At 69.9% G+C, this 57,671-nt stretch carries 41 protein-coding genes and 1 pseudogene (2 of these 42 running past the window's edge); 29 read left to right on the forward strand and 13 right to left on the reverse strand.

The window, feature by feature from the left end:
• The 8 genes from RHM57_RS01080 to RHM57_RS01115 form a co-directional block, all read left to right on the forward strand.
• Positions 1-1,269 carry the 3' portion of an ABC transporter substrate-binding protein gene (locus RHM57_RS01080; protein WP_322189360.1) on the forward strand. The gene continues 231 nt to the left of window position 1, outside the view, so the window shows 1,269 of its 1,500 coding nt (coding positions 232-1,500); its start codon lies off the left edge, out of view; the stop codon is at positions 1,267-1,269.
• 78 nt (positions 1,270-1,347) lie between these two features.
• Positions 1,348-2,292 (forward strand): ABC transporter permease, encoded by a 945-nt coding sequence (locus RHM57_RS01085; protein ID WP_322189362.1) that lies wholly within the window; start codon positions 1,348-1,350, stop codon positions 2,290-2,292.
• Positions 2,289-4,130: a dipeptide/oligopeptide/nickel ABC transporter permease/ATP-binding protein gene (locus RHM57_RS01090; RefSeq protein ID WP_322189364.1), complete on the forward strand. Its 1,842-nt coding sequence runs from the start codon at positions 2,289-2,291 to the stop codon at positions 4,128-4,130. Before RHM57_RS01085 ends, RHM57_RS01090 begins: the two co-directional genes overlap by 4 nt.
• On the forward strand, positions 4,127-4,990 hold the full coding sequence (locus RHM57_RS01095) for an ATP-binding cassette domain-containing protein (RefSeq protein ID WP_322189366.1): 864 nt from the start codon (positions 4,127-4,129) through the stop codon (positions 4,988-4,990). The genes RHM57_RS01090 and RHM57_RS01095 overlap by 4 nt, the downstream gene beginning before the upstream one ends.
• Positions 4,987-6,468 carry a beta-galactosidase gene (locus RHM57_RS01100; RefSeq protein WP_322189369.1) on the forward strand — a complete coding sequence of 494 codons (1,482 nt, stop codon included), beginning with the start codon at positions 4,987-4,989 and terminating at the stop codon, positions 6,466-6,468. Before RHM57_RS01095 ends, RHM57_RS01100 begins: the two co-directional genes overlap by 4 nt.
• A complete protein-coding gene (locus tag RHM57_RS01105; RefSeq protein ID WP_322189371.1) occupies positions 6,366-7,154 on the forward strand; it encodes a beta-galactosidase trimerization domain-containing protein in 789 nt (262 codons plus the stop codon). The genes RHM57_RS01100 and RHM57_RS01105 overlap by 103 nt, the downstream gene beginning before the upstream one ends.
• A 61-nt stretch (positions 7,155-7,215) precedes the next feature.
• Positions 7,216-9,690, forward strand: coding sequence for a beta-glucosidase (locus tag RHM57_RS01110; RefSeq protein WP_322189373.1), 2,475 nt, complete (start codon positions 7,216-7,218; stop codon positions 9,688-9,690).
• On the forward strand, positions 9,687-11,225 hold the full coding sequence (locus RHM57_RS01115; protein WP_322189375.1) for a glycoside hydrolase family 43 protein: 1,539 nt from the start codon (positions 9,687-9,689) through the stop codon (positions 11,223-11,225). The genes RHM57_RS01110 and RHM57_RS01115 overlap by 4 nt, the downstream gene beginning before the upstream one ends.
• A gap of 104 nt (positions 11,226-11,329) precedes the next feature.
• Here RHM57_RS01115 and RHM57_RS01120 read toward each other — a convergent pair whose 3' ends face one another.
• Both RHM57_RS01120 and RHM57_RS01125 read right to left on the reverse strand, forming a co-directional pair.
• Positions 11,330-11,851, reverse strand: coding sequence for an alpha-L-rhamnosidase C-terminal domain-containing protein (locus RHM57_RS01120; protein WP_322189906.1), 522 nt, complete (start codon positions 11,849-11,851; stop codon positions 11,330-11,332).
• Positions 11,849-14,248 (reverse strand): annotated as a pseudogene (locus RHM57_RS01125) (family 78 glycoside hydrolase catalytic domain); the annotation flags it as partial. The gene RHM57_RS01120 and the pseudogene RHM57_RS01125, both read right to left, overlap by 3 nt.
• Positions 14,249-14,484: 236 nt before the next feature.
• Between RHM57_RS01125 and RHM57_RS01130 the strand changes: the two are divergent.
• The 16 genes from RHM57_RS01130 to RHM57_RS01205 all read left to right on the forward strand — a co-directional run bounded on the left by RHM57_RS01130 (position 14,485) and on the right by RHM57_RS01205 (position 33,736).
• Positions 14,485-15,699 carry a MalY/PatB family protein gene (locus tag RHM57_RS01130; protein WP_322189377.1) on the forward strand — a complete coding sequence of 405 codons (1,215 nt, stop codon included), beginning with the start codon at positions 14,485-14,487 and terminating at the stop codon, positions 15,697-15,699.
• Between the two features lie 134 nt (positions 15,700-15,833).
• Positions 15,834-17,084 carry an O-acetylhomoserine aminocarboxypropyltransferase/cysteine synthase family protein gene (locus tag RHM57_RS01135; protein ID WP_416173121.1) on the forward strand — a complete coding sequence of 417 codons (1,251 nt, stop codon included), beginning with the start codon at positions 15,834-15,836 and terminating at the stop codon, positions 17,082-17,084.
• 23 nt (positions 17,085-17,107) lie between these two features.
• The gene (locus tag RHM57_RS01140; protein ID WP_134447076.1) at positions 17,108-18,091 is read left to right on the forward strand and encodes a Gfo/Idh/MocA family protein; all 984 of its coding nucleotides are present in this window, start codon (positions 17,108-17,110) and stop codon (positions 18,089-18,091) included.
• A gap of 125 nt (positions 18,092-18,216) precedes the next feature.
• Positions 18,217-20,511 carry a putative bifunctional diguanylate cyclase/phosphodiesterase gene (locus RHM57_RS01145; RefSeq protein WP_322189381.1) on the forward strand — a complete coding sequence of 765 codons (2,295 nt, stop codon included), beginning with the start codon at positions 18,217-18,219 and terminating at the stop codon, positions 20,509-20,511.
• The gene (locus RHM57_RS01150) at positions 20,508-22,841 is read left to right on the forward strand and encodes a putative bifunctional diguanylate cyclase/phosphodiesterase (protein ID WP_322189384.1); all 2,334 of its coding nucleotides are present in this window, start codon (positions 20,508-20,510) and stop codon (positions 22,839-22,841) included. Before RHM57_RS01145 ends, RHM57_RS01150 begins: the two co-directional genes overlap by 4 nt.
• Positions 22,838-24,370, forward strand: coding sequence for a D-alanyl-D-alanine carboxypeptidase/D-alanyl-D-alanine-endopeptidase (dacB, locus tag RHM57_RS01155; protein ID WP_322189386.1), 1,533 nt, complete (start codon positions 22,838-22,840; stop codon positions 24,368-24,370). Before RHM57_RS01150 ends, dacB begins: the two co-directional genes overlap by 4 nt.
• Positions 24,371-24,406: 36 nt before the next feature.
• Complete coding sequence (locus RHM57_RS01160) at positions 24,407-25,006, forward strand: isochorismatase family protein (RefSeq protein WP_322189388.1); 600 nt, start codon at positions 24,407-24,409, stop codon at positions 25,004-25,006.
• Between the two features lie 138 nt (positions 25,007-25,144).
• Positions 25,145-25,858 (forward strand): DUF4397 domain-containing protein, encoded by a 714-nt coding sequence (locus tag RHM57_RS01165; RefSeq protein WP_322189390.1) that lies wholly within the window; start codon positions 25,145-25,147, stop codon positions 25,856-25,858.
• Between the two features lie 205 nt (positions 25,859-26,063).
• Positions 26,064-26,921: a DUF4397 domain-containing protein gene (locus RHM57_RS01170; RefSeq protein ID WP_323505126.1), complete on the forward strand. Its 858-nt coding sequence runs from the start codon at positions 26,064-26,066 to the stop codon at positions 26,919-26,921.
• Between the two features lie 37 nt (positions 26,922-26,958).
• Positions 26,959-27,651, forward strand: a complete 693-nt coding sequence (locus RHM57_RS01175) for a class F sortase (protein ID WP_322189394.1) — start codon at positions 26,959-26,961, stop codon at positions 27,649-27,651.
• A 112-nt stretch (positions 27,652-27,763) separates the two neighbouring features.
• Positions 27,764-28,324 carry an RNA polymerase sigma factor gene (locus RHM57_RS01180; RefSeq protein WP_322189396.1) on the forward strand — a complete coding sequence of 187 codons (561 nt, stop codon included), beginning with the start codon at positions 27,764-27,766 and terminating at the stop codon, positions 28,322-28,324.
• Positions 28,311-29,246 carry an anti-sigma factor gene (locus tag RHM57_RS01185; protein ID WP_322189398.1) on the forward strand — a complete coding sequence of 312 codons (936 nt, stop codon included), beginning with the start codon at positions 28,311-28,313 and terminating at the stop codon, positions 29,244-29,246. The genes RHM57_RS01180 and RHM57_RS01185 overlap by 14 nt, the downstream gene beginning before the upstream one ends.
• A 64-nt stretch (positions 29,247-29,310) precedes the next feature.
• Entirely contained in the window at positions 29,311-30,786 is a 1,476-nt protein-coding gene (locus RHM57_RS01190) for an NAD-dependent succinate-semialdehyde dehydrogenase (protein ID WP_322189400.1), read from the forward strand.
• 25 nt (positions 30,787-30,811) lie between these two features.
• The gene (locus tag RHM57_RS01195) at positions 30,812-31,609 is read left to right on the forward strand and encodes an RNA methyltransferase (protein WP_322189402.1); all 798 of its coding nucleotides are present in this window, start codon (positions 30,812-30,814) and stop codon (positions 31,607-31,609) included.
• A 101-nt stretch (positions 31,610-31,710) separates the two neighbouring features.
• Complete coding sequence (locus RHM57_RS01200; RefSeq protein WP_322189404.1) at positions 31,711-32,898, forward strand: thiolase family protein; 1,188 nt, start codon at positions 31,711-31,713, stop codon at positions 32,896-32,898.
• 1 nt (position 32,899) lies between these two features.
• The gene (locus RHM57_RS01205; protein ID WP_322189405.1) at positions 32,900-33,736 is read left to right on the forward strand and encodes an SDR family NAD(P)-dependent oxidoreductase; all 837 of its coding nucleotides are present in this window, start codon (positions 32,900-32,902) and stop codon (positions 33,734-33,736) included.
• Positions 33,737-33,752: 16 nt separating this feature from the next.
• Here RHM57_RS01205 and RHM57_RS01210 read toward each other — a convergent pair whose 3' ends face one another.
• The 3 genes from RHM57_RS01210 to RHM57_RS01220 all read right to left on the reverse strand — a co-directional run bounded on the left by RHM57_RS01210 (position 33,753) and on the right by RHM57_RS01220 (position 37,827).
• Entirely contained in the window at positions 33,753-35,372 is a 1,620-nt protein-coding gene (locus RHM57_RS01210) for a hypothetical protein (RefSeq protein ID WP_322189406.1), read from the reverse strand.
• 332 nt (positions 35,373-35,704) lie between these two features.
• Positions 35,705-36,820, reverse strand: coding sequence for an agmatine deiminase family protein (locus RHM57_RS01215; RefSeq protein WP_322189407.1), 1,116 nt, complete (start codon positions 36,818-36,820; stop codon positions 35,705-35,707).
• Positions 36,817-37,827: a nitrilase-related carbon-nitrogen hydrolase gene (locus RHM57_RS01220; RefSeq protein ID WP_416173099.1), complete on the reverse strand. Its 1,011-nt coding sequence runs from the start codon at positions 37,825-37,827 to the stop codon at positions 36,817-36,819. Before RHM57_RS01220 ends, RHM57_RS01215 begins: the two co-directional genes overlap by 4 nt.
• A gap of 103 nt (positions 37,828-37,930) precedes the next feature.
• On the opposite strand from RHM57_RS01220, the gene RHM57_RS01225 reads away from it, so the two are divergent.
• Both RHM57_RS01225 and RHM57_RS01230 read left to right on the forward strand, forming a co-directional pair.
• Positions 37,931-38,560, forward strand: coding sequence for a TetR/AcrR family transcriptional regulator (locus tag RHM57_RS01225; protein ID WP_322189408.1), 630 nt, complete (start codon positions 37,931-37,933; stop codon positions 38,558-38,560).
• A gap of 250 nt (positions 38,561-38,810) precedes the next feature.
• On the forward strand, positions 38,811-41,717 hold the full coding sequence (locus tag RHM57_RS01230) for an aminotransferase (protein ID WP_322189409.1): 2,907 nt from the start codon (positions 38,811-38,813) through the stop codon (positions 41,715-41,717).
• Positions 41,718-41,722: 5 nt separating this feature from the next.
• Here RHM57_RS01230 and RHM57_RS01235 read toward each other — a convergent pair whose 3' ends face one another.
• Positions 41,723-42,205: an Lrp/AsnC family transcriptional regulator gene (locus tag RHM57_RS01235; protein WP_322136462.1), complete on the reverse strand. Its 483-nt coding sequence runs from the start codon at positions 42,203-42,205 to the stop codon at positions 41,723-41,725.
• A gap of 143 nt (positions 42,206-42,348) precedes the next feature.
• Positions 42,349-43,791: a helix-turn-helix domain-containing protein gene (locus RHM57_RS01240; RefSeq protein WP_322189410.1), complete on the reverse strand. Its 1,443-nt coding sequence runs from the start codon at positions 43,789-43,791 to the stop codon at positions 42,349-42,351.
• Between the two features lie 187 nt (positions 43,792-43,978).
• On the opposite strand from RHM57_RS01240, the gene RHM57_RS01245 reads away from it, so the two are divergent.
• A complete protein-coding gene (locus tag RHM57_RS01245) occupies positions 43,979-45,829 on the forward strand; it encodes a phosphoenolpyruvate carboxykinase (GTP) (protein WP_322189411.1) in 1,851 nt (616 codons plus the stop codon).
• Between the two features lie 52 nt (positions 45,830-45,881).
• Here the strand turns inward: RHM57_RS01245 and RHM57_RS01250 are convergent, their stop codons facing one another.
• The gene (locus RHM57_RS01250) at positions 45,882-46,454 is read right to left on the reverse strand and encodes a TetR/AcrR family transcriptional regulator (protein WP_322189412.1); all 573 of its coding nucleotides are present in this window, start codon (positions 46,452-46,454) and stop codon (positions 45,882-45,884) included.
• A 57-nt stretch (positions 46,455-46,511) separates the two neighbouring features.
• Here RHM57_RS01250 and RHM57_RS01255 point away from each other — a divergent pair, with 57 nt between their 5' ends.
• Together RHM57_RS01255 and RHM57_RS01260 are read left to right on the forward strand one after the other, a co-directional pair.
• Positions 46,512-48,002: an MFS transporter gene (locus RHM57_RS01255; RefSeq protein ID WP_322189413.1), complete on the forward strand. Its 1,491-nt coding sequence runs from the start codon at positions 46,512-46,514 to the stop codon at positions 48,000-48,002.
• 166 nt (positions 48,003-48,168) lie between these two features.
• Positions 48,169-51,282, forward strand: a complete 3,114-nt coding sequence (locus RHM57_RS01260; RefSeq protein ID WP_322189414.1) for an alpha-mannosidase — start codon at positions 48,169-48,171, stop codon at positions 51,280-51,282.
• Between the two features lie 101 nt (positions 51,283-51,383).
• Here RHM57_RS01260 and RHM57_RS01265 read toward each other — a convergent pair whose 3' ends face one another.
• The 5 genes from RHM57_RS01265 to RHM57_RS01285 form a co-directional block, all read right to left on the reverse strand.
• Positions 51,384-54,188 (reverse strand): ABC transporter transmembrane domain-containing protein, encoded by a 2,805-nt coding sequence (locus tag RHM57_RS01265; protein ID WP_416173100.1) that lies wholly within the window; start codon positions 54,186-54,188, stop codon positions 51,384-51,386.
• 104 nt (positions 54,189-54,292) lie between these two features.
• Positions 54,293-55,660, reverse strand: coding sequence for an MFS transporter (locus RHM57_RS01270; RefSeq protein ID WP_322189415.1), 1,368 nt, complete (start codon positions 55,658-55,660; stop codon positions 54,293-54,295).
• A 266-nt stretch (positions 55,661-55,926) separates the two neighbouring features.
• Complete coding sequence (gene ribH, locus RHM57_RS01275) at positions 55,927-56,406, reverse strand: 6,7-dimethyl-8-ribityllumazine synthase (RefSeq protein WP_322136437.1); 480 nt, start codon at positions 56,404-56,406, stop codon at positions 55,927-55,929.
• On the reverse strand, positions 56,403-57,665 hold the full coding sequence (gene ribA, locus RHM57_RS01280) for a GTP cyclohydrolase II (protein ID WP_134560716.1): 1,263 nt from the start codon (positions 57,663-57,665) through the stop codon (positions 56,403-56,405). The genes ribH and ribA overlap by 4 nt, the downstream gene beginning before the upstream one ends.
• Positions 57,662-57,671: the final stretch of a riboflavin synthase gene (locus RHM57_RS01285; protein ID WP_322189416.1), read on the reverse strand. It continues 623 nt past the right edge of the window; 10 of the gene's 633 nt are visible here — the last part of the coding sequence; its start codon lies beyond the right edge, outside the window; it ends in the stop codon at positions 57,662-57,664. Before RHM57_RS01285 ends, ribA begins: the two co-directional genes overlap by 4 nt.

The following is a 57,671-nucleotide window of genomic DNA, read 5'->3' on the forward strand; positions in this document are numbered from 1 at the left end:
TGGGCGTACAACGCCGACAACACGGTGCTGACCCTCACCTTGCGTGACGACGTCACCTTCACGGACGGCACCAAGTTCGACGCCGATGCCGCAGCCCAGAACATTATCCGGTTCCGTGACGGCGCCTCGGCCAACGCGTCGTTCCTGAAGTCGGTATCCGCCGCGACCGCGACGGACCCCACCACGCTGACGATCACCCTCACCGAGGCCGACCCGGCGCTGCTGCACTACCTGACCCAGAACGCCGGCATGGTCGAGAGCCCCAAGGCCTTCACCAGCGCCGACCTGCAGACCAACCCGATCGGCAGCGGTCCCTACATCCTCGACACGGCCAAGACCGTCGTCGGCACGAGCTACGAGTTCACCAAGAACCCGACCTACTGGGACCCGACGAGCGTGCACTACGACAACCTGTCCCTCAAGGTCTACGCGGACGGCACGGCACTCCTCAACGCCGTCAAGGGCGGCCAGATCAACGGTGCCGCGGTCGCGGACAGCAGCACGATCCCTGAGTTCGAAGCGGCCGGCTACACGATGAACCCGTTCGAGCTGGACTGGACCGGCCTCATCCTCTTCGACCGTGACGGCACGCTGAACCCGGCGTTCAAGGACGTGCGGGTGCGCCAGGCCATCAACTACGCATTCGACAGCAAGTCCCTGCTGACCGCGGTCGGCGAGGGCCTCGGCACCCCGACGAGCCAGATCTTTCCGACCAGCTCGGTCGCCTACGACGAGAGCCTCGACTCCCGCTACTCCTACGACCCGGCCAAGGCCAAGGCGCTCCTCGCCGAAGCCGGCTACTCCGGCGGGCTCACGATCGACATGCCGACCACGAGCTTCGTGCCTGCGGCCACCTTCACCCTCATCCAGCAGCAGCTCAAGGACGTCGGCATCACCGTGAACTACACGGATGCCGGCAACAACTTCATCGCCGACATCCTGGCCCCGAAGTACGCCGCGACCTGGATGCAGCTGCAGGAAGACACCGACTGGGCGCTGATCAACTTCGAGCTCACCCCGAACTCGACCTTCAACCCGACGAAGTACGACGACCCCACGGCCGACGCGCTCATCGCCACCGTGCACACGGGTTCGAAGGCCGACGCCGATGCCGCCGCGAAGAAGCTCAACGCCTACATCGTCGAGCAGGCCTGGTTCGCGCCGTGGTACCGCGTGCAGTCCAACTTCGCGACGGATGCGAAAACGAAGGTGGTCACCCAGGTCGGCAACACCTACCCGTACCTCTGGAACTTCACCCCGGTGTCCTAACCGGGACACATCACCACCACCCGGGCCGCGCGGGCAGCCGCGCGGCCCGGTCTCCATCCACTGCAGTGAGGAACAACGATGTTCAGATTCATCCTCAGACGATTGCTCTCTGGCATCGTTCTGCTCTTCGTGATCTCCACGATCGCGTATTCCCTTCTCTACGTCGGCGGCGGTGACATCGCCCGCCGCATCCTCGGCCAGATGGCCACCGAGGAGGGTGTCGCCCAGAAGACCGCGGCCCTCGGGCTCGACCGCCCCCTCGCCGTGCAATACGTCGACTGGCTCAGCCACGCGGTCCGCGGCGACCTGGGCACGTCCTGGTTCACCGGCCAGCTCGTCACGGTCGGCATCACCTCCCGGGTCGGCGTCACCCTCTCTCTCGTGATCGGCGCCATCCTCGTCACCGCGATCGTCGCCGTTGTGCTCGGCGTCTGGGCGGCGGTGCACGGCGGCTGGGCCGACAAGGTCGTCCAGGCCGTCTCCATCCTCGGCTTCGCGATTCCCGGCTTTCTCGTGGCCCTCGGCCTCGTCACTCTCTTCGCGCTCAACCTCAAGTGGTTCAAGCCCACCGGGTATGTGCCCCTGACCGAATCGCCGAGCGGATGGCTCGCAACGGTCACCCTGCCCATCATCGCCCTCGCGATCGGCAGCATCGCCGGCGTCGCCCAGCAGGTGCGGGGCTCGGTAACGGATGCCCTCCGCCAGGACTACGTGCGCACCCTGCGCAGCCGGGGCCTTTCCTTCAATCGGGTCGTCTACAAGCACGTGCTGCGGAATGCCGGGGGACCGGCGCTCGCCGTGCTCGCGGTGCAGTTCGTCGGACTGCTCGGCGGCGCCGTCATCGTGGAACAGATCTTCGCGATCCCGGGCCTCGGCCAGGTCGCGGTCACCGCGACCACCCAGGGCGACATCCCGATGGTGATGGGTCTGGTCGTCGCGACCGCCATCATCGTCGTCGTCGTCGTCAACCCGCTCATCAACCTGCTCCAGGGCTGGCTGAACCCGAAGGTGCGTCTCTCATGATCGATCTCACTCCCACGGCCCTCGCGCCCGTCGCCCCCCGCAGCTCGCGCCGCTCCCTGTTCGTGCGCCTGCTCAGGAACCCGATCGGCGTCGTCTCGATCTTCTTCCTCGTCGTGGTCGCGCTGAGCGCGATCTTCGCGCCGATCATCGCCACCGCGGATCCCAACCTCGCGACCATCGCCAAGGTGCTCTCACCTGCCGAGCCGGGACATCCGCTCGGCTTCGACAGCGCCGGACGCGACGTCTTCTCGCGCCTCGTCTTCGCCGGCCGGTTCAGCCTCGCCGGTGCCCTGCTCGCCCTCGTCATCGCCCTGATCATCGGCGTGACCGGCGGTCTCATCGCCGGGTACTACGGCAAGTGGTTCGACGCGGTCTCCTCCTGGCTCACCGGCCTGTTGATGGCGCTGCCCGGCATCGTCGTGCTCCTCGCGGCGCGCGCCGTGCTCGGCCCGTCGATGTGGCTCTCGATGGCCATCTTCGGCGTGCTGCTCTCGCCGGCGTTCTTCCGGCTGGTCTACGCCTCGGTCACCGCGGTACGGAACGAGCTCTACGTCGACGCCGCCCGCGTTGCGGGGCTCGGTGACGCCCGCATCATCGGCCGGCACATCCTCACGGTCGTGCGGGCCCCCGTCATCATCCAGTCGGCCATGGTGCTCGGCATCGCGATCGCGATCCAGGCCGGACTCGACTTCCTCGGTCTCGGCGACCAGTCGATCCCGACCTGGGGCACCATGCTCAACGACGGCTTCGCCAAGATCTACAAGGCGCCGCTCCTGATCCTCTGGCCGAGCCTCGTGATCGCGATCGTCTGTGTCGCGCTCACCCTGCTCGCCAACGCGATGCGCGACGAACTCGAGCGCAGCGGCAAGGCCAAGCGTCGGAACGCGAAGAAGACCGTCGCGAGCGTCGACGTCTACAAGCAGCCCGTGCTCTCGCACCCCGACGACGCGGCCATCGCCGGCCGCACCGGGGACATCCTGCTCGACGTGCGCGAGCTCGCCGTCGGCTATGACCAGCCGAACGGCTCTGTGAAGGTCGTCGTCTCCGACGTCTCGCTCACGGTCCGACGCGGCGAGGTCCACGGCCTGATCGGCGAGTCCGGGTCCGGCAAGACCCAGACCGCCTGGTCGATCCTCCGGCTGCTGCCCGACGGCGGCCGGATCACCGGTGGCGCCATCTTCTTCGAGGGCCGCGACCTCTCCACCGTCTCCGAGAAGGAGATGACGAAGATCCGCGGCAAGAAGATCGCCTACATCCCCCAGGAGCCGATGTCGAACCTGGACTCGTCATTCACGATCGGCAGCCAGCTCGTCGAACCGATGCGGGTCTGCATGGGCCTGTCGAAGAAGGCCGCCACAGCCCGCGCGCTCGACTTGCTCGCCAAGGTCGGCATCCCGAACCCGGAACGCACCTTCGCGGCGTACCCGCACGAGGTGTCCGGCGGCATGGCCCAGCGGGTGCTCATCGCCGGCGCCGTCTCCTGCGAACCCGACCTGCTCATCGCCGACGAGCCGACCACCGCGCTCGACGTCACCGTGCAGGCCGAGGTGCTCGAGCTGTTGCGCGACCTGCAGGCCGAACTCAACATGGGCGTCGTGCTCGTCACGCACAACTTCGGGGTCGTCGCCGACCTCTGCGACCGCGTCTCGGTGATGCGCGACGGCCGGGTGATCGAAACCGGCCCGGTGCGCGCCATCTTCAACCACGCCGAACACCCGTACACCCAGTCCCTGCTCGCGGCGATCCTCGAGGACGGCGAGGCCCGCGGCCCGCTGCTCGAGTTCGTCTCCGCTGCGGCCGCCGCCAGGACCGACGAAACCATTGGAGTGCAGTCATGACCGACCTTCTGCTCGACGTCAAGGATGTCGTCGTCGAATACCCGATCAAGGGCTTCCGCAAGCCGCCGTTCCGGGCTCTCAAGGGCGTGTCCCTGGACATCCGCCCCGGCGAGACCGTCGGCCTCGTCGGCGAGTCCGGCTCAGGTAAGACCACCCTCGGCCGCGCCGTGCTCGGCCTGGCCCCGGTCACCGGCGGCCAGATCCTCTACAAGGGGAAGGACATCTCCCACCTCGGCCGCCAGGGCCGCCGGGCGCTGTCGAGCGAGATCCAGGTCGTCTTCCAGGACCCGTACACCTCGCTGAATCCGTCGCTCACCATCGAGCAGATCCTCGTGGAACCGCTCACCGTGCGAAAGGTCAGCCGGGCGGATGCGTCCAAGCGCGTGCTCGACCTGCTCGACCAGGTCGGGCTGCCGAGCAATGCGGCCGACCGCCTGCCCCGGGAATTCTCCGGCGGCCAGCGGCAGCGCATAGCGATCGCGCGCGCCCTCGCCCTCGACCCGCGGCTGATCGTCTGCGACGAGCCCGTCTCCGCGCTCGACCTCTCCACGCAGGCGCGGGTGCTCGACCTCTTCCGTCAGATCCAGGAACGCACCGGCGTCGCCTACCTCTTCGTCTCGCACGACCTCGCCGTCGTGCGGCACCTCAGCCACCGCGTGGCCGTGATGCTGCACGGTGAGATCGTGGAGTGGGGCGACGGCGACCAGGTCACCAGTCGCCCGGAGCACCCGTACACCCAGCGGCTCTTCCTCGCCGCACCCGTGCCGGACCCCGACCGGCAGACGGAGCGCCGCGAGGACCGTGCGCGCCTGCTCGCCGAGCAGCGGGCCCAGGCCCTGCTGCCAGAGGCCGTCGCGTGACCGGGCCTTCGTCCGCCCCGCCGTTCGCCGGCATCCGCTTCGGAGCCGCCTACTACCACGAGTACCAGCCGAGCCCGCGGCTCGACACCGACCTCGACCTGATGCAGGCGGCCGGTTTCACGGTCATCCGCGTCGGCGAATCGGTCTGGTCGACCTGGGAACCCGAGGACGGCGTCTTCGACCTCGACTGGCTCGAGCCCGTGCTCGACGGCGCGCACAAGCGGGGCATCGGGGTCATCCTCGGCACCCCGACCTACGCGCTGCCGATGTGGCTCGCCCGGAAGCACCCCGAGATCGCCCTCGACACGGCGACGGGCACGGCGAAGTCCTGGGGGTCGCGCCAGGAGATGGACTTCACCCACCCGGCCTTCCGCTTCCACGCCGAGCGCATCATCCGCGCCATCGTGGGGCGCTACCGGGACCACCCCGCCCTGATCGGCTACCAGGTCGACAACGAGCCCGGCCTGCACCTGCTCTACAACCGCGGGGTCTTCCAGGGTTTCGTCGACCACCTGCGCGGGATCTACGGCGACGTCGAGACCCTCAACACGGAATGGGGCCTCACCTACTGGTCGCACCGGCTCTCGACCTGGGCCGACCTGTGGGTGCCGGACGGCAACTTCCAGCCGCAGTACGACCTCGCCTGGCGTCGGTACCAGGCCGGGCTCGTCACCGAGTTCATCGGCTGGGAGGCCGGCATCGTGCGTGAACTCGCGCACCCGGACCACTTCGTCACCACCTGCATCTCCTACGACCAGCACGGCGTCGAAGACGTCGAGCTGTCGGCGAACCTCGACGTGGCCTCCGGCAACGCGTACTACGAATCGCAGGACTCGCTCCTGCACCCCTCGGATGCGCCGCGTTCGACCGGCTGGATCGTCAGCGGGACCTGGGCGGTCTACAACCTCGCCGACCTGATGTTCTCCTCGAAGCAGGCACCATTCCTGGTGACCGAGACCAATGCCGGGTCGATCGGCCACTCCCCGATGAACTTCTCGCCCTACGACGGCCAGTGGCGCCAGATCGCCTGGGCGCTCGTCGCCCGCGGGGCCGAGATGATCGAGTACTGGCACTGGCACACCCTGCACTACGGCACCGAGACATACTGGGGCGGCGTGCTCCCGCACAACCAGAAGCCGGGTCGCGCCTACCGCGAGCTGGCCAGGATCGGCGCCGAATTCGGTGCCGCCGGGTCCCTCGTCGCGCAGGCGACCCGGGCCGCGACGTCGCCATCCTCTATGACTCGGACAGCAAGTTCGCGCTGTCGTCGCAGGCGCCGTTCCAGGCTCCCGGCCAGTACTTCGACGTCGACTCGTACCGGAAGATCTTCGCGTCGTTCTATCGCGGCGCCTTCGACGCGGGGCTCCAGATCCGCATGGTGCGGCCGCAGCAGCTTTTCCCGACCCGGTTCACCGCCGGGGTCGACCCGCTCGAGGGCGGGGACCCGATCGACTTCGCGGCGACCTATCCCGTTTTGATCGTGCCGGCCTTCTTCACCGCAGCGGACGCGGAGCTCGACTGGCTCGCCGAGTACGCGGCAGCGGGCGGGCACCTCGTGCTCGGGCCGCGCTCGGCATACGCCGACCGGGAGGGCCGCGCCCGCACCGAGGTGCAGCCGGCCCGGCTCGACGGCGTCGCCGGGGCCTGGTACGAGGAGTTCGCCAACCTCACAGACCCGATTCCGGTTGGCCCGGCCACCGCTGCGGCAGCGGATGCCGCGACCGGCTTTGTGCTGCGTCCCGGCTCCGCCGCCACCGAGTGGGTGGACGGTCTCACGCCGACGGGAGCTGAGTCGCTCGCCCGCTACGAGCATCCGCATTTCGGGCGTTGGCCCGCCGTGACGAGCGCGGTCAGCGGCTCCGGCCGGGTGACCGTGGTCGGCACGGTGCCGAACCAGGAGCTCGCCCGGTCACTCGCCGAATGGCTGGTCCCCGCGCCCTCGGCCGGCTGGACCGGCCTGCCGGAGAGCGTCACCGTGACGAGTTCCACGGCGGCCGACGGTTCCCGGGTGTACTTCGTGCACAACTGGTCGTGGACCCCCCAGGAGGCCCCGGCGCCCGGCCGGCTCAGCGACGTGCTTGCGGGCACCGCCCACGATGCGGGGGACCTGATCACGCTCGGACCGTGGGACGTGCGTGTGTTCACCGATGGAGCGGCCGAATGACCGGCGTGCTCCCCATTTCCTTTGATCTTTCGACTCCAGAACAGAAAGCGACACCCCAGTCATGACGATTTCCCTGAACGAAGACACGGCCGTGGACGCCCGTCTCGTCGCCCTCCTCGACCAGCTCACGCTCGAGGAGAAGGTGCTCGTGCTCACCGGGCACGACTTCTGGGCGACCTGGCCGCTCCCGAAGATCGGCCTGCGCCGCATCCTCGTCTCGGACGGTCCGTCCGGCGTGCGCGGCGAGGTCTGGGACGAACGCAGCCCCTCGCTCAACCTGCCGTCCTCCACCGCGCTCGGCGCGTCGTGGGACCCGGCCATCGCCCGGCGCTACGGCAATGTCGCCGCCGTCGAGGCGCGCCGCAAGGGCGTCGACGTCGTGCTCGGCCCGACCATCAACCTGCACCGCTCGCCGCTCGGCGGCCGCCACTTCGAGTGCTTCAGCGAAGACCCGATCCTCACCGCGAAGCTCGCATCCGCCTATGTCACGGGCGTTCAGGAGAACGGCGTCGGGGCAACCCCGAAGCACTACATCGCCAACGACTTCGAGACGGACCGCTTCACCGCGAACGTCGTCGTCGCCGACCGCACCCTGCGCGAGCTCTACCTGCTTGCCTTCGAGGAGGCCATCGTCGACGCTGGTGCCTGGCTCGTGATGAGCTCGTACAACTCCGTCAATGGGCCCACCGTCACCGAGAACGAGCTGCTCGAGACCCCGCTGAACTCCGAGTGGGGCTTCGACGGCGTCGTGATCAGCGACTGGACCGCCGTGCGCTCGATCGAGAGCGCCCGGCACTCCCAGGACCTCGTGATGCCCGGCCCGGCAGGGCCCTGGGGCGACACCCTCGTCGCGGCGGTGCTCGCCGGTGAGGTGGACGAGGCCCAGGTCGACCGCAAGGTGCTGCGTCTCCTCGGGCTGGCCGCCCGGGTCGGCGCCCTGGACGGCTTCGAAGCCGCCGTGCCGGTCCCTGTCGTCGTGGAGGACGGCATCCGTTTCGCCCGGGAGGCCGCGATCGCGGGGGCCGTGCTCGTGCGCAACGACGGTGAGCTGCCCTGGGCCGCGGAGCGCCTGACGAAGGTCGCCGTGATCGGGCACAATGCGAAGTTCGCCCGCACCCAGGGCGGGGGCAGTGCGACCGTGCTCCCCGAGCACGTCGTCACCCCGCTCGACGGCCTGATCGCCGCGCTGCCGAACGCGGAAGTGACCTACTCGGTCGGCGCGGTCGTGCAGGAGGGCATCGCCGAATTCCCGCTCTCGACGATCGAGAACCCGGTCACCGGAGAGCCCGGCGCACGGGTGCGCTTCCTCGACGCGGCCGGCGTGGAGCTCTTCAGCGAGGACCGCCGTGCGAGCGCCCTCGTCTGGTTCGGCGGCGACGCCCCGATCGCGGCCTCGAGCGTGCTCGAGTTCACCACCCGGTATACGCCGGAGGAGAGCGGCGAGGTGCTGATCGGCTTCGCGAGCGTCGGCAACGGCCGCATCTTCATCGACGGCGAACTCCGCCACGAGGCGAGCGCCGAAGCCGTCGGCACCGATCTCGGCGCCGCGTTCCTGTCGCCGCCCTCGGTGACCGTCGACCTCGCGGTCGAGGCCGGCGTGCCGATCGACGTGAAGATCGAGTACGACGTCGTCCCCGACTTCCTCGGCGGAGCGCTCGCGATCACGGTCGGCATCGAGCCCGACCTGTCCCACCCCGAAGCGCTCATCGAGGAAGCCGCCGCCGCCGCTGCGGCCGCCGACGTTGTCGTGCTCGTGGTCGGCACCAACTCCAAGGTCGAGTCGGAGGGCTTCGACCGCACCTCGCTCGACCTCCCCGGACGCCAGGACGAGCTCGTCCGCGCCGTCGCCGCGGCCAACCCGCGCACCGTCGTCGTGGTCAACGCGGGCTCACCCGTGCTGATGCCGTGGCGAAACGACGTCTCCGCCGTGCTGCTCAGTTGGTTCGGCGGCCAGGAATACGGCGACGCCGTCGCCGCAATTCTGCTCGGCGAGTCCGAGCCGGGCGGGCGCCTGCCCACCACCTGGCCGGTGACTCTCGAGGATGTCCCGGTGTTCGACGTGACCCCCGTCGACGGCGTCGTGCGCTACGACGAGGGCATCCACATCGGCTACCGCGCCTGGCTCAAGGCCGGCACCGAGCCGGCGTACGAGTTCGGCCACGGTCTCGGCTACACCGAGTGGACCCTCGACGTCCTCACTCTCGACCGGCTCTACGTCGCTCCGGAGGAGAACGGCGCCGACACCGTCGCGGTGACCGTCGGTCTCACCAACACCGGCGACAGGGCAGGCAAACAGGTCGTGCAGGTCTACGCCTCCCGTGCGGAATCGGCCATCGACCGGCCGGTGCGCTGGCTTGTGGGCTTCGCCGCCGTGCACGCCGAGGCGGGGGAGAGTGTGGTGGCCAGCATCCTGGTGCCGGCCCGCGCCTTCGCGGACTGGCAGGACGGCTGGCACTTCGAACCGGGGGACTTCCGGCTCGAGGCCGGCACGAGCGTTTCGGCGCTCCCGCTCGGAGCGACGGTGACGGTTCGATGAGCGCCGTGACCCGCTACCCGAACCCGCTGATCGCGGGCTTCTACCCCGACCCGAGCGTCGTCAAGGTCGGCGAGGACTACTACCTCGCCAACTCGACCTTCGAGTACCTGCCCGGAATCCCGGTCTTCCACAGCCGCGACCTCGTGACCTGGACCCAGGTCGGCAACGTCGTCGAACGGCCGGGGCAGCTCGCCTCCGCGCACGTCCCGACCCTCGGCGGGGCCTGTGCCCCGACCATCCGCTTCCGCGACGGTCTGTTCTACGTCGTCGTGACGGATGCGATGGGTCGCGGCATGCTGATCTTCACCGCCACGGACCCGGCCGGGCCCTGGAGCGACGGCACCATCGTCGACGGCGTGCACGGCATCGACTCCGACCTGGCCTGGTCGGACGATGGCGTCGCGCACATCACCTATTCGGGCCTGGACACCACGTCCGGGAACCCGCCAGGGGAGCACGGCGGCATCCTGCAGGTCACGGTCGACCTCGAGACCGGGGCGCGGCTCAGCGAACCGATCTCGCTCTGGTCGGGCACCGGCCTCAAATTCCCCGAGGCGCCCCACCTCTACCGGCACGGCGGCTACTGGTACCTGATGATCGCCGAGGGCGGCACCGAACGCGGCCACGGCATCAGCATCGCCCGCGGCACCTCACCGTCCGGCCCCTTCACCGGGGGGCCGGCCAACCCGATCCTGTCGGCGCGCAGCACCTCCCGGCCGATCCAGAACACCGGCCACGGCGACCTCGTCGAGACGCCGGACGGCGGCTGGGCCATCGTCATGCTCGGCATGCGCCCGACAGGGATGACCCAGGCCTTCGCGGCCATGGGTCGGGAGACCTTCATCACGGAGGCCCGCTGGGAGGATGACTGGCTCCTCGCCGAGCCGGTCATCCTCGCCCCGCGGCCCGGCGAGTTCGTCTACGAGACCGACTTCTCCGAGACCGTCGTGTCGCCCGAATGGATCTCGATCCGCCGCTACCCGTCCGAGATCGCCTCGCTGACGGAACGGCCGGGCTCGCTCGTGCTGCACGGCGAGGGTGCGACCCTCGACGACGAGCAGCCGGTCTTGCTCGGCTACCGGCAGCAGCATCCGCTCGCCACGGCGTCGGTGCTGATCGACCCGGGGCAGGGCCTCGGCGGGATCAGCGTGCGCTACGACGAGGTGCACCACTACGAGATCGAGGTCGGCAATGGTGTCGTCACCGCTCGGGCCTGCGTCGCCGGGATCCGGCAGGAGTGGACCCGTGAGCTCGCGCCGGGCTCGGACGGGCCGGTCACCCTCGGCCTCGACTTCGTCGCCCCCGGTGCGATGGGGCCGGACGGGATGCGGTCGGGCATGCTCGCCGGCCTCACGAGCGACCTCGTCGTGCTGAGCGTCGGCACCGGCGCCGACCGGATCGAGCTGGCCCGCGTCGACGGGCGGTACCTCTCCCAGGAGACCGCCGCCTCGTTCACCGGCCGCGTGATCGGCCTCTACGCCGTCACCGGAACGGTCGCGTTCGACTCGTTCCGCTACGCCGGCCACGACGAGTAAACGACTGTTCCGAGGGGGCGCGACCTGGCTGTGGTGGCCGGGTCGCGCCCCCTTTTCCGTGCGCGAGTCGCGCACGCGCTGCGCATTCGGGCGCGGGAGCGGCTCTAGGGGCGGGCGTTCAGGGTCGCGAGGAGCCCCTCGACGCGCGCGAAGCCGGCCGGCGGCATCATGATGAGTGAGCTCCCGAACGGGGAGTCGCTCTTCCAGCGCCCGCCGCTCGTCCAGCCGAGCCCGATGACGTACTCGATCTCCGCGAAGAGCGCCTGGAGGGCCGCACGGGCTTCGGCGTCGTTCACAATCTCCGAGAGGGAGGTCTCGAGGGTCAGCGGCGCCCGGGCAGGGACAGCGACGAGCGCGGAGACATCCGTCACCCACTCGTGCCTGCCGGAGCCGATCTCAACGGTCTCGGCTGCGCCGGGCAGCAGCACGCGGGCCGTGGTGTTCGGCGGAATCGTGACGCAGAGCGAGAACGTGCCGCCGTAGAGGGTCCAGTTGACGCGCACCGGACCATAGCCGGTATCGAGCCGCGCGAAGGAACGGGTGAGTCCTCCGCCGAGGATCGGCGCAATCTGTACCACCCGGTAGCCGGGCTCTGCGGGCGCGATACCGCCGATGGTGCGGTGCATCCAGTCGGCGACCGCACCGAGCGCGTAGTGGTTGAACGAGGTCATCTCGCCCGGGTTGATGCTGCCGTCGGGCAGCATGCTGTCCCAGCGCTCCCAGATCGTGGTCGCGCCCATCGAGATCGGGTAGAGCCAGGACGGGCAGCCCTCCTCGAGCAGCAGCCGGTACGCGACCTCGGACTGCCCGGCCCGGCACAGCGCATCGCAGATCAGCGGCGTGCCGACGAAGCCGGTGCCGATCCGGTAGCCGTGCGAGCGTACGAGCTCGGCGAGCCGGGCGCCGGCGAGTCGAACGGCCGCGGGCTCGGTGACGAGGTCGAAGGCGATCGCGAGCGCGTATGCGGTGTGCGCATCCGACATCATCCGCCCGGCCGGCGTCACATACTCGGCGAGGAATGCCGTGCGGATGTCCGTGCCGAGCCGCGCATACCGGGCGGCGTCTTCGGTGTGGCCGAGTTCGACGGCGGCAGCCGCAAGCCGAGCCGTGGACCGGAAGAAGTACGCCGTGGCCACGATATCCGGGTCGGTTTTCGCCGCGGCCGGGTTCTCCGGCGGGGCGCTCGGGTCGAGCCAGTCGCCGAACTGGAACCCGCCGGTCCAGAGGTGGTTCGCCCCGGCGAGCCGGTCGATCGCGTCGACCCAGGCCCGCATGCTCGGGTACTGCGCGGCGAGGTCCCGGGCACTACCGAAGCGCTCGAACAGCGCGTCCGGCACGAGGGTCGCGGCGTCGCCCCACGCGGCGGCGGGCATCGGCGGCATCGGAAGCGGGTTCGGCACCACGAACGGCACCACCCCGCCCGCCCGCGCCTGGTCGGCGGCGACGTCGCGCAGCCACGAGCCGAGGAAGCCGGACACGTCGTAGAGATAACTCGCGGTCGGCGCGAAGACCTGGATGTCCCCGGTTCAACCGAGGCGCTCGTCGCGCTGCGGGCAGTCGGTGGGCAGGCTCAGGAAATTCCCGCGCATGCCCCAGACCACGTTCTCGTGCAGCTGATTGAGTTGGGGGTTGCTCGTCTCGAGGTGGCCGGTGCGTTCGAGGTCGTTGTGCACGACAACGGCATGGATATCCCCGAGCTTCGGCCCCGAGGTGCCGGGCCAGTTCGTGATCTCCGCATAGCGAAAACCGTGGAAGGTGAAGCGCGGGCTCCAGGTGCGCGGGCCGCCGCCGTTGCCAGTGAAGCGGTCCGTCGCCCGGGCGAAGCGCAGGGGCCGCACGCCGAGTTCGCCGTGCTCGAGCACCTCGGCGTGGCGCAGGGTGATCGTGTGCCCCGCCGGCGCGTCGATCGTGATCGACAAACAGCCGACGAGGTTCTGCCCGAAGTCGACGAGGGTAGCTCCGGACGGGCTCGTGAAGATGCGCCCGGCGGCCCGGGTCTCGATCCGGCGCACCGGGGGAGCGAAGGAAGGGAAGACGCGCGCGGGGTCCGCCGCGTCCTCCGGCAGCACGAGGACGGCGAGCGGATGCGGGAACGACGTCCCCGGGACCGTGAGCGCGAGGTCCTCGGCGCGGGCGTCGTAGTCCTCGCCCTGGTAGATCCCTGCGCTCGTGACCGGGCCGTCCGTCGTCGCGGTCCATGACGTATCCGTCGCCACGGTGTCGATGCGCCCGTCGGCATATTCCAGCCGGAGCTGGAGGGCGAGCGCCTTCGGTCCGGGATAGCTCTGCGCGAAGTTGCCGTCGAAGCCGAAACGTTCGCCGTACCAGCCGTCGGCCACGGTCGCTCCGACCACGTTCGGGCCGCCCGCGTGCACGAGACCGGTGACGTCGAAGGTCTGGCAGGCCAGCCGGTCCGCGTAACTCGTCCAGCCGGGCGTGAGGACCTCGTCGCCGACGATGCGCCCGTTCAGCACGGCCTCGTAGACGCCGTGCGCCGTCGCGGAGAGGGTCGCGCGGACGAGGCCGTCCCGGCTCTCGAAGTCGGTGCGGAACCGCACGGTGCCGCGGTCGGCAGCATCGAGGTCTGCCGCGGTGGACGGGCCGGTCGTGACAGCGGCGTCGGGCGCCGGGTCGGCTCCCTCGACGGTGGTGCAGGCCGCGATGAACGCGCCCACCCAGTCCGCGGCGCCGAGCGGACCCGTCTCGAGGGACAGCCACGGGGAGAAGTCGCTCGTCAGGCCATCCGCGCCCGTGACACGCACCCGCACCTCGCCGCTCGAATACGCGGGCAGCGGATCTGCCGGCCACGCCCGGTGCTGCGACTCCCCGGAGGCCACCCGGGCACTCAGCACGCGGGAGCCGACCCGGGTTTCGAGTTCGTAGGACTCCTGCAGCCAGCCAGGGGCATCCGTCTCGACCTGCCAGGAGAGCGCCGGGCTGCCCGTGGCGAGGAACCGCGGCCGGCCGCGTCCTTCGGCGCGCAGCGAGGAGATCGAGAGTGCGGTCCGAGGGCTGTCTGGCATGGTCTCTCCGTTGAGATGGCGGGTGCACGGGCGTGCAGGGTCGATCGGTACTAAAACCTTATAGTTGTTTGGTATTCGGTGCTAGCGCGGGTCGTCGATCCGGGCGCCGTGAGAGCTGTGCACTGAGTCGTTATGTGTCGTCTCGAGACGTCCCGCATCGCGCGCACTTGGTAGCGTGAGCGCCACGCAGTACATGGTCGCAGGGGGCGCCGGTGACCATCCATCCGAGAGATCCCATGACGACTTCCCGCTTTGACGACATCACCCGCGAGCAACTGAGCCGGCCCGACAGCCGGAAGTGGAGCCTGCACGCCGGCACCATCGGCGCGTGGGTCGCAGAGATGGACTTCGGAACGGCCCCCGTGGTCACCGAGGCGCTGCACCGCGCGATCGATGACGGCGACCTCGGCTACCTGGCTCCCGCGACCACGCGGCGGATGGCCGAGGCCGCCTCGGAGTGGCTCCGCACCGATTGCGGCTGGGCGATCGCCCCGGAGAACATCCACCCGGTCTCCGACGTGATGGCCGCCCTCGAGGTCGCGATCACCAAGTACTCCCCGGCCGGGAGCGGCGTCATCATCCCGACGCCCGCCTACATGCCGTTCCTCTCCTTCATTCCGACACTCGGCCGAGAGGTCTTCGAGGTGCCCGGCATCGACTCGGACGGGCGCTGGACGCACGACCTCGCCGGGATCGAGGCGGCCTTCCACGCCGGCGCGCGCACCCTCATCCTCTGTAATCCGCACAACCCGACCGGGACGGCGATCTCCCGCGAGGAACTCGAGGCCATCGCGCAGATCGTCGACCGGCACAACGGCCGGGTCTTCGCCGACGAGATCCACTCGCCGCTCCGCTACGGGTCCACGCCGCACGTGGCGTACGCCTCCCTCTCGACCGTGACCGCGCGGCACACGATCACCGCGACCTCAGCGTCGAAGGCCTGGAACATCCCCGGGCTCAAAGCCGCGCAGCTCATCACGTCCAACCCAGCCGACGAGGAGCTCTACCAGATCTTCGGTTTCGCGGTGCTGCACGGGGCGTCGACGCCCGGGGTCATCGCGGCCACTGCGGCCTACCGGCACGGTCGGGAGTGGCTCACCGAGGTCACCGGCTACCTCGACGGCAACCGACGCGAGCTCGGGCGGCTCCTGGCGGAGCACCTGCCCGAGGTCGGCTATCGCATCCCCGAGGCGACGTACATCGCCTGGCTCGACTGTCGGCGGCTCGGTATCGAGGGGTCGCTCGCCGACTTCTTCCGCACAGAGGCGGGTGTTGCGGTGACCGACGGAGCGCAGTGCGGGAAGGGATATGACGAGTACGTCCGGCTGATCTTCGCCATGCCCCTGCCGATCATCGAGCAGGCCGTGTTGCAGATGCGGGATGCCGTCCTGCGGCATACCGCACAGCGCCAGAACGTGCACAGCAACAACGCAAGGACAGGAACACCGTGACCCACCAGGCCGACATCGAACCCACCCTCGAGGACACCGCGCCAGGGCACAGCGTCACAGGGAACACCGCCACGGGGCACACCGTCGCCGCACCGGAGTACGACTGGGACGGCTACGCCTTCGACACCCGCCAGGTGCACGCCGGCGAGACCGAAGACCGCTCCAACGGGGCCAGGATCCAGCCGATCGCGATGACGGCCGGCTACCGTTTCGACTCCTACGACGATGCCGCCGGACGCTTCTCCGGTGAGGGAGACGGCCTGATCTACTCCCGGCAGCGCAACCCCTCGGGAACCGTCGCCGAGAAACGGATCGCCTCCCTCGAGGGCGGCACCGAGGCCATCGTCGTCTCCTCCGGCCAGGCCGCGATCACCGCCGCGCTGCTCGCGCTCGCCGGCTCCGGCGAACGGATCGTCTCGACTGCGAGCATCTACAGCGGCACACGGGTGCTGTTCGGCCGCAGTTTCAAACGCTTCGGCGTCAGCGTCCACTACGTCTGGGACGAAGCCGACGACGAAGAGTGGGACCGCCAGATCACCCCGGACACCAAGGCGATCTTCACCGAGACCATCCCGAACCCCAAGAACGACATCGTCGACATCGCCCGGGTCGCGCGGGTCGCCCGCCGGCACGGGATCCCGCTCGTCGTCGACAACACGATCGCCTCGCCCTTCCTGATCCGGCCATTCGAGCACGGCGCCGACATCGTCGTGCACTCCTCGACGAAGTTCCTGAGCGGCCACGGCGCCGCCCTGTCCGGCACCATCGTCGACGGCGGCCGCTTCGACTGGGCCGCCTCCACGCGCTCCTACCCACTGCTCACCGACCCGGTGCGCCCGGGCCGGCCTTCGATCCTCGACCAGTACGGCCCCACCGCGTATGCACGGATGACCCGCGAGGCCGTCGTGAACGACATCGGTCCCGCACTCTCCCCGTTCAACTCCTTCCTGCTGCACCAGGGCATCGAGACCCTGTCCCTCCGCATGGAACGACACCTCTCGAATTCGCTCGCGATCGCGGAATGGCTCGAGGGACATCCGCGCGTCGACAGCGTCGACTACGCCGGCCTGCCCGGGAGCCCGTACTACGAGCTCGCCGATCGGCTCTACGGCGGCCGCAGCGGCTCGGTGTTCTCGGTCACGGTCCGCGGCGGCACCGCCGGAGCCCGCCGGTTCCTCGACGGGCTCCGGGTGATCAGCCGGATGACCAACATCGGCGACGTGCGCTCGATGGCGCTGCACCCCGCGACGACGACCCACTCCTCGTTCACCCCGGAGCTCCGCGAGCGCCTCGGCATCGCGCCCGGCCTGATCCGGCTGTCGATCGGCATCGAGGACCCGACCGACCTGATCGCCGACCTCGACCGGGCCCTCTCCGCGCTCTAGCGGCACGTGACTAGGCTCGGAGGATGACCGAGACAATTCGCTGGGGAATCCTGGCCACAGGCGGCATCGCCCACGCATTCACGAGTGACCTCATCCTGGCCGGGCACACCGTCCAGGCCGTCGGCTCCCGGTCCCAGGCGGGGGCGGATGCCTTCGCGACCGAGTTCGGGATCCCCACGGCCCACGGAAGCTACGAGGCCCTCGCCGCGGACCCCGAGGTCGACATCGTCTATGTGTCGACCCCGCATCCGTTTCACGCCGCCAACGCGACGCTCGCCCTGAACAACGGCAAGCACGTGCTGATCGAGAAGCCGATCACCCTCAACGCGCGCGAGGCGAGGGAGATCACCGAACTCGCCGCGGAGAAGGGCCTGCTCGTGCTCGAGGGGATGTGGACCCGGTTCCTGCCGCACATGCGGCGAATCAGGGAGATCATCGCAGCGGGCACCCTCGGCGACGTGCACACCCTGATCGCCGACCACACCCAGGATCTCCCCGACGACCCCGGGCACCGGCTCAACTCGATGCAACTCGGCGGCGGTGCGCTCCTCGACCTCGGCGTGTACCCGATCACCTTCGCCTCCGAGCTCTTCGGCACGCCGGAGACCATCCTCGCCGCGGCGACCTTCAAGGCGACGGGAGCGGACGCCCAGGTCGCGACGACCTTCCGCTACCCCGGCGGCCAGATCGCCGTCACGCTCTCGGCGAGCGACACGGCCGGGACGAACACGGCCGTGATCCTGGGCACGCTCGGCCGGATCGAGATCGACGCGGTCTGGTACTCGCCGACGAGTTTCCGGGTGCTGAACAGCAGCGGCGAGGTGCTCGAATCGTACGTGTCTGCCGTGAACGGCCGCGGGATGCAATTCCAGGCGGTCGAAGCCGAGCGGGTCATCCGCGCCGGCCTCACCGAGAGCGACCTGCTCCCGGTCGCGGAGATGGTGAGCATCATGGAGACCCTCGACACAGTCCGGGAACGGATCGGACTGCGCTACCCGGGTGAATAGGCCGCTGACCAGCCGACGCTGGTGCTTCAGGCACGGTAGCCTGACCTCACAGGCAACCGCGACCCGGGGATGACCCCCGGCCGGACGGTACGGCAATCGAGAGCTCGGATCCAATGGAATTGCTGGTGCGGGAGGATCGCAGGCGAGGTGCGGCCACGCCACGGTCGGATGCCTGGCTCGTCTGGTCACTCATCGTGCTGTTGGCGGCGTCGGCGGTCCAGACCCTCGTCGCGGGTGTCGCAGGCGTCCGGACCCCGGTCGGCGACATCGTGGGGGCGCTGTCCTTCTCCGCGCCCGTCGTTCTCTGCTGGATATCGGTCCATCGTGCCGCGGCGCGCCGGACCGAGTTGGTCCTAACTGCCCTGGCCCTGAGCGCCTATTCCCTGTCGGGCATCCTCTTCTCCCTGGCCTACCTGGTTTTCGCGGGCGTTGCCTCCGACTCGCTGGCGATCCTTGCGACCGCGCTCTTCTTCTCGTTCTACCCGCTGGTGCTCGCGGCCCTCGCCGTCCTGGTCCACCGGCAGAAGGGGCGGCTGTCCTGGGGTGTGACTCTCGACAGCACCGTCGGCGCCCTCGGCGCGGCATCCCTCGTCGTCGTCCTCCTCGGCCCGAGCATCGACCGGGCATTCGGGAGGCCGTTCTCGCTCGACTCGTTCGTCGCCGCCGCGAATCCCCTCCTGGACATCCTTGTTCTCGCCGCCCTCGCCGGTGTCGGCGCCTCACGGTCGATCAGTGCCGGGCGCAACGTGCTCATGCTGGTCGCGGGGGTGCTTCTCTTCGCCGCCGCCGACATCGGCTTCTCCCTCACCGGGATGACCATCGAGGGCAGTTACTCGACGGCGTCGCCGTTCGACCTCGGCTGGATCGCGGGCCTCGCACTGATGGCCCTGTGGGCGCACCGCTCGGCCAGGCCCGTGCCGCCGGCGCCGGCCGTCCGCGACACGGCCGTGATGCGCTGGGCGCTCTCCCTCGCTGTCCTGGCTACGACCGCGGGACTCGTCGTCCTCCTGATCGCGAGCGAGATCGAGGTCTCCCCGCTCGCCATCTCCCTCGCGGCAGGGGCCGTGGTCCTCTCCGCAGCCCGCACGACGCTCGCGTTCCGTGAACTGCGGCGGATGGGCGACATGCGCAGGCAGGCCAGGACGGACGACCTCACCGGGCTGCCCAACCGGCGCGCCCTCTACTCCGAGGTGCCGTTGAGCCTCACCTCCGGTGCCAACCGGGCCCTGCTGCTCCTCGACCTGGACCGCTTCAAAGAGGTCAACGACAGCCTCGGGCACGATGTCGGGGACGAACTGCTTGTGCAGGTCGGGACTCGCCTCACGAGCCATGTCCGGGGGACCGACCTCGTCGCCCGGCTCGGCGGCGATGAATTCGCGATCCTGCTCGCCGACGCCGGGGAGGCGGAGGCCGTGATCGTGGCGGGGACGCTCAGGGAGGCCCTCGCCCGGCCGTACCTGCTCGAAGGAATCACCCTGCAGACCACGGTCAGCATCGGCATCGCCCTCTATCCCGGCCAGGCCCTCGACCTGACCGGCCTGCTCCGCAAAGCCGACATGGCCATGTACAAGGCGAAGGCAAGCCGCAGCGGTCACCGGGTCTACGACACGAGCGACGACAGCCACGGCGCCGCCCGGCTGCGCACCCTCCAGGAGCTGCGCGTGGCCCTGGCCGAGCGGCAGCTGGAGCTCTACTACCAGCCCAAGGTCGACCTCGCGACCGGGGCCGTGCGCGGCGTCGAGTCGCTCGTGCGCTGGAACCACCCGGTGCGCGGACTCGTCCAGCCCGGTGACTTCCTGAGCATCGTCGAAGAGGCCGGTCTGATGAACGCGATGACCGAACAGGTGCTCGACATGGCCCTCGACCAGGCCGCTGTCTGGCACTCCCGCGGTGCCGACCTGACCGTCGCCGTCAACCTGACGGCGAGCGCGCTCGTCGACGCGGAACTGCCGGAGCGGACCGCGGCGATGCTCGCGGACCGCGGCCTGCCGGCCTCCGCCCTCATCCTCGAGATCACCGAGGAATTCCTGCTCGAGGACCGCGCCCGGACCACCGCGATCCTGACCCGGCTGCGGGCGGGGGGCATCCGCATCGCCATCGACGACTTCGGGACGGGATACAGCTCGCTCGCGTACCTGCGCGACCTGCCGGTCGACGAACTCAAGCTCGACCGGTCGATCGTGTCGCCGATGAAGGACGACCCGCGCGCGGCCGCCCTCGTCTCCTCGACGATCGAACTGGCGCACAGCCTCGGGCTCACGATGGTGGCCGAGGGTGTCGAGGACGCCCAGGTCTACGCTGACCTGGCCCGGTACGGCTGCGACGAGGCCCAGGGCTTCCACATGTCCCGGCCGATGCCAGCCGGCGAACTCGACAGGTGGCTCGCAGAACGTCGACTCGCCCTCACGGCGTCACCGTGACGGCCGTCGTGACGCCGCGCCGCCAGGGCCTGGACCGCTGGATGCTCTGGGCGCTCTGGCTGATCATCGCGGCGCACGTGGCGAGCCTCGTGCTGCGGGCACCGGCGGACTACGTCTCCTCCCCGTTCATCCTGCTCGGGGTGCTCGCCGCCGCCGCGCCCCTCATCGTCTGCTGGGTGGCGGTCGCGCGCACCCGGTCGAATCGACTGCAGGCCAGGCTCGCCGCCTCGGCCGTGACCGTGTTCGTGATCGGCAACGGCTTCTTCGCGGCCGCCGACCTGCCGGCCGGGGACTGGGTGCCGGTGCTGGCCGCCCTCGCCCAGCTCTGCTACCTCGCCTTCTACCCGCTGATGCTCGTCGCCCTGTTCACCCTCGTGCGGCACCAGTTGCGGAGCCTTTCCCTCGCGATCGCGCTGGACTGCGTCGTCGGCGGTCTCGGCGCCGCCGCTGTCGTGTCCGCCGTGCTCGGGCCCGTGCTCGCGGTCGGCGCCCAGGGGCCGCCGTCCATTTCCACTTTTGTGGGCATCGCGAGTCCCGTGCTCGACCTCGTCATCGTCGCAGCGGTCGTCGCGATCGCGGCGTCACCGATCCTGATGGCAGGCCAGAGCTGGATCCTGCTCGTGGGAGGGCTGCTCTCATTCGCCGCGGGGGACATCCTCTTCGCGCTGGGCAAGCTCAACGGCACCTACGTGGTCGGCCACTGGCTCGACGCCGGCTGGTCGATCGGACTCGCGCTCGTCGCGACGTGGCTGCGCACGGCAGCGTCCCCGGACACGGGCGACGAAGGCTCGGGCGACGGAGGCACGGCCGAACGCGGCACGGATGCAGCAGATCGGCCGGGCGCCTCGGCGAGCGGATCCGGCGTGCTCGCGGTCCCTGTCGTCGCGACGATCGCCGGTCTCGCCGTCCTCCTGGTTTCGAGCAGGCACGGAGAGTCACAGGTGACGGTGGGGCTCGCCGCCGCCACCCTCGTCGTCTCGTCCGCCCGCACGGTCATCGCATTCCGGGAACTCGGCCGGATGGGCGATCTCGCCAGGCTGGCCCGCAGCGACGACCTCACCGGGCTCCCGAACCGGCGGGCCCTCTACGCCGAAGTGCCCGCCCGGCTGGCCCTCGGCGGGCGCAACGCCCTGCTCCTGCTCGACCTGGACCGGTTCAAGGAGGTCAACGACAGTCTCGGGCACGACGTCGGGGACGTGCTCCTCGTACAGGTGGGCCTGCGGATCGGTGCCCAGCTCGGCGCGGACGACCTCCTCGTGCGGCTCGGCGGCGACGAATTCGCGATCTTCCTCCGCGACTCCGGCCGGGAAGAGGCCGAAGTCGTCGCGATGAAGGTGCGATCCGCCCTCGCGGCGCCGCACACGCTCGAAGGCATCTCGCTGCAGTCGAGCGCGAGCATCGGGATCGCGCTGAGCCCCGAGCACGGCGAGAGCCTCGGCATCCTGATGCGCAAGGCCGACATGGCGATGTACCGGGCCAAGGTGCGGCGCGGCGGACATCGCGTGTACCACCCGGTCGACGACAGCCATGGCGACACCCGGCTGCGCACCCTCGAGGAATTGCGCGCGGCGCTTGTGACCAACCAGCTGGTGCTGCACTACCAGCCGAAGGTCGACCTCTCCGGCGGGGAGGTGCGCGGGGTCGAGGCCCTCGTGCGCTGGAACCATCCGAAACGCGGCCTGCTCTACCCGAGCGAATTCCTCGAACTCGTCGAGGACGCCGGCCTGATGCAGACGCTGACGGAGCGGGTCCTCGAACTCGCACTCGACCAGGCCGCGGTGTGGCACCGTCGCGGCGAGAGGCTCACGATCGCGGTCAACCTCGCGGCGAGTTCGCTCCTCGACTCCGGCCTGCCTGAACGGGTCGGCGTCATGCTCACCGCGCGGGACCTCCCGGCGACTGCCCTCATGTTCGAGATCACCGAGGCCTTCCTGCTCGACGATCGCGGCCGGGCGAGCGACATCCTCGGGAGACTGCGTGCCCGCGGCATCCGCATCGCCGTCGACGACTTCGGCGTGGGTTACAGCTCGCTCGCCTACCTCCGCGAACTCCCGATCGACGAGCTCAAGCTCGACCGCTCGTTCGTGGCCCCCCTGAACGGTGACAAGCGCGCCGCCGCAGTGGTGTCGTCGAGCATCCACCTCGCCCACAGCCTGGGGCTGCGGATGGTGGCCGAGGGGGTCGAGGACGCCGAGGCGTACGCGCAGCTCGCGCGGTTCGGTTGCGACCAGGCCCAGGGCTACTACGTGTCTCCGCCGGTGCCCGCCGCCGTTCTCGACGAGTGGCTGGCCGCGCGCCTCACAGCGGACGCAGGTACAGTACAGGCGTGAACGATCAGGACAGCACCGCACTGCAGGGTCCAGGAGTCCAGGAGGCCGCCCCGCATCGCCCCGGAGTGAGCGGCCCGGGAGTGAGCGGCCCCGGAGCGGCCGGGATCGCCGGGTTCCTCGCCAGGCACCGCACCGCTGCCTGGGTCACGGCCGCGGCCGTCGCCTTCGCCCTGCTCGGCAGCGGCGCCGTCGTCGCCGGCGCGTCCACGCGCGCCTCCGCGCCGGTCTCCCTCCCGGTCACGGACTCCGCGACCCCGACGCCCACCCCTACCCCGACGCCGATCCCCGTGCGCCCGGTTCCCGGAGCGGTCGTCCCCGCGAGCCACTTGCGCACTTGTTCCGTCGCCGCACTGTCCACCGACTCCCGCCTGGGCAGCTTCCAGTCGCAGGTCGTGAACGCGACGACGGGCGAGGTCCTCTTCGACCGGGGCGGCAGCACGCCCTCCCGCACCGCGAGCGTGCTCAAGGTCCTCACCTCCGCCGCGGCGCTGAGCGTTCTCGGCTCCGACTACCGGGCGACGACGACGGTTGTGAAGGGCGCGGAACCCGGTTCACTCGTGCTCGTCGGCGGCGGGGACCTGACCCTTTCCCGGCTGCCCAGCGGGGCGGAGTCGACCTATACCGGGGCGGCACACCTCGACACCCTCGCCGTGCAGGCCGTCGCGGCGTGGCAGGCCGACCCCGCGACCGCGATCGTCCCGATCACCTCCCTCGTGCTCGACTCCTCCCTGTTCGGAGACCCGGCGTGGGGCCCCAGCTGGAACCGCAAGGAACTCACCGACGGGTACATGCCCGAGATCACCGCCCTGCAGGTCGACGGCGACAGGGACAACCCGAAGCAGAGCACCTCCGCCCGCAGCAGCGACCCGATCGGGCGCGCCGGGCAGGCATTCGCCGACCTTCTCGGCAGCAGCGTCACGGTCACCCGTGGCACGGCGCCGGCCGGGGCGACCCAGCTCGCATCGGTCCAGTCGCAGCCGGTGTCGACACTGATCAAGCAGGCGCTCATCGTCTCGGACAACACCATCGCCGAGATGCTCGCGCGGCTCGTCGCGGTCAAGTCCGGCGCGGGCAACACCTTCTCGGCACTCCAGAAATCGACGGTCGCCGGGCTGCAGACGTATGGCATCGACACGACCGGCATCGTCATCGCCGACGGCTCCGGCCTGAGCGACAACAATGCCGTTCCGCCGTCGTACCTGACCAAGCTGTTCATCAAGATCAACGCACGCGAGGGCGATCTCGGGATCGTCTTCGACGGACTGCCCGTCGCCGGCGGTAAGACCGGCTCCCTCTCCTACAGCGACCGGTTCACCGGCAAGAACGCCGATGCCGACGGTTCCGTGTTCGCGAAGACCGGCTGGATCGACACCGGGTACACCCTCGCCGGCATCATCCACGCCGCAGACGGGACCCCGCTCACCTTCGCCGTCTACGCGCTCGGTGATGTGGGTGATAATGCGAAGCAGGCGATCGACACCATCACGGCGGCGTTCTATCGCTGCGGAAACAACCTCTCCAATACCTAGCGCCTCACGCAGGCGCAGAACCCAGAACGGAGCACCGTGGCCAGGGCCTTGTTCATCATCGACGTGCAGAACGACTTCACGGAGGGCGGCGTCCTGGGGGTCGACGGCGGGGCGGCCGTGGCCGCGGGCATCAGCAGACTGCTGGCGGAGCATCCGCTGCGCTACGACTACGTCTTCGCCTCGCGCGACTGGCACAACGCGGCCGGAGACAACGGTGGCCATTTCGCCGCGGCGGGTGCAGAGCCCGACTACACCGGCACCTGGCCGGTGCACTGCGTCGCGGACACTCCCGGCGCCGATTACCACCGGGACCTCGCGCTCCCGGCCGGGACCGTGCATATCCGCAAGGGACAGGGCGAACCGGGGTACTCGATCTTCGCCGGCCTCGACGAGTCGGGCGCGCGCACGGCCGAGGTGCTGATCGAGCACGCGGTGACGGATGTCGACGTCGTCGGAATCGCAACCGATCACTGTGTGCGGGCCTCGGGTCTCGATGCGCTCGAGCACGGCCAGCGGGTGCGCGTGCTCACCGACCTCGTGGTCGGCGTCGACCCGGACGCCTCTGCCGCGGCGCTCGCCGAGCTGGCGTACGCCGGCGTCGCCCTGACCACCGCAGCGGACCTCGCGACCGCCTAGCACCTGCTCCGCCAGCTCCGGCGCCACCCGGAAATTTGCAGGAGTTTGTGCCTGGGTGCATCCGGATGGGGGGTACCCGGCGAAGTGGGGATGGGAGGCAACGCTGCCTTCCGCCACCACGACAAGCAGGAGGTAACCATGCGCAAAATTCTCGCCGTAGGCGCCGCAGCCGGTGTACTCGTAGCTCTCGCAGGATTCGGGCCGGCGTACGCCGGGGACGGAGGCCACGGTCACGGTTCCGGTGACAACGGGCCGGCCGAATTGACCGTGTTCCACGGAATCCCCGGGGTCACCGTCGACGTCTATGTCGACGGAGCCCTCACGCTCGACGACTTCACGCCTGGCTCCTTCTCGGACACCCTGTCCCTCGACCCCGGCACCTACTCGGTCGCGATCACCGCTGCCGATGCAGCGGATGCGAGCAGCCCGGTGATCGGCCCGGTCGACCTCTCCCTCAAGAGTGGCGACAACTACACCGCCGTCGCCCACCTCACCGAGGCAGGGGAGCCGACGGCCACCCTGTTCACGAACAACCCCGACTCGGTCGGCAAGGGTAAAGGCCGGCTCACGGTCCGTCACGTTGCCGCAGCGCCGTCCGTCGACGTGCTCGCGAACGGTGCCGCGGCCATCACCGACCTCACCAACCCCGACGAGGTCGAACTCACCCTCCCCACCGGCACGATCTCGGCGGCCGTCGCCGCGACGGGCACCACCGACCCGCTCCTCGGGCCGGCCGATGTCTCGATCGCGAAGCGCACGAACACCATCGTGTACGCCTACGGCAGCCTCGCCGACGGAACCCTGGCGCTCGCCGTGCAGACGGTTCCGCTCGAGAAGGGCCACTGGCACTGACCCGTCAGGTGCCGGCATGAGCGGACCGGCCTGCGCAGACACCCACTGCGCGGGCCGGTCTCCGTCTCGCCGTGCAGCCGTTCCGCATCCGCTCTCCCGGGAAATCTTTTGTCGCCACCGCATCCGAAATGGGCCCTGAACAGGAAGTAGTGGGTAAGAAGCAGTTCACCCCCAACGTAGTTCACCCCCAAAACAGGAGGACACCATGCACGCGACACACAGCACACGAGTGAAGGCTTCACTCACCGCCTCACTCACGGCCGCTTCGATCGGGGCGCTCGTCGTCTTCGGCGGCCTCACCCCGGCGACCGCCGCAACGGGCGACGCACAACTGTCGGTCTTCCACGGCGTCCCCGGTCTCACGGTCGACGTCTACGTCAACAACAAGCTGACGATCGACAACTTCAAGCCCGGAGACATGGCCGGCCCCCTTGACCTCCCCGCCGGCACGTACACCGTCGCGATCACGGCCTCCGATGCCGCGGACGCGAGCAAGCCGGCGATCGGCCCGGTCGACCTCCCCCTCGAGGCGGGCAAGAACTACACCGCCGTCGCGCACCTCGGGGCTGACGCGAAGCCCACGGCGACCCTCTTCACCAACGACACGTCCATGATCGCCGCCGGCTCTGGCCGCCTCGTCGTGCGGCACGTGGCCGCGGCGCCCGCTGTCGACGTCCTCGCGAATGGCGCGGTCGCGATCTCGAACCTGTCCAACCCGAAGGAGTCGGTCCTGACGATTCCCGCGGGCACGATCTCGGCCGTCGTCGCGGCCACCGGTACCACGGCCCCCGTGATCGGCCCGGCCGACGTGAAGGTGGCCGAGGGAGTCGACACGATCGTCTACGCCTGGGGCAGCCTCGCGGACAAGAACCTCGCCGTCGCCGTGCAGACCGTTTCGGGCATGAACTCCGACCCCAACGGCATCCCCGCCGGCGAGGCCGGACTCGTCGCAACCAACCGGCCGGCAGACCAGACCCCGCTCTGGCTCGGCGGCATTGCCGTGCTCGTGTTGCTCGGCCTCGGGTCGGCTACCTTCCTCGGATTCCGCCGAGCGCGCCGCTGAGCGCGCGAGCCAGGACTGAGGGACAACGATGAGGGCCATGGCGGGCAAAATCGGGATGCTCGCTGTGGCCCTTATCCTGCTTTCCGCTGTCGCCGTCGCACTGATGCTGAGCGGATGCGGGAGCGCACCCGGCGCGCGGACCCTCGCCGCCGCGCCGACGCAGCTCTCCGCGACACCCATGCCCACGCCCATGCCGGCGTCCCCGCCGACCGCAGCGCCGCCGGCCGTTCCGCTCCTCACCGGGGCGAGTGCCGACATCCGCTCGGTGCAGGCACAGGCGACGGTCGCACCGGTGCGGATCAGGATCGAGGCGCTCGGGATCGACATGGACATCGAGGCCGTCGGACTCGGCGACACCGGCGGCATGGGCCTGCCGAAGAACCCCGCGATCGCGGCCTGGTACAAGTTCGGGCCTGCCCCGGCGAGTGCGGCGGGCGCGACGGTGATCGCGGCCCACGTCGACTCGCTCGAGTACGACATCGGCCCGTTCTCCCGGCTCGCCACCGCGCCGGCGGGAACGGAGATCGTGCTCTCGCTGGCCGACGGCGGCGAGCGGCGCTACCGCGTCGCATCCGTCGACCTTGTCCTCAAGCCCGACGTGCCCTGGCCGGCGATCTTCGACCGGACAGGGCCCGCCCGCCTCACCCTCGTCACGTGTGGCGGTGAATTCGACTACACGGCGAGACGTTACCTCTCCAACGTGATCGTTTCCGCGACGCCGGTTCCCTGATGCTGAGGTCTGGCTATGCTGTCGGCGACGAAGCCCGGCACGCGGCACCCGACAGGGGTCGCGGATGACCGGGAACCGCGTGACTCCGTCAGCCGGGAGGCAACGAAACTCAGTGACCGCACCCATCGATGATGTCGACCACCTGCGCCTCGTCGCCGCGTTCCGCGCGGGGGACGAGCGCGCCCTCGCCGAGGCCTATGCCCGGTGGTCGTCGCTCGTCTACACGATCGCGGTGCGCTCGCTCGGAGATCCCGGCGAGGCAGAGGACGTGACGCAGACGGTGTTCATCGCCGCCTGGCGCGGCAGAGACAACTACGATCCCGACCGGGCGAGGCTGCCCGCCTGGATCGTGGGCATCACCCGCCACACCGTCGCGGACACCCATGAGGCCCGCTCCCGGCGCCGCCGGATCGAGCAGGCCGTCGCGGGCGAACTGCGCACGACATCCGTCGACGACTCTGTCGACGTCGCCGACCGGGTGATGTTCGCCGAGGAGTTGCAGCGGCTCGCGCCGGTTCCGCAGCGCGTCATGCAACTCGCCTTCTATGCTGACCTCACACACGCGCAGATCGCTGCGATGCTCGATCTGCCGCTCGGAACCGTCAAGAGCCATATCCGCCGAAGTCTCGGCCGACTGCGAGCCCGATTGGAGGCCGAGGATGACACATATTGACCGCGACGACCTCGCACTCATCGCCCTCGCCGAGTTCGACCTCACCGAGGCAGAGCGCGGGCATCTCGCCGAGTGCCCGCAGTGTGCGCTCGAACTGATCTCGCTGCAGCACACCGCCGCGGTCGGTCGGTCCGCCAGGCACATCAGCCTCACCGAGCCCTCCGCCGCCGTGTGGGCGGGCATCCACGCGACCCTCGGTCTCAGCGCCGCCGTCGGTGCGCCGCCGAGAATCCGCGACTTCGTGCGCCCGGCGGATGCTGCCGGTGCCGGTGCCGGTGCCGGTGCCGGTGACGACCTGACCGACCTCCTCGAGGGCGAGCGGGAGGCATCCGCCATGCCCGCCATACTCGCCACGCCTGCCACGCCTGCCACGCCTGCCACACCCGCCGCGGGCCCAGCCGCCGCCCGTCCGCCCACGTCCGACTCGCCCGCTGCGCTGCGTCCGCGTCGACGGGCGAAAGCCAGGAGTCGAACCGGGGTGCGCCTCCTCCTGGCGGCGGCCGCGGCCGTGGTCCTGGTCCTCGCCGGCTTCGGCGCGGCGCGCTGGGTCGATGCGGTGCAGCCGCCCGCGACAGCGCCCGTCACCTACGAGGCCCGCCTCGAGCCGTTCCCCGGCTGGCAGGCGAGCGGCAGCGCCGAGGTCGAGGCCATGCCCGGCGGACACCGCGAGGTCGTCGTCGACCTCACCGGCCTCGCCGTCGCCACCGCGGCGGCCCCCCTGCGCGAGGTTTGGCTGATCAAGGCGGATGCCTCCGGACTGATCAGCATCGGCCTCCTCGACGGCAGCACCGGCCACTTCGACATTCCCGACGACGTCGACCTCGCCCAGTACCCGCTCGTCGACGTTTCGGCGGAACCCGACAACGGAAACCCGGCCCACTCAGGAAATTCGATCGTGCGCGGAGAACTGCACGCTACGTGAGCGCGGCCGCCCCCGGATAGGCTGGATGACGCAGAGCAGCAGACACTCGCGACAGGGAGACACTATGACGAACGTCACCGAAGCCGAACTTCTCCGGATGGTTCCGAAGGAACTCTTCATCAACGGGGAGTGGGTGCCTGCACGTGACGGGGCGACGCTCGACGTCGTCGACCCGGCCACCGGGCTCGTCATCGCCTCGATCGCCGACGCCGGGGTCGACGACGGCGCAGCAGCCCTCGACGCCGCCGTCGACGCCCAGGACAGCTGGGCGGCGACCCCACCCCGGGTCCGCGGTGAGATCCTGCGGCGGGCCTTCGACCTGATGCAGGAGCGCCAGCAGGAGTTCGCGCTACTGATGACGATCGAGATGGGCAAGCCGCTCACCGAGGCATACGGCGAGGTCGCATACGGCGGCGAATTCCTGCGCTGGTTCAGCGAAGAGGCCGTGCGCATCAGCGGCCGGTACGGCACCAACCCCGAGGGCACCGGGCGGATGCTGGTATCCCAGCACCCGGTCGGCCCCTGCTTCCTGATCACGCCCTGGAACTTCCCGCTCGCCATGGCCACCCGCAAGATCGCTCCCGCGCTCGCCGCCGGCTGCACCGTCGTCGTGAAGCCGGCGTCGCTGACCCCGCTCACGACCCTGTACTTCGCCAAGCTTCTCGCCGAGGTCGGGCTCCCCGCCGGTGTGCTCAATGTCATCACGACCTCGCGCTCCGGCGCGGTGTCCGACCCGATCATCGCAGACCCGCGGCTGCGCAAGCTCAGCTTCACCGGGTCGACAGCGGTCGGCCGCCGCATGATCGGCCAGGCAGGCCAGGGCGTGCTGCGCACCTCGATGGAACTCGGCGGGAACGCGCCGTTCATCGTCTTCGCCGACGCCGACCTCGACAAGGCCGTCGACGGCGCGATCGCGGCGAAATTCCGCAACGTCGGGCAGGCGTGCACGGCCGCCAACCGGTTCATCGTGCAGGCGTCCGTCGCGGAGGAGTTCGCCCGCCGGGTCACCGAGCGGGTGCAGGACTTCGTCGTGGGTCGCGGCACTGCAGAGGGCGTGAACATCGGACCGCTGATCAACGCCGGGGCCGTTGAGAAGGCATCCACCCTGGTGCAGGACGCCCTCGAGCGCGGCGCGAGACTGCTCACCGGCGGCGACTCGATCGAAGGCGCCGGCACCTTCTTCGAACCGACCGTGCTGGCCGGAGTCGCGCCGGGCAGCGACATCCTGCGCGAGGAGATCTTCGGGCCTGTGCTCGCGATCGCGACCTTCAACGAGGAAGACGACGCCGTGCGCCTCGCCAACGACACCGAGTTCGGGCTGGTCAGCTACGTCTTCACCCGGGACCTCGCCCGCGGGCAGCGCATGGTCGAACGCCTCCAGACCGGCATGATGGGGCTCAACATCGGCGTGATCTCGAACGCGGCCGCACCATTCGGCGGGGTCAAGCAATCCGGCCTCGGCCGCGAGGGCGGCCCGGAGGGCATCCAGGAGTACCTCTCGACCAAGTACACGATGACCCCGGACCCCTTCGCCGACTAGCGCCCCCGGCTCGTAGACTGAACGGATGCCCGTCATCGAGATCACCGACCTCGACGACCCGAGGCTCGTCGACTACGCCCACGTCACCGACGTCGCCCTCAAGAAGGCCCGCGGCACCGAGCACGGCCTGTACATCGCCGAGTCGGCGCTCGTGCTCGAGCGGGCGCTGCGGGCCGGCCACCGGCCCCGCTCCGTGCTCGCGCTCGGCAATACGGTCGACGAGGCCCGCGCCCTCGTCGGCGAGGACGTGCCGGTGTTCGTCGGGCCAGGGGAGCTCCTCGCCGAGCTGACCGGGTACATCCTGCACCGCGGCCTGATCGCCGCGATGAACCGGCCCGCCCTGCCGGACGCCGACACCCTGCTCGCCGGGGCCCGGCGCATCGTGATCCTTGAGAACGTGTCGGACCCCACCAACGTCGGTGCGATCTTCCGCTCCGCCGGCTCGATCGGGGCGGATGCGATCCTCGTCACGCCGCGCTGCTCCGACCCGTTCTACCGCCGCGCCATCCGCGTCTCGATGGGGACGGTGCTGCAAGTGCCGTGGACCCGCGTCGGCGACTGGCCGAGCACCCGTGCGCTGCTGTCGAGGCGCGGCTTCCACGTCGCCGCGCTCGCCCTCCGGGCGGATGCCGTCAGCCTGCGCGACTTCGATGATCGCGATCACGAGAAGCTCGCCCTGCTGCTCGGCGCAGAGGGCGAGGGCCTCACCGAGGACGCCCTCGCCGCAGCCGACAGCGTCGTGCAGATCCCGATGAAGCACGGCATCGACTCCCTCAACGTGGCCGCGGCCAGCGCCGTCGCGATGTGGGCGCTCTCCGCCTGACCCGCGCCGCGCATCCACTCTCGCGGAACCACGCGACGCACCAACGGCGGCGGGACCCAGCGGCGGGCCCCGGCGGCGCGGCATAGGCCTAGGCTGTCGGCATGAGCAACGAGGCCGTGATCATCGATGTCGTGCGCACCCCGTCCGGGCGGGGCAAACCGGGTGGAGCACTGTCGGGGGTGCACCCGGCGGACCTGCTCGCCGGGGTGCTCGCCGAGCTGGTGCGCCGGAACGACCTCGACCCCGCGCTCGTCGACGACGTGATCGGGGGCTGCGTCACGCAGACGGGTGAGCAGGGCTACAACGTGACCCGCACCGCGCTGCTCAGCGCGGGATTCCCGGAGTCCGTGCCGGGCACGACGATCGACCGGCAGTGCGGTTCGAGCCAGCAGGCTGCGACCTTCGCCGCCCAGGGCGTGATCGCCGGAAGCTACGACATCGTGATCGCGTGCGGAGTCGAGTCGATGAGCCGGGTTCCGCTCGGCTCGTCCCTGCGCCCGGGCCAGGATCCGTCCGGTCGTCTCCTGCACGAGCGCTACCCGAACGGTCTCGTCGGCCAGGGCGTCTCCGCCGAGCTGATCACCCGCCGTTGGGGCCTGACCCGCACGGAGCTCGACGACTACGCGGCCCGGTCGCACTGGCTGGCCGCCGAGGCGCGCGAAAGCGGTGACTTCGCGCGCGGCCTCGTGCCGGTCCGGCTGCCGGACGGCACCGTCGTCACCGAGGACGAGACCATCCGCCCCGGTACCACGCTGGACACCCTGGCCGCCTTGCCGCCCGCGTTCCGCACCGATGCCCTTGCGGACCGATTCCCCGACCTCGACTGGCTGACCACCGCGGGTAACTCGTCGCCACTCACCGACGGCGCCTCCGCCGTGCTGATCATGAGCGCCGCCCGCGCCGCCCAGCTCGGCTGCACCCCGCGGGCGCGGTTCGACAGCTTCGCCATCACGGGGAGCGACCCGCTCCCGATGCTCACCGGCGTGATCCCGGCGACCCGGCGCATCCTCGCCCGCTCCGGCCTCGACCTCGACGACCTCGACGCCTACGAGGTCAACGAGGCCTTCGCGTGCGTGCCGCTCGTCTGGGCGCGCGAATTCGACGCCGACCCCGTCCGGCTCAACCCGGCAGGCGGTGCGATCGCCCTCGGCCACGCGCTCGGCTCCTCCGGCACCCGCCTGCTCGGCACCCTCCTCGGCACCCTCGAGCGCACCGGTGGCCGCTTCGGCCTGCAGACCATGTGCGAGGGCGGCGGCATGGCCAACGCGACGATCATCGAGAGGCTCTGAAATGCGCATCGACGGATGCTCCGCACTGGTCACCGGGGCCGCCTCCGGCCTCGGGCTGGCCACCGCCACCGCCCTGCACGCGGCCGGGGCAGCGGTCGTGCTGCTCGACCTGCCGGGGGCACCCGGGGCCGCGATCGTGGCCGCCCTCGGCGACCGGACGCGCTTCGTGGCCGGCGACGTCACGAGCGCGGGCGATGTTCACCGTGCCGTCGAGGCTGCGGTGTCGATGGCGCCGCTGCGGATCGTCGTGACGTGCGCGGGAATCGCGCCGGCGGAACGCACCGTCGGGAGGGACGGCCCGCTCCCGCTCGACGACTTCGAGCGGGTGATCCGGGTGAACCTCACCGGGACGTTCAACGTGATCCGGCTCGCGGCGGCCGCGATGCTCGCCGCCGAGCCGATCGACGCGCTGGGCATCGGCCTCGGCGCCGGCTTCGGGGCCGGCTCTGGCGCGGGTGGTGGACCAGGGGGAGGCGGGACCGCCGAGCGGGGCGTGATCGTGACGACGGCATCCGTCGCCGCCTTCGACGGACAGGTCGGGCAAGCGGCATACGCGGCCTCGAAGGGCGGGGTCGCGGCGATGACCCTGCCGCTCGCCCGGGAGTTCGCGCGCTCATTGATCCGGGTCGTGTCGATCGCGCCGGGCGTCTTCGACACCGCGATGCTGCAGGGCATGCCCGCCGCGGTGCGGGAGTCGCTCGCCGCGCAGGTTCCGCACCCGGCCCGGCTCGGCGACCCGAACGAGTTCGCCGCGCTCGTGCGGCACATCGTGGAGAACCCGATGCTCAACGGCGAGACGATCCGGCTCGACGGCGGAATCCGGATGCCGCCCCGCTGAGCCCGCGCGACCCGGCCTACTCGATGTGGTTGACCTTCCGCTGCGGGGAGCCGGCCGCCCAGCGCTCCGCGGAATCCGTGGCGAGCCCGGCGATCTCGTCCTGGCGGTGCACGATCGCCTCGGCGGCCGCGATCCGCTCCGTCAGGGCCGGCAGTGCGACACCCGCGAGCAGCGCTGAGAGCTGCGCCTCGTACTCGATCCGATGGTTCTCGGTGCCCTCGGTCAGCGAACTCAGCAGCGCGGCGTACTCGATGCGCGCCTCGCGGGCGGTGGCCTGCTCGGTCTGGGTATTCAGCTCGAAGAACTTCGTGCGCGCCCGGTTCTCGGAGATGAGCGCGGCGCGATAGTTCGGGCCCGTGCTCTTCTGCCCGGTCTTCACCCGCAGCCCCGTGGCCCTGGCCAGGATCTCCCTGGCCCTGTCCCGTTCGGCGCGCAGGACCTGAGAACCCGTGACCGTGCCGACGTAGTTCGCCACGATCGGCGCGCCCGGCGCGGGCGCCATCGGCGCACGCGCTGACCGGGTCAGGGGTGCCTGGGGTGCGCGCTGTGCGGCGAGGTGTGCAGCAGACACCGCAGCGGACCGCACCGTCGACACCGGTTCCGGTTCCGGCGGCGCGGGCAGTCGCGACGGGCCGGCCAGTGGCACGTGCAGCGGCACGTTGATCGCTTGCGCTGCGGCGGCCCGTGCGGCCGCGGCCTGTGCCGCGGATGCCTGTGCGGCGGCGGCTTGTGCTGACGCCGTCTGTGCCGCTGCGTGCGCGGCTGCGGCCTGCGCGGTTGCGGCATCTTCTGCCGCGGCTTGTGCTTCGGCGTGAGCGGCTGCGGCCTGCGCCCGGGTGGCCTGCTCGATCGCGGCGTGCGCTGCCTCGGCCTGCTCAGCCGCACGGTGTGCCGCTGCTTGTGCTGCAGCGGTTTGCACGGCGGCGGCGTGCGCCGCCTCGGCCTGTGCCGCCTCGGCTTGCGCGGCGGCGGCCTGCGCCGCGGCTGCCTGAGCGACCGCGGTCTCTGCGGCTGCGGCAAGCGCGGCAGCGGCAGCCGATGCACTGGGTCGCGCCGGCGGTGCAGCGGCCAGTTGCGCGGCGAGCGGCGGCGCGGCAGCAAACGGTGCGCCAGCGAGCGGCGCGGCGACCGGCGGCGCGGCCTGGAGCGCGGCGGCCGGAAGAACAACCGGCACCGCAACGGGCGCGGTCACGGCAGCGCTCACGCCCGGATGACCGGTTTCCCGCGGCTGGACGGCCCGGGCCACGAAGTCGGGGACGACCTCCGTGCTGCCGTCGCCGCGCTTGAGCACCCAGTTCACGTTGTCCCGGCCGCTGACCGTGGGCACCGAGATCTGGGCGACGTCGACAAAGGCCTGTTGGGCGTAGTACTCCGCGTTGGAGAGCACGCCCTTGCCCGGAGACACCCGGGCGTTCATGTGCCGGCTGAACCGGCTGCGCTCTGCGGCGCTCAGGAGCGCCGGGTTGAAGGTGATCGCTGCGCTGCGCCCGAGCCGGACGACGGGGGAGGTCCCGGTCGAGGGCTGGCTTGCGCGTGCGACCGGGGGATTCTTCGCCGCGGAGCGTGCGGCGGAGCGCTGGCTGCGGCGCAGCAGGGCCTCGCGTTCCACGTCACGGAAATCGCCTGCGGCGCTCATTCGAGGACTCCCGCACGTCCAGTGGCGGAGGCCAGCGGCCGGTCGCCGGCTGGGGGTACAGGTGTATCGGGTGTCGGGTGGGTCACGGCGGGTCCGCGTTTCTCGCTTCGACGTCACCTCTTCGTCGGGGTGCTCAGCCGACCCGGGTTTCGGGACCGTGAAGTCGGCAGTCGAACGGAGGGGACCGGCGCGCAGTCAGTGCTGCGAGGGGTCCGACACCGTCTGGAAAATCGAATCAGCCGCCGGGGCGAACGACAGACCTTCCGACGAATGGTTACGTAGTGATAGATGGGTAGGGTCGGCCGTGCGACTGACCCCGGAACAGGGGGTAATCACACGCCCACACATACCCTAGCTGCGCCGACAGCCTCACCGCCAGACATTGCGGCGGGTTTAGCCGCCGCGGGCTGCTGCTGGGTGATGCAGTGGATGCCTCCGCCGCGGGCGAAGAGCGGCCGCGCGTCCACGGTCACAACCTTCCGCCCCGGGTAGGCGTCCTCGAGGATCGACCGGGCCGCGGCATCCGCCCGGGGTTCGCCGAAGCCGCACGCGATGACGCCGCCGTTGACCACGAGATGGTTCACGTAGCTGTAGTCGACGAATCCCTCGTCGTCGGAGATCCGGGCGGGCGCGGGCAGGTCGATGATCGTCCAGGGCCGGCCTGCGGCATCCGTCGAGGCGGCGAGCACCGCGCGCAGCTCGCGGGTCACGGTGTAGTCGGGATGCGCCTGGTCGTTCTGGGCGTGCACCAGGAGCGTGCCGGGCATGGGGATCGCGGCGACGATGTCGACGTGCCCGCGGGTGCCGAAGCGGGCCTGGTCGCGGGTGAGGCCGCGCGGCAGCCAGATCACGTGGGTCGCCCCGAGGGTGCGGGCGAGTTCGGCCTCGACCCTGGCCCGGTCCGCGTGCGGGTTCCGGCCGGGGTCGAGCTGCACGGTCTGGGTGACGATGACGGTGCCCTCGCCGTCGACCTGGATGCCGCCGCCCTCGTTGACGAGCAGCGAGGACACCGGTGTCGCCCCGGCCGCGCGGGTCACGATCCCGGCGATGTCGGCGTCGCGGCCCCAGCTCGCCCAGTCCTGGCCGCCCCAACCGTTGAAGATCCAGTCGACGGCGCCGAGCCTGCCGTTGTCGTCGAGCACGAAGGTCGGCCCGATGTCGCGCATCCAGGCATCGTCGAGCGGGGCCTCGAGCACGTCGACGCCGGCGGAGAGGTGCCGCGCGGCGGCGGCGCGCGCGTCGCGTGCGCCGGTCCCGGCCGTGCTCCCGCCGGGGTCGACGACCATGGTCACCGGCTCGAACTCGAGCACCGCGTGTGCGACGGCCGCCCAGGTGCTGCGCGCCTCCTCCGCCTCGGCCGCCGTGTCGCCGAGCGTGTAACCGTCGGAGGGGAAGGCCATCCAGACCCGCTCGTGCAACGCGGTCTCCGCGGGCATCCGCCAGGTCATGCGCGGTCCGCCGCGCCCGCGCTCGAGTCCGCGTCCGCACCGAACGGATGCGTCAGCTCGACCGGGGCGGTCAGACGCGCGTAGCTGTCGGGCCGGCGCGTGCCCAGGAACGGGAACAGGGCCAGCCACTCGGCCCGCTGGGCGAGATCGAGGTCGGCGACGAGCACGGCCGACGTGTCGCGGGGGGCCTGGACCAGCATCCGCCCGTAGGGGTCGGAGATGAACGAGGAGCCGTAGAAGGTCAGGTCGCCCTCGTCGCCCCAGCGGTTCGGGACGACCATGAACAGGCCGCTCGTGATGCCGTTGCCGACGATGACGTGCTGCCAGATCGGCTGGGTGTCGAAGGCCGGGAAGCCCGGTTCTGAGCCAATCGCGGTCGGGTAGGCGAGGATCTGCGCCCCGGCGAGGCCGTAGAGGCGCGAGACCTCGGGGAACCACTCGTCCCAGCAGGTCGGCAGGCCGATGCGGGCGCCGTCGAGTTCGGCCGGCGCGTAGACGGGGTATGCGTCCTCTGGAGGCCCGGGGCGGAAGTAGGTGTCCTCGTAGTAGCCCTCGGTCACCGGGATGTGCAGCTTGCGGGTACGGCCGAGCAACTCGCCGGAGGGGGAGACGATGATCGCGGTGTTGTAGCCGCGCGGGTCGCCGGGCTGGTCGGCCGGGTCCGGCCGTTCGAACAGCGAGGCGTGCACGACGACGCCGTGCGCGCGGGCCTGCTCGGCGGCGAAGGCGAAGGTCGGGCCGGTGAGCAGGTCCTCGGCATCGAGCTTGGGCACGCCGGTCGCGCGCCGGTTGCCGGGGTACTTGCGGAGGGTCAGCTCCGGGAGGAACACGATCCGGGCTCCCGCGGCGGCGGCGAGGCGGATGCCCTCGGCGAGTTCGGCGCGGAGGGCCGCGTCGTCCGCGTGCCAGCGGTGCTGCACGAGGCCGACCCGGAGCGGGGTGGCGGAGGGTGCGGCGCCGGCGACCCGGGTCAGCGGCGGGGCGGCGGGGGCGATGATGAGCTGCAAGGCGTCTCCTGGGGTGCCGGGAACGGCGGTCGAAGGAAGGATAGGGAGCTAGTTGATCACTTGATCAATAAGCCCGAGGCAAAACTATATACACTGAGGTGCGATGTCAACCCTTCCGAGCCGCGCCAAGCGTAAGTCCGGTCCCGAGCGCGCCTCCGAGATCGCGCGCACGGCCCGCGAGATCGCCCGCTACGACGGTCTCGACGCCATCACGCTCCGCGCGATCGCGGCCCGGGTCGGCGTCACACCCGCCCTGGTCAGCCACTATGAACCGAGCACGGAGGGCCTCGTCGCGACGACCTTCGGCTCGATCGCCGGCGCCGAGCTCGCGGAGATCACGAAGGAGCTTTCGGCGCTCCCGACTTCCGTCGAGGCGCTGCGCGCGCTGATCGACACGCTCCTCGGCCCCGACCGCAGCGCGGTGACGACCGTGTGGCTCGACGCCTGGAGCGTCGGGCGACGCAACATCGCCCTGGCCCGTGAGGTCGGTGTGCAGATGGATGCCTGGCAGGCGTTCCTGGTGGCCCTCCTGAACCGGGGCTGCGCGCGTGGCGAGTTCGCGGTCGCCGACAGCGGCGCACTGGCCTGGCAGCTGCTCGCGATCATCGACGGCATCAACGCGCACGCGGTCGTGCGCTACGGCGACGCCCGCGGCCAGCGCGACCTTGTGCGCACCGTCGCGGAGCACGAACTCGGCCTCCCGGCGGGCGCGCTCGCCCCCGCGCCCGCCTGACCGTCGCCCCGCTTCGATGGCGTGCTGACCTCTGACGGTTACGGTATGCAAAAATCATGCACATGGACCTCGGGCTAATGATTTGTCACCATATTGACTAATTCCGTGACATTTATGAAATGCTGAAGCCATGGATTGACCCTCCCTTCGCCGGAATCAAGACACCAGCCCAAGGTCGCGAAGTCGTACGATTCGCCGTCGACGAGTTCGCCCACAGGAAATTCACACGGATCGGCTGAAACACACCACAATGACGAACTACAACTTCTTCTCCAATCCCTCTCTCCCCAGGCCCTCCGTGACGCAACACGACGCAACATCCGTCGCCAGGGATCTCTTTCACGTGACCGGACACCTCACCGAACTGGGAAGTCAACAGGACCGCAATTTTCTCATCGACGACGGCGAGACGCGTTGGCTCCTCAAATTCTCCAATCCAGCGTTCTCCGCCCAGGAGCTCGAGGCCCAGGATGCTGCAGCGGAACGTGTGAGCCTGGCCGGAATCGACGTTCCTCGAAGCGTCCCTTCGCGCGACGGAGCCGCGATCCGGATCGTTCATGTCGACGACGTCGACCTCCACGTCCGACTCCTGAGCTTCGTCGAAGGGGATGCGCTCACCAGTCGCGGTGCTCTCTCAGTCGTGGAAGCCCGCTCCCTGGGCCACACTGCCGGCCGTCTCGCCGCTTCCCTCGAAGATTTCGTCCACCCCGGCACCGCGCGAGTCACCCAATGGAATCTCCGGATCGCGACGCAGGTCGTGCAGATGTATCTTCCGCACGTGCCGGACCCTGTTCGCCGGGAGCGCGTTCGAGAGGCCGCGGCGCAAGCACAGGCGGCGCTGCAACCGCTCAGCGACAAGCTCCGATCGCAGCCCATCCACGGTGACATCACCGATGACAACGTCGTCACCCGGCACGGCAGCACGCTCGGTGTCATCGACTTCGGCGACATCGCCGACAGCTGGATCGTCGCCGAGCTGGCTGTCACCTGCGCATCCATCCTTCACCACAACCCGCGAACACCGTTGATCATCCTCGAGACGATCGCCGCGTTCGTCACGCATACGCCGTTGGCCGACGACGAGCTCGCTGCGCTCTGGGCCCTCATCGTCCTCAGAACCTGTGTCCTCGTGGTCAGTGGCGAGCAGCAGGTCGCCGTTGACGACGCGAACCACTACGCATCAGAGAATCGTGACCACGAATGGATCGCATTCGAAGCCGCTGAGGGCCTTGACGCTCAGCAGATGTGCGCGTTGATCAGAGCACGCGTGCGCTTCGATCGGCGCAGCGTCATCGAGCGCCCCGAGGCCCTCCTCCTCCAGGCCGCCCCGATGTCCGTCCTTGACTTCTCCGTCACCAACCCGGAACTCAGCGACGGGATCTGGGTGCGCCACGACTCCGAGGCTGCCCTCGCCGCCGCGGTCTTCCGAACATCGGGCACAGCCGTCACGCGCTACGGCGAGTACCGGCTGACGCGCGCGAAGCTGCATTACACGGGGGAAACCGCGACGTTGGCTCTCGGCGTCGAGGTAGTGACTGCACCCGGAACGGTCTTCTCGGCACCGGTCGACGGCTCCGTGCGCATCGAGGGCGACGCACTGGTGTTGGAAGCGAGCGGGTACGAGATCTGGCTCTTCGGGCTCGAACCCGTGGCGCCGGGTCGCGTCAGCGCAGGGCAGCGCATCGGCGCGGCACGCGCGGGAACGGCACGGCCCGAAGCTCCCGTCCACGTCAGGGTCCAACTGTCACGGGTGGCGGGCATCCGCCCAGCCTTCTTCGCTACTCCTGCTGAAGCCGAGATCTGGCAGCGTGTCTACCCAGACCCCTCCCCGCTTCTCGGCATCGACCTTGCTGCACCTGAACTGCTGTCCGGGGATGTTCTCGAGCGGCGTGTTTCGACGTTCGCCGCAGTCCAGGAGCACTACTACACGGAGCCCCCGGAAATTGAACGCGGTTGGCGGGAACACCTCATCGACGTGCACGCTCAGTGCTATCTCGACCTGGTGAATAACGTCGCATTGGCCGGACACGCCCATCCCCGGTTGGTCAAAGCCGTGAGCAATCAATGGTCGCTGCTGAACACCAACTCCCGTTTCAACTACAGCGCATTGCCGCGTTTCACGGAACGGCTTGTGGCCCTGGCTCCAGACGGTCTGGACACCGTCTTCCTCGTGAACAGCGGCAGCGAAGCTGTCGATCTCGCGCTGCGGTTGGCGAAGACCTATACCGGGAATGATGGCGTCCTCGCCTTCCAGGAGGCGTACCACGGCTGGACGGTGGGAGCCGACGCCGTTTCATCCTCCATCGGAGACAACCCGCGTGCGCTGGAAACCCGGCCGGACTGGGTGCACGTCATCGATGCGCCCCACCCCTTCCGCGGCACATACCGCGGCGCCGATTCAGCCGCCCGATACCTGGAAGATCTCGAAGCCCGACTCGGAGTGCTCGATGACGCAGGAACTGGTCTTGCGGCCTTCATCGGGGAACCGGTCTTCGGAAATGCCGGTGGCGTGCTCTTGCCGGACGGGTACCTGGCCGGCGTTTTCGAGAAGGTGAGATCCAGAGGCGGACTCACCATTTCCGACGAGGTGCAGGTCGGATACGGTCGCCTCGGAGAGTATTTCTGGGGGGTCGAACAGCAGGGGGTCATACCGGACATCATCACGATTGCCAAGGGCATGGGCAATGGTCAGCCAGTCGGGGCCGTGATCACACGTCGTGACATCGCCGAGAAATTCGCCGAAGAGGGCAGCATGTTCTCCTCCGCCGGTGGAAGCCCAGTCAGCTGCGTCGTCGGGCTGACCGTGCTCGACATCCTCCACGAGGAAGGCCTGCAGGAGAACGCACGCACTGTCGGAGGCGACCTGAAAGCCAAGCTCGTCACGCTGCAGGGCCGGCACGACATCATCGGCGCTGTGCACGGATTGGGCCTGTATCTGGGCGTCGAGCTTGTACGTGACCTCGATACCCTCGAACCGGCCTCAGTGGAAGCGTCCGAGATCTGCGAGGAACTGCTGCGTGAAGGCTGCATTGTCCAGCCGACCGGAGATTACAAGAACGTCCTCAAAATCAAGCCGCCGCTGAACATCACGACCGAGAGCGTCGACTTCTTCGTAGAGGCACTCGACCGGGTCCTGTCCGCACGGAGCAGACGGTGATCCGGCTATCGCGTACCCCACGTGAATCGATGGGTATGGATGTTGTAATACGAGAACGTCTCACAGCGCGAGACTCCCGGGATCGTGCGGATGCGCCCGTTGATCAATTCGAGGAGTGCGTCAGCGTTGACGGCGATGACCTCGACGAGCAGGTCGTATGAGCCCGCACCGATGACCAGATAGATCACCCCTTCCAGGGCGCCGATTGCGTCAGCGACTGCGTGCACGTCGCCCTCGACCGACAGGTGCAGCATCGCCATTCGCTCGTACCCCAGCTTGAGTGGGTCGGTGACCCCGACGACCTGGACGATCTCACGTTCCTCGAGCCGGCGCACACGAAGACGAGCCCCGCCGGCCGAGAGCCCGACCTGTGCGCCCAACTCCGCATACGTCATTCGTCCATCAGTCTGGAGAGCGACGATCAGAGTCCGATCGATCGCATCGAGCCCGTCGTCGGGCAGCACCGCTTCGGCGTCGTTGTCTGCCATGGATTCCCCCTACCGTGTGAACGTGGTACGAACGTCTCGTACGACGGTAGCGCACGTCCGTCGCTCTGCTGCATGAGCGGACAGATCCTCAGGTGCGAGACATCTCCTACGATGCCCAGGGCGGTTTCGGGACACCGCGCGACTCAGGGCGCCGCGTGGGCCTCGAGGAATTCGTAGACCTCGGTGTCGTCGACGCCGGGGAAGGTGCCGCTCGGCAGGGGCGAGAGCACGTGCGCGTGCAGGCGGGCGCTCGGCCAGGCGTGGCCGGCCCAGTGCGCGGCCAGGTCGGAGGCCGGCCGGCGGCAGCAGGACTCGTCCGGGCAGCGCGACACGGCTCGCTGCACGGTCTCGCGTCCGCGGAACCACTTGGCGTGCACGAACGGCACCCCGACGCTGATCGAGAACTCACCGCCATCCGCCGCCCCGGTCTGGGTGGCCGACCAGAAGGTGCCGGCCGGTGTGTCGGTGTACTGGTAGAACTCGGTCGTGCGGTTGGTGTGCGTGAAGGCGCTGCGGGCACTCCACTGCTTGCAGACGAACTGGCCTTCGATCGAACCGGTGACATCGACCGGCAGCGGCAGGCCGTCGTTCTCGTAGCCCTTCTGCAGGGCGCCGTCGCCGGTGACCCTGAGGAAGTGCAGCGGCATGTCCAGGTGTGAGGTGGCGAGGTTGGTCAGGCGCAGTGCCGCGGCCTCGTGGGTCACCCCGAACGCGTCACGGAAGTCCTCGACCGAGAGCTCGCGCTCGCGTTTCGCGCGCGCGAGGAACGCGACGGACGCGGCAGGCGGCATCAGGCACGCGGCCGCGAAGTAGTTGATCTGGAGCCGCTGCCACAGGAATTCGGCATAGCTCGCCGGGCGCTCGTGCCCGAGCAGCCGGTGCCCCATCGCCTGCAGCGCCATCGACCGCAGCCCGTGCCCGCCGGGAATCGACGCCGGCGGCAGGTAGATCCGGTGGTTGACGAGGTCGGTCACCGAGCGGGTCGAGTTCGGAAGGTCGTTGACATAGATCAGGCTGAAGCCGAGCTGCTCGGCCATCACGCTCACCTCGCGGTGCGTGAGCGCGCCCGAGACGTGACCGGATGCCCGCACCCGGTCCTCGGCGAGCTCCTCGATGTCGGGCATGTAGTTGTTCTGCTCGCGCATGAGCTCGCGCAGCTCGGTGTTCGCCCGCCTGGCCTCCTCCGGCGTCGCGATCGCCTCGCTCGCGCGCCGCGCCAGCTCACGGTGCAACCCGATGAGCGACTCGAGGGCCGTGACGGGCATGCCCTTGGTGACCTTGACCTCTGGCAGGCCGAGTGCACCGTAGAGCGGGTTCTTCTGCGCCCGCGCGAGCTCGATCTCGAGCGCGGCCCGCTTGTTCGGCGCCTCGCCGTTGAGCAGGTCGGCGATCGGAACGCCGAGCACGGTCGCCACGTCCTGCAGGATCGACAATTTCGGTTCCCGCCGGCCGTTTTCGATGAGCGACAGTTGGCTGCCCGCGAGTCCGACCCTCTCGCCCAGCTGGTCGAGGGTGAGGCCGCGCTCGCCGCGATGGTGGCGGATGCGCAGGCCCAGGGTGACGAGGTCAGAGGCTCGAGTCGACATTCCTTAACAATATCTAAAGAAGCATGATTCTTAACAAGAGTTTTTTGATCCAAGAGGGAAGATTGCGCGCATTCTGGTTCTGCAGCACAAAGTTACGGACGACGAGTCACCGACGACAAGCCGGGCGGATGCTTCGATCACGACCGCAGGCATCCGCTGTACACCCCATACCGAGAAAGGCCAGGAGATGACCATCGCCCACTTCCGAGTCACATCCAGCGGAAGCGATTCCGACGACACTGCCGGTACCACGGATCCCAATCTACAGTCCTGGGTGGATTCCATCGCCCGGCTGACCCAGCCGGACGAAGTGATCTGGTGCGACGGTTCGAGCCGGGAGGCCGACGAACTCTCCAAGCAGCTCGTCGCAGAGGGCAAGCTCATCAAGCTGAACCCCGAGTGGCGTCCGAACAGCTACCTCGCCCGGACGAGCCCGTCCGACGTCGCCAGGGTCGAAGACCGCACCTTCATCTGCTCGACGGACCCCGACGACGCCGGCCCCACCAACAACTGGGCCGACCCCGCCGCGATGAAGGACGAGCTGCGCGCCGTCTTCGCCGGCAGCATGCGCGGCCGCACGATGTACGTCGTGCCGTTCTCGATGGGCCCGCTCGGCGGCCCGATCTCCCAGCTGGGCGTCGAGATCACCGACTCGCCATACGTCGTGCTCAACATGGGCATCATGACCCGGATGGGCAACGCCGTCCTCGAGCTGATCGAGGCAGGAGCCCGCTGGGTGCAGACCATCCACAGCGTCGGCTACCCGCTCACGGATGCCGCGGGCGAGACCCGCCCCGACGTCACGTGGCCCTGCAACGACACCAAGTACATCGTGCAGTTCCCCGAGACACGCGAGGTGTGGTCGTACGGCTCGGGCTACGGCGGCAACGCGCTGCTCTCGAAGAAGTCCTTCGCCCTGCGGATCGCGTCGGTGATGGCCCGCGACGAGGGCTGGCTCGCCGAGCACATGCTTCTGATCAAGGTCACCTCGCCGGAGGGACGCGCCGTACACCTCGCGGGCGCCTTCCCCTCCGCCTGCGGCAAGACCAACCTCTCGATGCTGCGCCCGACCATCCCCGGCTGGTCCGTCGAGACGATCGGCGACGACATCGCCTGGCTCCGACCCGGCCCCGACGGCCGCCTCTGGGCGATCAACCCGGAGGCGGGCTTCTTCGGCGTCGCCCCCGGCACCGGCATCGAGACCAACCCGACCGCGGTGCAGACCGTCTGGGGCAACACGATCTTCACGAACGTCGCCCTCCGCGACGACGGTGACGTCTGGTGGGAAGGCCTCACCGCGACCCCGCCGAGTCACCTGATCGACTGGGAGGGCAACGACTGGACGCCCTCGTCGCCGACGCCGGCCGCCCACCCGAACTCCCGCTTCACGGTCGCGGCGGCGCAGTGCCCCTCGATCTCCGACGACTGGGAGGCCGCGGGCGGCGTTCCGATCGACGCGATCCTCTTCGGCGGGCGGCGCGCCACGAACGTGCCCCTCGTCGCCCAGGCCCGCAGCTGGAAGCACGGCGTCTTCATGGGGGCGACGATCTCGTCCGAGAAGACCGCCGCCGCAGAGGGCACCGTCGGTGAACTCCGCCGCGACCCCTTCGCGATGCTCCCGTTCTGCGGCTACAACATGGCCGACTACTGGGCGCACTGGCTGAAGGTCGGCAAGGGCCTCGGCAGCCGCGCCCCCGAGATCTTCCAGGTCAACTGGTTCCGCAAGGGCGCGGACGGCAGCTTCCTCTGGCCCGGCTTCGGCGAGAACTCGCGGGTGATCGAGTGGATCGTGCGCCGCATCGAAGGGTCGACGGATGCCATCGACACTCCGATCGGACGCCTCCCCGCCGCGGGCGCCCTCGACCTTGCCGGTCTCGACCTCTCGGACGAGACCGTGGAGCAGCTGTTCCACATCGACAAGACCAGCTGGCTCGCCGAGTGCGACCTTACCGAGGACTACTTCGCCCAGTTCGGCGACCGGGTCCCCGCTGCGTTGCTCGCCGAACTCTCGAGCGTGCGCTACCACCTCAAGGGGTAGCGGCGGGCCGTCGGGGCCGACCGGCGGCATCCGCTGCCCGGCCCGCCCCGGCTCAGGGGGCGATGAGTTTGCGGGCGGCGGCGACCGCTGCGGCGCGGCGGCGCTCCCGCACGGATGCCTCCGGCGCGCTGCCCGGGGCGGGGAACACCCCGGGGGAGTGCACCCACGACGTCGCGAGCGAGAAGACGAGGGTGACGAGGTCTTCCGGATCCCAGCCGGGGTCGATCTCGCCCCGGGACTGGGCTGCCGCGATCGCGGCCGCCTCCGGGCCGTTGCGCCATTCCGAGGTCGTCGGTAGCAGCGCGGCGGCGCCCTCGAGCCTGGCCCAGTCGAGCATCCGCACGTGCTCGGGGTACTCGACGACGTGGTCGAAGACCCGGCCGACGAAGCCGGGCAGGTCGTCCGTGTCCATAGGGATCGCGGCCATCACGTCGCGCCGGTTGACCTCGAGCACCGCGGTGAACAGGGCGCCCTTGTCGCCGAAGTATGCATAGAGGCGCTCCTTGCTCGCCTTCGCGGCCGTGGCGATGCGGTCGACGCGCGCGCCGGCCAGTCCGTACCGGGCGAACTCGGCCTGGGCTGCATCGAGAATTCGCTCGCGGGTCGCTTCACCGTCACTTCTCATGACTAAGATCATACCTATCCCAACCAACTAGTTCGTTTGAATAGGATTTCTGTCTCGATGAGTTCCCCTGCTCCTGCTCTCTCCGTCTCCTCCCCGCCCCTGCACGATCCCGCAGCTCACCCGCGCCGCTGGTGGCTCCTCGCCGTGCTCGCACTGGCCCAGCTCATGGTCGTGCTCGACGGGACCATCGTCAACATTGCCCTGCCGAAGGCGCAGCTCGCCCTCGGCATGAGCGACGGCGACCGCACCTGGGTCGTCACGATCTACGCCCTCGCCTTCGGCTCGCTGCTGCTGCTCGGCGGCCGCATCGCTGACTACTGGGGCCGCAAGCGCTCCTTCCTCGTCGGGATGGCCGGCTTCGCGCTCGCATCCATGGTCGGCGGCCTCGCAGACACCACCACCCAGCTTCTGATCTCCCGCGGCCTGCAGGGTGCATTCGCCGCCCTGCTCGCCCCGGCCTCTCTCGCGATCCTCACGATCACCTTCCCCGGCGGCAAGGACCGGATCAAGGCCTTCGCCGTCTACGGCGCGATCGGTGGCGGCGGCGCGGCCGTCGGCCTCGTGCTCGGCGGGGTGCTCACCGAGTTCACCAGCTGGAACTGGTGCCTGCTCGTCAACGTGCCGATCGCCCTCGTCGCGATCCTCGCCGCGATCCCGCTGATGCAGGAGAGCCGCGCGCACGGAAATACCCGCTATGACCTGCCCGGCGTGATCCTCATCGTCACCGGCCTCGCCTCACTCGTCTATGGCTTCAGCCAGGCCGAGAACGGCTGGGGGCGGGTCGAGACGATCGGCTTCCTCGCCCTCGGCGTCGTGCTCCTCGTGGCCTTCGTCATCGTCGAGGCCCGGGCGACGAACCCGCTGCTGCCGCTCCGGGTCGTCACCGACCGGGTCCGCGGCGGGGCCTTCCTGGTTTCGCTGCTCACCGGAGCGAGCCTCCTCGGCGGTCTTTTCTTCCTCACCCTGTACTTCCAGATCGTGCTCGGTTACTCGCCGCTGCGTTCCGGGCTCGCCTCACTCCCGATGACGGCGACCATCATGGTCTGCGCGACCGCGCTCTCCGGCATCCTGCCGAAGGTCGGCGTGCGCCTGCCCCTGACGATCGGCCCGGTCATCGCCGCCGCCGGGCTCGCCTGGTTGTCCTTCGTCACTGTCCAGGACGACTACGTGCTGCGTGTGCTGCCGGGTGTCATCCTGCTCGGCATCGGCCTCGCAGCCATCTTCGTACCGCTGCAAAACGTCGCCCTCGCCGGCATCGACGCGCACGACGCGGGCGTGGCCAGCGCCGCGGTGTCCGCGACCCAGCAGATCGGCGGGTCGATCGGCACCGCCCTGTTCACCGCCCTGTACACGGCCGCGATCTCGAGCTACCTGGCCTCGAACCCGGCGACGCCGACCGTTCAGCTCGACGCCTTCGTGAGCGGGTATTCGGTCGCGTTCCTCTGGGCTGCCGGGCTGATCCTGCTCGCCGCTCCGATCTCGTTCTTCATGATCAAGCACTCGAAGGCGGACCTGGTCGGTGCCCCCGAGATCGTGCACCTGGGCTGACCGGGTCTGTGTGCCTCGCGCGTGCTCGGCGTCACCTGGACCGCGCGGGGCTCACTCAGGAGATCCGGCGGGATGCGCAGCCGGGGCCGCGGAACAGTGCGGCAGTTCCGACCAACCGGTGCGGATTTCCTGAGTTCGCCCCCGCGGGCGGTCGTAGGATGCTGGCATGGACGACGAGGCCGCACTGATCCAGAAGCGCATCGACCGGTTCCTCCGCGAACGGCTGCGGCCGGCCGTGTACCGCGCGGTCGTGCCGCTGCAGGTCTCGGCCTGGGTGTCGGCGGCTCCGGTAAAGGATGCCCCCGCGACCTTCGCCGAGGCCGTGCAGCAGTCCTATGCTCCGTTCGCCCCCGGCGAGGCATGGGGCCGCCCCTGGGCGACGGTCTGGTTCCACGCGACGGGCGTGATCCCCGCGGGCTGGGCCGGGCAGCCCGGTACCCGGATCGAGGCCGTCGTCGACCTCGGCTTCACCGACACGACGCCGGGGTTCCAGGCCGAGGGCATCGCCTGGACCGCAGGCGGTGCCGTGATCAAGGGGATCGCACCGCGCAACCGCTCCCTGCCGCTTGCGCCGCTGGTACCGCGACCGTTGGACGCAACGGGCGCCCCGGCATCCGTCGACTTCTACGTCGAGGCGGCCGCCAACCCCGACGTCACCGCGGGCTTCACGTTCGTGCCGACCCGGAACGGCGACCCGGCCACGGCCGGCACCGAACCGCTCTATCGGCTGCGACAGCTCGACCTCGCGCTCCGCGACGACGAGGTCTGGGAGTTACTGCAGGACGTCCTCGCCCTCGACGGTCTCCGCCGTGCCCTGCCGCACGGGTCGACGCGCGCTGCCGGGATCCTGCGCGCCCTCGAGCGCTGTCTCGACGTGCTCGATCCGGATGATGTCTCCGGATCGGCCGCGCGAGGCCGGGCCGTGCTCGCCCCCGCGCTCGCGCAGCCCGCCGCCGCGAGCGCGCACCGGGTGCACGCGGTCGGGCACGCCCACATCGACAGTGCCTGGCTCTGGCCGGTGCGGGAGACCGTGCGCAAGGTCGCCCGCACGTTCTCGAACGTACTGGCCCTGGCCGGGGAGTATCCGGGATTCACCTTCGCCGCGTCATCCGCCCAGCAGTACGCCTGGCTCAAGAAGTACTACCCCGAGCTGTTCGAGCGGGTGCGCGCCCAGGTCGCCGCGGGTGCTTTGGTGCCCGTCGGTGGGATGTGGGTCGAGTCGGACACGAATATGCCCGGCGGGGAATCCCTGGCCAGGCAGTTCGTCGCCGGCAAACGGTTCTTCCTCGAGGAGTTCGGGATCGAGCCGCTCGAGGTCTGGCTGCCGGACTCGTTCGGCTATTCCGCAGCGCTCCCGCAGATCATCGCGGCGGCGGGGTCGCGCTGGTTCCTCACCCAGAAGTCGTCCTGGAACGAGACGAACCCGATGCCGCACCATTCCTTCCGCTGGGAGGGCATCGACGGCACCCGCATCTTCACGCACTTCCCGCCCGTCGACACCTACAGTTCCGACCTCTCCGGCGCGGATCTCGCCCGTGCGGAGACCCAGTATTCCGAGAAGGGCATGGCCAACACCTCGCTCGTCCCCTTCGGCTGGGGCGACGGCGGGGGCGGCCCGACGGTAGAGATGATCGCCGCCGCCCGCCGGACCGCCTCGCTCGAAGGGTCACCGACGGTCGAGCTCTCCACCCCGCGACGGTTCTTCGAGGCCGCAGAGGCCGAGTACCCGGAGGCGCCGATCTGGTCGGGTGAGCTCTACCTCGAGTTCCACCGCGGTACATACACGTCGCAGGCCCGGACCAAACGCGGCAACCGGCGCAGCGAGCATCTGCTGCGGGAGGCCGAGCTCTGGGCCGCGACCGCGAGCATCCGCACCGGGGCCGCCTACCCGTATGACGCGCTCGAGCGGGCCTGGCAGACCGTGCTGCTCCAGCAGTTCCACGACATCCTGCCCGGTTCCTCGATCGCCTGGGTGCACCAGGAGGCCGAACGCCGCTACGCGGAGGTCGCTCGGGACCTCGGTGCGCTCGTCGCGGCATCCGTGACCGCACTCTGCGGCGCCGGCGACCGAACCGTGGCACTCAACGCGGGTCCATACGCCCTGTCCGGTGTGCCAGCCCTCGGTGCCGGTCCGGGCGCGACGGTCAGAAACGACGCGGGCCTGGCGGATGCCCCCGCGACCGTGGCCCGCACGGCGTCCGGTCTGCTCGTGCTCGCGAACGGCCTCGTCAGCGTCTCGATCGACGCCGACGGACTCCTCACCTCCCTCCACGACCTCCTCGCCGACCGGGAACTCATCCCGTCGGGCACCCGCGGCAACCGGCTGCTGCTGCACCGCGACACTCCCACCCAGTGGGACGCCTGGGACATCGACGCCCACTACAAGCGCACGACCGTTCCGCTTGACGCCGCCGTGTCCGTCGAGGTCGTCACCGACACGCCCGCCGAGGCCTGCGTGCGGGTGACGCGGGAGTTCGGCGGTTCCCGACTCGTGCAGGACATCACCCTCGCCGCCGGCTCCCCGGCGCTCGACCTCGCCTTCGACGTGGACTGGCACGAACGCCAGAAGCTCCTGAAGATCGAGTTCCCGTTCGACGTGCACGCCGAACGGGCCGCCTCGGAAATCCAGTTCGGGCACGTCTATCGCCCGACGCACGCGAACACCTCCTGGGACACCGCCCGCTTCGAAACCTGCGCGCACCGCTGGGTGCACGTCGGCGAGCTCGGCTACGGGGTGGCGGTGGCCAACGATTCCACCTACGGCCACGACATGACCCGCACGACGGATGCCGCCGGCCGCGCCACGACGACGGTGCGGCTGTCGCTCCTGCGCGCGGCACTCTTCCCGGACCCCGAGGCCGACCAGGGCAGGCACGCCTTCCGGGTCTCGGTGCGACCGGGCGCGAGCATCGCGGACGCGATCACCGAGGGCTACCGGCTCAATCTCCCGCTGCGCACCGTGACCGGTGTCGCGAGCGACAGCATCGAATCGCTCCTCGAGGTCGACAACCCCGCCATCGTGATCGAGGCGGTCAAGCTCGCCGAAGACCGCAGCGGCGACCTGGTCGTGCGCATCTACGAGGCGCACGGGTCCCGGGCGCGTGCCCGGGTCATCCGCCGCTTCGAGGCAGCGGATGCCTACCCGACCGACCTGCTCGAACGCCGGCGGGCAGAACCCGGCCTTCCGCTCGCGCAAGCGGGCCAGCTTCTCGACATCGAGCTGCGGCCGTTCCAGCTCGTCACCCTCCGCTACCCCCGACCGATTCGACGGAGTTCTTAGGGATCTCGGACCAAGACCGGCCTCCCACGTGGCGGAAGAGCAAGAACTCCGTCGAATTCGTCAGGGGTCAGTGCGGGCACCGGGCGTGCGTCCCGGCGCGGTTAAACGAGCAGCTGGTGCTTGGCGAGCTCGCGATAGAGCGGCGTCGACACGACGAGCTCGGAGTGCGTCCCGGTCCCGATCACCTGGCCGTGGTCGAGCACCACGATCTGGTCGGAGTCGACGACGGTCGAGAGCCGGTGCGCGATCACGATGAGCGTGCGGTCGACGGCGACGGCGTCGATCGCGGCCCGCATCAACTGCTCGTTGACCCCGTCGAGGCTCGAGGTCGACTCGTCGAGCAGCAGGATCGGCGGCGCCGCGAGCAGCGCCCGCGCGATCGCGAGCCGCTGGCGCTCCCCGCCGGAGAGCATCACGCCGGATTCCCCGACGGCAGCGCCGAGCCCGGCCGGGTCGCGCTCGAGCACCTCGCCGAGGTTGACCGCGTGGAGTACGGCGATGCACTCCTCGTCGGTCGCATCCGGCGCCGAGAGCACGAGGTTGTCGCGCAGCGAGCCGGCGAGCACGGGGGCGTCCTGCTCGACGTAGCCGATCTGCGACCGCAGCGCCGTGCGATCCAGGGTGCGGATGTCCAGCCCACCCAGTCGGACGACGCCCGCGTTCGGGTCGTAGAACCGTTCGATGAGCGCCAGAATGGTGCTCTTCCCGGCGCCGGACGGACCGACGAGGGCGGTGCGCAGTCCGCGCGGAGCGCTGAACGACACCCCGCGCAGCACGGGCCGCGGCTCGGACGGGTCAGCGGCCGGACCGGCGTCGACGCTGGGCGCACCGGTGTCATCCACCGAGCCGAAAGCCGGGGCTGTGTGCGGACCGTCATCGGGCCCGGCATCGGACGGCGTGCTCGGCGTCGTGGCGGTCGCGGTCGCGGAAGAGCCGGTGGATGCCGTGCCGGCGTCCACAACGGCGTCGGTATCCGAGCTCTCAGACGTGGCCGAGGCGGGCGACACGGTCGAAGCGGGCGACGCAGGCGAATCGACCGAGGTCGCCGAAGCGGCTGAGGCGGGCGTATCGGGCGCATCGGGCGAAACGGGCGCGTCGGGCGCGGCAGCAGTACCCGGGGCGTCGGTCGCGGAGTCGTCCGCGGCGGAAAGGCCGGGCACCTCGGCGTCGGAGGCCTGGGCCGGGGCGGCAAACGCCGTGGCCGCTGCGACCGCGGCGATCGACACGGTGCCTGTGGCCGCCGCATATACCGCTGCGGTCATCGCGGCCGATGCCTCGGCGGCGGCCTCGGCAGAGGCGGCGGCGGTCGCGGCGGCCCTGGCGGACGCGTTCGCCGCGGCCGCGGACTCCGCGGCGAGGGCTGCGGCGGGCCGCGCGGCAGCCATAGTCGCTGCGGCGTGCTCCGCCGCGGCAAGGTGGGCGGCGGCCTGCTCGGCGTGAGCCAGGTCGACGGCCGCCCGGTCGGCCGCGGCGCGGTCGGCAGCGGCGAGATCGGCGTCGACCAGGTCGGGTTCGGCGAGCATCGCCTCGATCACGCCGGGAGCAACGAGGGCCGTCACGAGCGCGTTCGGCATGACGTCCGCGGGGGGACCGGCAGGCGAACCGCCGGAATCGCCGGTACCGGACCCAGTACCAGTACCAGGCCCGGCACCAGGCCCGCCGTCGCCCGCAGCGGCGACGGGCGCCGCGGCATCCGCCGTCGACGCCTGGGTCGCGTACCCGAAGAACACGTTCTCGAAGGAGATCGCGGGGGCGTCCGGGCGGACCGATTCGTTGGCGGCGCCGACGGTGATCGCGAGCGGGAACAGGTCGCGGTCGAACTGGTCCTCTGCGGGCAGGTCGATGATCTCCTGGATGCGGCCGAGGGCGCCGAGCGCCGAGTTGACCGAGGTGATCGCGCCGAAGGCCTGGCCCAGCGGCAGGATCATCAGGAACAGGAAGAGGATGAACGCGATCAGGTTCGCGACCGTGATCTGGCCGCTCGCGACCCGGAAGCCGCCGATGCCGAGCACGACGAGGAAGGACACCTGCATCGCGATGCCGGCGATCGGCACGACGAGGGCCGAGATCTTCGCGACCTGCAGCCCCATCTGGTACGCGCCGGTCGCGTCGGCGTCGACGGCCGCGATCTCGCGGTCTGTCGCGTTCGAGGCGCGCACGGTTCGAATCGAGCTGATCGCCCGCTCGACGCTCGCGGCGAGGGCGCCGACCTTCTCCTGGGCCATGCGGCTCGCGACGCGGATCCGCTGCGACAGCAGCGTGACCGTGACGACGGATGCCGCGATCACGAGCACGGTCAGCCCGAGCAGAACCGGGTCGATCACGAGCATCGCGATCAGCGCGCCGAGGAAGGTGAGCGAACCGCCGATCGCCTCGACGAGTCCCTGGGTGAGCACGGCGCGCAGCAGGGTCGTGTCAGAGCCGACCCGGGAGACGAGGTCGCCGGTGCGACGGGTGTCGAACTCGCTGATCGGGAGGCGCAGCATCCGCCCGATGAGCTTGCGCCGGCTCGAGAGCACGACGCCTTCCCCGGTGCGCTGCAGCAGGTAGTGCTGGTATCCGCTGATCAGCCCGGACACCACGACGAGCGCGACGAGCCCCCAGACGAGTGCGCCGAGGGGCTGGTTCTGCTGCACGACGGTGATGACCTGGCTGACCAGCAGCGGCTGGGCGAGGCTCGCGAGCGCCCCGAGGATGCTCAGCAGGACGACGACACTGAGCACCTTCTTGTGCTCGAGAAGGTAGGGGAGCAGCTGGCCGAAGGTCGCGCGCGGGCCGTTCGCGGCATCCGCACGACGCCCAAGACGCCCGAGGCGGCTGCGCGGCTTCGGTGCCGCGGCCGGTGCGGGCCCGGTGGATGCTGCGGTTTCGGCGGGCGTGCTGGCGTCACTGATCGGGGTACTCACCAATCGAGCTTAACCTCAAACCTCGACCGTGACCCGTCCCGTCCCGGTCGAGAGTGACCCGCGCAACGGGCACTCTCGACCGGAACGGTCACGGAAGGGGCGGGCTACGCCTCGATGTCGACGTCCTTGGTCTCGCGGCTGAGCAGGAGGGCGACCAGGGTGATGACCGCCATCACGAAGAGGTACACGCCGACCCAGAACGGGCTGCCGCCGCCGAGCGTCCAGAGCCAGACGGCGATGAACGGGGCGACCGCCGCACCGAGGATCGAGCTCATGTTGTACGCGAAAGCGGAACCGGTGTACCGCACCGCTGTCGGGAACAGTTCGGGCAGGAGGGCGCCCATCGGCCCGAACGTCATGCCCATCAGGGTGAAGCCGAGGATCAGGAAGATCATCACGCCGAGGAACCCGGCGCCGAGCAGTGGCACGAAGAGCAGTCCGAAGACGATGATCGCGAGGGTGACCCAGATCAGGGTGCGGCGGCGGCCGAAGCGGTCGGCCCAGGGCCCGGAGGCGAGGGTGAACACGCCGAAGAACAGCACGCCGGCGATCATCATCAGCACAAAGGTCGTGTAGCTGTAGCCGAGGCCCGCGACGGGAGCGGTTGTCGCCGCGCGGCCGTAGCTCAGGCTGAACGTCGTCATCAGGTAGAACAGCACGTAGGTCGCGAGCATGATGAAGGTTCCGAGGATCAGTTCGCGCCAGTTGGACTTGAACACCGCGGCGAGCGGGAGCTTGTGCACCCGGTTCGTGCGCGTGGCCTTCGTGAAGGCGTCGCTCTCGACGAGGCGCAGCCGCACCCACAGGCCGATGATGACCATCACCGCGGAGAACAGGAACGGCACCCGCCAGGCCCACTCGAGGAACGCGGTGGACGGCCGGGTCGGGTCGTCGCTCGGCAGCAGCGTGGCGATCAGCAGGAACAGGCCGTTCGCGATGATGAAGCCGATCGGCGCGCCGACCTGCGGGAAGGTTCCGTACCAGGCGCGTTTGCCCTTCGGAGCGTTTTCGGTCGCCACGAGGGCGGCACCGCTCCACTCTCCGCCGAGCGCGAAGCCCTGGGCGAGGCGCAGCACGACGAGCAGCAGCGGGGCGAACCAGCCGACCTGGGCGTAGGTCGGGAGCAGTCCGATCAGGAAGGTCGCGATGCCCATCGTGAGCAGCGCGCCGACGAGGGTCGCCTTGCGGCCGACCTTGTCGCCGAAGTGCCCGAAGACGAGGGCGCCGACGGGACGGGCGACCATGGCCGCGCCGAAGACCGCGAAGGAAGCGAGCAGCGCCGTGGTCTCATTGCCGGTCGGGAAGAAGAGGTGCGGGAAGACGAGAACCGCCGCGGTCGCGTAGACGTAGAAGTCGTAGAACTCGATCGTGGTGCCGATGAGGCTCGCGAGCACGACGCGGCTGCGGGGGTTGGTGGGCGCCTGCGGCTCGGGGGTTGCGGCTGACGGATGCGACAGTGTGGATGAGGACATGGAAGAGAGTCATTCCGTGGTGAGGGGGCGTGATCGGGCGTGTCGACCCGTGCGGGAGCGCCGGCGTCGATCAGGCGTCGTGCCCGCGCGGGGGTACCCGGAGGGAGGTGTCCGCTTGTGGCGGTCACTCTGCACCATACGTCCGTGACTCGTCGGACTCAAATCCTGAGGCGAACCGTCGCCCAATCGGGACTTTCCGTTTCCGGGGCCGAGGGTGCGAACGGATGCCCCTGCCGGCATCCGCTCCCAGTGACCGATCTCGGGTATTACGAATTCGGCATACGGAGGGCGCGCAGCACCTGGGCGGTGTTGATTGCAGCGGATGCCGCTTCCTCGCCCTTGTCCTCCTTCGAACCAGGCAGGCCGGCCCTGTCGAGGCCCTGCTGCTCGTCGTCGAGGGTGAGCACGCCGAAGCCGACCGGCTTTCCGGTGTCGAGGGCGACCCGGGTGAGACCGTCCGTTGCGGCAGCGGACACGTACTCGAAGTGCGGGGTGCCGCCGCGGATGATCACGCCGAGCGCGACCACGGCATCCGCCCCATTTTCGAGGGCGACCTTCGCGGCGACCGGCAACTCGAAGCTGCCCGGCACGCGCACGAGCGAGAACGTGGCGCCGGATGCCTCGAGTACCCGGGTGGCGCCGGCGATCAGCCCATCGGTGATGACGTCGTGCCAGCGGCCGGCGATGATGACGATGGTGAGGCCCGTGCCGTCGACGACGACCGTGGGCGAGCCTGCTCCACTCATAGTGCGAGTCCTTTCACGATGTCCCGGTCGGCCAGGTGGTGGCCCATGCGTTCGCGTTTCACGGCGAGGTACTCCTGGTTGTCGATGCCCACGCCGACGATGAGCGGAACGCGTTCGACGACCGTGACCCCGTGCTCTTCGAGCTGGCGGAGCTTCTCGGGGTTGTTGGTGAGCAGGCGCACCGAGGAGATGCCCATCTGGTCGAGGATCGCGCTCGCGGCGCCGTAGTCTCGGGCGTCGGCGGGCAGGCCGAGCGCGAGGTTCGCGTCGATCGTGTCGAGGCCCTGTTCCTGGAGCTTGTATGCCCGCAGCTTGTTGATCAGGCCGATGCCGCGACCCTCCTGGCCGCGCAGGTAGATCACGATGCCGCCCTCGGCCTGGATGGTTTCGAGAGCCGCGTCGAGCTGCGGTCCGCACTCGCACTTGAGCGAACCGAAGGCCTCCCCGGTGAGGCACTCGGAGTGCACCCGCACGAGGGCGCCGTCCCTGGGCGTCCCCGAGACGAGGGCGACGTGGTCCGCTCCGGTCATCCGGTCGCGGTATGCCCGGATCTGGAAGTCGCCGTGCCGGGTCGGCACGGTCGTCTCGACCTCGAAGTCGACGCGCGGGGATTCCCGGATGGCGTGCGCGGTCGGCAGCTCGGAGTCCGCGTGGAACTCGTCGAGGTAGGCGATCAGGTCGGCGATCGTGATCACGAGCACACCCTCGCGTTCGCCGAGCTCGAGGAGGCCGGGCAGGCGCATCATCTCGCCGTCCTCTGCGACGATCTCGGAGATTCCGGCGACGGGGGCGAGCCCGGCGAGTTTCATCAGGTCGACGGCAGCCTCGGTGTGGCCGTCGCGTTCGCGCACGCCGCCGTCCTTCGCGCGCAGCGGCATGATGTGGCCCGGCCGGTGCAGGCTCGAGGGGGTGGATGCCGGGTCGGCGAGCACGCGCAGGGTGTGGGCACGGTCCGCGGCGCTGATGCCGGTGCTCAGCCGGTCGGCGGCGTCGACGGAGATCGTGTAGTTCGTGCCGCGGGGGTCTTCGTTGTTCGGCACCATGATCGGCAGGTTGAGCTTGTCGGCGAGCTCATTGGTCATCGGCGCGCAGATGAACCCCGAGGAGTAGCGCACGGTCCACGCGAGCCATTCCTGGGTGGCCATCTGCCCCGAGATGATCACGTCACCCTCGTTCTCCCTGCCTTCGTCGTCGGCGACGATGACCGGCTTGCCGAGACGCAGTTCCGCGAGCGCGCTGGGGATGTCTGCGAGGCTCATGAGTGA

Source organism: Cryobacterium sp. 10S3 (genome assembly GCF_034344045.1).
In the GTDB taxonomy this organism is placed as follows: Bacteria; Actinomycetota; Actinomycetes; order Actinomycetales; family Microbacteriaceae; genus Cryobacterium; species Cryobacterium glucosi.

What these genes read in the sequence shown, in the direction of transcription:
- RHM57_RS01175 (WP_322189394.1), top strand. Translation starts at nt 26,959, where the DNA reads ATGGCGGGCAAAATCGGGATGCTCGCTGTGGCCCTTATCCTGCTTTCC.
- RHM57_RS01260 (WP_322189414.1), top strand. Translation starts at nt 48,169, where the DNA reads ATGGACGACGAGGCCGCACTGATCCAGAAGCGCATCGACCGGTTCCTC.
- RHM57_RS01240 (WP_322189410.1), bottom strand. Translation starts at nt 43,791, where the DNA reads ATGTCGACTCGAGCCTCTGACCTCGTCACCCTGGGCCTGCGCATCCGC.
- RHM57_RS01140 (WP_134447076.1), top strand. Translation starts at nt 17,108, where the DNA reads ATGACCGAGACAATTCGCTGGGGAATCCTGGCCACAGGCGGCATCGCC.
- ribA (WP_134560716.1), bottom strand. Translation starts at nt 57,665, where the DNA reads ATGAGCCTCGCAGACATCCCCAGCGCGCTCGCGGAACTGCGTCTCGGC.
- RHM57_RS01130 (WP_322189377.1), top strand. Translation starts at nt 14,485, where the DNA reads ATGACGACTTCCCGCTTTGACGACATCACCCGCGAGCAACTGAGCCGG.
- RHM57_RS01245 (WP_322189411.1), top strand. Translation starts at nt 43,979, where the DNA reads ATGACCATCGCCCACTTCCGAGTCACATCCAGCGGAAGCGATTCCGAC.
- RHM57_RS01270 (WP_322189415.1), bottom strand. Translation starts at nt 55,660, where the DNA reads ATGTCCTCATCCACACTGTCGCATCCGTCAGCCGCAACCCCCGAGCCG.
- RHM57_RS01235 (WP_322136462.1), bottom strand. Translation starts at nt 42,205, where the DNA reads ATGGCAGACAACGACGCCGAAGCGGTGCTGCCCGACGACGGGCTCGAT.
- RHM57_RS01255 (WP_322189413.1), top strand. Translation starts at nt 46,512, where the DNA reads ATGAGTTCCCCTGCTCCTGCTCTCTCCGTCTCCTCCCCGCCCCTGCAC.
- RHM57_RS01170 (WP_323505126.1), top strand. Translation starts at nt 26,064, where the DNA reads ATGCACGCGACACACAGCACACGAGTGAAGGCTTCACTCACCGCCTCA.
- RHM57_RS01250 (WP_322189412.1), bottom strand. Translation starts at nt 46,454, where the DNA reads ATGAGAAGTGACGGTGAAGCGACCCGCGAGCGAATTCTCGATGCAGCC.
- RHM57_RS01105 (WP_322189371.1), top strand. Translation starts at nt 6,366, where the DNA reads ATGGTGCGGCCGCAGCAGCTTTTCCCGACCCGGTTCACCGCCGGGGTC.
- RHM57_RS01210 (WP_322189406.1), bottom strand. Translation starts at nt 35,372, where the DNA reads ATGAGCGCCGCAGGCGATTTCCGTGACGTGGAACGCGAGGCCCTGCTG.
- RHM57_RS01190 (WP_322189400.1), top strand. Translation starts at nt 29,311, where the DNA reads ATGACGAACGTCACCGAAGCCGAACTTCTCCGGATGGTTCCGAAGGAA.
- RHM57_RS01200 (WP_322189404.1), top strand. Translation starts at nt 31,711, where the DNA reads ATGAGCAACGAGGCCGTGATCATCGATGTCGTGCGCACCCCGTCCGGG.
- RHM57_RS01085 (WP_322189362.1), top strand. Translation starts at nt 1,348, where the DNA reads ATGTTCAGATTCATCCTCAGACGATTGCTCTCTGGCATCGTTCTGCTC.
- RHM57_RS01120 (WP_322189906.1), bottom strand. Translation starts at nt 11,851, where the DNA reads ATGCACCGCACCATCGGCGGTATCGCGCCCGCAGAGCCCGGCTACCGG.
- RHM57_RS01090 (WP_322189364.1), top strand. Translation starts at nt 2,289, where the DNA reads ATGATCGATCTCACTCCCACGGCCCTCGCGCCCGTCGCCCCCCGCAGC.
- RHM57_RS01215 (WP_322189407.1), bottom strand. Translation starts at nt 36,820, where the DNA reads ATGACCTGGCGGATGCCCGCGGAGACCGCGTTGCACGAGCGGGTCTGG.
- RHM57_RS01185 (WP_322189398.1), top strand. Translation starts at nt 28,311, where the DNA reads ATGACACATATTGACCGCGACGACCTCGCACTCATCGCCCTCGCCGAG.
- RHM57_RS01205 (WP_322189405.1), top strand. Translation starts at nt 32,900, where the DNA reads ATGCGCATCGACGGATGCTCCGCACTGGTCACCGGGGCCGCCTCCGGC.
- ribH (WP_322136437.1), bottom strand. Translation starts at nt 56,406, where the DNA reads ATGAGTGGAGCAGGCTCGCCCACGGTCGTCGTCGACGGCACGGGCCTC.
- RHM57_RS01225 (WP_322189408.1), top strand. Translation starts at nt 37,931, where the DNA reads ATGTCAACCCTTCCGAGCCGCGCCAAGCGTAAGTCCGGTCCCGAGCGC.
- RHM57_RS01230 (WP_322189409.1), top strand. Translation starts at nt 38,811, where the DNA reads ATGACGAACTACAACTTCTTCTCCAATCCCTCTCTCCCCAGGCCCTCC.
- RHM57_RS01095 (WP_322189366.1), top strand. Translation starts at nt 4,127, where the DNA reads ATGACCGACCTTCTGCTCGACGTCAAGGATGTCGTCGTCGAATACCCG.
- RHM57_RS01110 (WP_322189373.1), top strand. Translation starts at nt 7,216, where the DNA reads ATGACGATTTCCCTGAACGAAGACACGGCCGTGGACGCCCGTCTCGTC.
- RHM57_RS01195 (WP_322189402.1), top strand. Translation starts at nt 30,812, where the DNA reads ATGCCCGTCATCGAGATCACCGACCTCGACGACCCGAGGCTCGTCGAC.
- RHM57_RS01165 (WP_322189390.1), top strand. Translation starts at nt 25,145, where the DNA reads ATGCGCAAAATTCTCGCCGTAGGCGCCGCAGCCGGTGTACTCGTAGCT.
- RHM57_RS01115 (WP_322189375.1), top strand. Translation starts at nt 9,687, where the DNA reads ATGAGCGCCGTGACCCGCTACCCGAACCCGCTGATCGCGGGCTTCTAC.